The sequence below is a fragment of the Ensifer sp. PDNC004 genome (genome assembly GCF_016919405.1).
In the GTDB taxonomy this organism is placed as follows: Bacteria; Pseudomonadota; Alphaproteobacteria; order Rhizobiales; family Rhizobiaceae; genus Ensifer.
The window spans coordinates 3960653-4018323 of the sequence record NZ_CP070353.1 but is presented as its reverse complement, the minus strand read 5'-3'; the positions used below and the strand labels follow the sequence as shown (position 1 = coordinate 4018323).

The following is a 57671-nucleotide window of genomic DNA, read 5'->3' as shown; positions in this document are numbered from 1 at the left end:
GATCGTCTCGATCTTGTGGAAGAGCGACATGTCGTCAGGATAAAGCGGCGAGAACTGCGAATGCCCGCCCTCGGCAAGTGCCGCCACCTTCACCGCAAGTTCCTCGATGCCGGCCGAGCCTTCGGCCCAATGGCGGCAAAGCACGGCTTCAGCACCGAGCGTCGCCACATAGTCCTTGATCGCCTGCACTTCGGCCGCGGTATCGGAGGTGAAGTGGTTGATCGCGACGATGACGGGAACACCGAATTTCTTGACGTTCTGCACATGCCGGCCGAGATTCGCGCAGCCCTTGCGCAACGCCTCCAGGTTTTCGCGGCCAAGGTCGTCCTTCTTGACGCCGCCATTCATCTTGATCGCCCTGACCGTCGCAACCAGCACCGCGGCATCGGGTTTCAGGCCGGCCTTGCGGCACTTGATGTCGAAGAATTTTTCCGCACCGAGATCGGCACCGAAGCCGGCTTCGGTCACCACATAGTCGGCGAGCTTCAGCGCCGTCGTCGTTGCGACCACCGAATTGCAGCCATGGGCGATATTGGCGAAGGGGCCGCCATGGACAAAGGCCGGATTGTTTTCGAGCGTCTGCACGAGGTTCGGCTGCATCGCATCCTTCAAGAGCACCGTCATCGCCCCATCCGCCTTGATGTCGCGGGCAAAGACCGGGCTCTTGTCGCGGCGATAGCCGATGATGATGTTGCCGAGACGCTTTTCCAGATCCTTCAGGTCCATCGACAGGCAGAGGATCGCCATCACTTCGGAGGCAACAGTGATGTCGAAACCGGTTTCGCGCGGATAGCCGTTGGCGACCCCGCCGAGCGAACTGACGATGCTGCGCAGCGCCCGGTCGTTCATGTCCATCACCCGTCGCCAGGCAATGCGACGGATATCGATGTTCTGCTCGTTGCCCCAGTAGATGTGATTGTCGATCAAAGCCGCGAGCAGATTGTGCGCCGAGGTGATTGCGTGAAAGTCGCCGGTGAAGTGGAGGTTCATGTCCTCCATCGGCACCACCTGCGCATAGCCGCCGCCGGCCGCGCCGCCCTTGACGCCGAAACAGGGGCCGAGCGAGGCCTCGCGGATGCAGACGATCGCCTTCTTGCCGATGCGGTTGAGCCCGTCGCCAAGGCCGACGGTCGTCGTCGTCTTGCCCTCGCCGGCCGGCGTCGGGTTGATCGCCGTCACCAGGATCAGATGGCCGTTCTTCTTTTCGCGCTGCCGGGCAATGAAATCGGCACCGATCTTCGCCTTGTCATGGCCATAGGGCAGCAAATCCTCTGCCGGTATGCCAAGCGCCGCACCGATCTCGAGGATCGGTTTCTTCTTCGCCGCGCGCGCAATCTCGATATCGGACTTGACCTCCGTCATGACATGTCCCCTCCCAGGGTCTGGTTTTCGTCCACGCTTTCCAAAGCGCGGTTCGCAATGCCGGAGCGGGAGGAGAAGACGTGTCTGCGGCTTCCGCCACATCCCGCTAACTCAAGATCGGCGGCGGCCGGCGTTAACGACCGGACGCCTCGTCGTCTGCCTTAACGGGCGAGAATGTCGCGCATTTCGACGATGTTGGAGCGCACCCTCAGCGTATAGAACCCCATGGTCGCCAGATGCGTCGGCATGATCCAGCCCGCTTCCTCGCCGTTGGAGATGATCCAGGGCTGAATGCGGAGCGCCGCGCGCAGCTGCTTGATCGTTTCCGTCCAGATCGGCAACAGGCCGCGCTGGGCAACCACGTTGTCGAAGTCGGCGCCGGCTGCCGAGAGAATGCCGTAATAGCCGTAGAGCTGGCCATAGGCGAACCAGAAGCGATCGTCGGCGCGCGTGTCGAACCAGCCGCCATTGTGATTTTCGGAGCGCTCGCGCAGGATCGCCGAGGTGTTGCCGAGGTCGTTGGCGACACGGTCGAGGAATTCGACGAGGTTGTCCGAGCGGCCGTCGAAGATCGCCTCGCACTTGCTGAGCGTGGTGTTGAACGATCTCAGATCCTTCATCGCCGCCCGGTAAAAGCTCGGGGTCGGCGTCTTCGGGCCAAACGGATTGATGCCGAAATACCAGGTCTCTTCATCGAACTGCATGTTGCCGCGCGCGCTCTGCAGGGCGTTGTTGATGCCCGAGGTGCCGCGCATGCGACCGAGCGAATCGACGAGCTCGACCGAGGTGCGGCGGATCGCCTGGTTGACCCCGCGCTGGAACGACGCCTTGTTGTCGAGCCAGGGCGTATCGTCCCAATCGAGCCCGAAGAAGCCGAGCTTGTAAAGCAGCATCGACGAGATCCAGGCGTTCTCGTTGACGTTGAAATCGATCAAATCAGCCGTGACATCGACGATGGCCGAGGTCTGGCAGACGGTGCCTGCCGGCAGCTGCACGGCGGCCAGCGCCTCGGGCGTCGATTCCATCGGCTGCGTGGCCACGCCCGCAAGATTGCTGGCGCCCCCAGTCGTCGATTGGCCTGTCGAGGTGGTAGCGGGGCCGCTCATCGGCGAGCCGGCGGGCACCTTGCGCTCGGCCAGCTTGTAGCGATCGACATAGTCTTCGTTGAAGTTCGTCCAGGCCTGGGTCTGCCAGATGAAGTAGCCGTAAAACAGGATCAGGCCGAGCAGGACGATGCCGATCGGTCCCTTGATGATCCAGCTGCGCTGACGATACCAGTTGCCGATCGCGATGAAGGGCCAGAGCAACCAGGCGACGGCGAGCCCGATGCCGCGGCCAATCGCGGTAAAGACACGCTGGAAAAACGCAACGATCGGGTCGAACATGTCCTATTCCTCTCTGAGGCCGTAAAGCTTGTGGCGGAAGGCCGCCTTGTCTTTCAAATATGTGCCGGTCAGCGTCGCCACAACATAGGCCTTGAAGCTTTCGCTATAACGCTCGTAGGCGTCGTAGAAACCCTGCTTGTCGAAAACGAAGCGCGAGACGAAATCGCGGGGCACGAGCTGGGATATCAACCGGTTGACCAGCCACTGGTCCGGATGGGCGGGTGCGGCGCGCACCAGCATGAAGCGGTTTGCCGGCGCCACGTCCTGCATCTTGATCGTGCCGGTCGCGGCGACCGTGCGGATCATCTCCTGCAGGAAGGGATAGGCGCCGTCTTTCGCGACCGCGGCTGCATACCGGTGCATCCAGGTCTGCAGCCAGATCCGGTCGGCATTGGCAAGATCGGCCGTCGGGTCGCTCTCGTTGATCAACCCACGCACCACCATGTCGGCGCGGTGCTGATAAAGCCCGGAATCCTCGACCCAAGACGCCTGCGGCAGTTGCAGCCGCTTGGTCGAGGCGAGGAAGTCGTAGATCCGGGCGTGATCGTTGATGGCGATGTAGCTCACCTGCCAGGGGCGCGAGCGGCGGAAGCCCGGCACGGAGGGGTCGCAGATGACCGTCGTCGTCTTGTGGTCGAGGAAGATGTAGACGCCGCCGAAATGGTTGGCCCAGAACGCCTCATGACGGAAGACGAGCTGATCCGGCACCAGTGCGTTCTGTCGGATGTCGCCGGTCTGCCTGGCAAGCTCGACCATGCGCGTCAGCATCTCGTCGTCGGCCCAGGCCGTCGGCACCTTCTTCAAGCGGTCGACAAGGCCACGCAGTTCGCCCGCCTTGCCGAGCATGTCCTCGGCCGACAGCACCCGGAAACGCACCTCGTTGATCGACAAGAGATCGTCAATGTCGTTTACGACCGAGACCGAATCCTCGATCTCGCCATAGAGCGCATCCTTGATGGTGATGGCGTTGATCGCACGGCTGTTGGCGTTGAAGAACTCGTGCATCAGCGCCGCGGTATTGGAGAAACTCGTATGCACGCACGGCAGCTCCGCCTGCTCCGGCGTCATGATGATGAAACGACGGTTGACCCGGTTCGGGTCGAGATAGTCGCGATCCCCCAGCTCCTCGGCGATCTCGGGCGAAAACCCGGTCATGTCGATGCTGAACTGCGTCAGCGCCGTTGGCCGCAGGCCGAAGCCTTCGAGCGCCTTGTTGTAGCGCGCGATCAGATGCGGCTCCGAAATATCGAGCAACCGTCCATAGATCAATTCGGCTTCAAGCAGGCGGTTCATCTGTCAGTTTTTCCTAGCATCACCCCTGCCACCGGCCGTCGCGTTTCATCGCCTCGATCTCGCGGATCGCCTTTTCGCGCTGGCGCTCGCGGCGGATGATGTCGGTGACGGCGGCATCGTCCGACTTGTCGGTGTAGCGGAATTCGCTGTCGGCGTAGCGGTTGATCTCCTGCAGCACCATGTCGATGGTGATCGGGCCGCGCAGCGCCTCGATCATCGCTTTCTTCTCGTCATAGCCCTTGTGCATGAAGGAGCCGGCATCCCTGAACCAGTCGTCCGGCAGCTCGACGTCCATCGCCCGAAGCTTGATCGCGTCGGTGATGTTCTTGATCGCCCGGCCGGTGAAGCGCGGCTCGGCCTCCTTGATCATGTGCAGATAGGCGCCGACATCGGCGAGCGAGCCGATCGCGCCCTTTTCCTTCTCGTAGCGCTCCCAGACGGCAACGAGACCATCCTCCTTCGGCCGCGCATGCTCGGCATAGGACTGGGCAACCGCGCGCTTGATCTCCTGCCCCTCGAACAGCTGGTGCTCGCCGAGCGGGATCTTGTGGTTCTTGCCGACGAGCAGCGCGAAGATGTCGATGTAGTCGTCCTCGGTCTGCGGCCCGTCGACGAGCCAACGCGCGCCGGCGCGCTGGCGTAGCGCATCGTCGACATTTTCGGGATAGTTCGAGAACATGCCGAAGGTGCAATTGCCGCGCACCACCGTCGAGGCGCCGGCAAAGCTCTCCATCAGCACCGCCGTCACCTCGTGCTGGCCGGCAGAGGCGCGATCGTCGGAGCGCTTCGCCGCCACCTGGTCGACATCGTCGATCGTGCCGAAGCCGATCGCCCGCGGATTGATGACGTTGTTGACGAACTCCTTGCAGTTCTGGCCGGACTTGCCCTGATAGGAGGAGATCTGGTCGACGCCGAAATTCTCGTAGTGGAAGGCGTAGCCGGCGATCTCGCAATAATCGTTGAGCATGCCGGCAAGCATCTGGATCAGGATCGTCTTGCCGGTGCCCGGCATGCCGTCGCCGATGAAGGTGAAGAGGAAGCCGCCCAGCTCGACGAACGGGTTCATCTGCCGGTCGAAATCGTAGGCCATCAGCATCTTGGCAAGCTTCAGCGCCTGATACTTGGCGATGTGGTTGCCGATGATTTCCTCGGGCTTCTTGAAGGTCATGACCAGCGGTTTGCGCTTCTGGCCGGGTGCCACATCGAAACCGTTGAGCGTGAAGTCGTCCTGGTCGAGACGAATATGCACGTTCTCGAAGCTCTGCAGCCCGGTGAAGCGACCCTTGCGCGCAATCAGCCCTTCGATCGCCACCCGCGAAAACGCGCGCGCCCGGGCTGTCAACGCCAGGTCGTCAGGCGCGCCGGCGATGCCGCGGTCGAGCGCCGAGATCAGGCTCTTCAATGCGTCCTGCGGCGTGTCGAACAGGAAATCCGGTTCGACCGCATCGTCGACCGGCTCGCCCTCTCCGGCAAGCGTCGCACCGAGATAGGCGGCAAGCGTGAAGGCCGCGACATAGGCAGAGGCCGACAGCAGCGCCTTGAACTGATTGGCCTCCTCCCCGCCAAGCGGCGAAGTGGCGTTCTTCGCCTGCAGCTGTTCGAGGCTCGTCTGGCGGGCAAAGACGTCGGCGACGGCAAGCGCCACCTGGACACCCCGGCGCGTGCGATAGAGCACGGCGTGTTGGGCCGGCGAAAACATCGGATCGCCCTGGCGCACCGCCTGGATCGTCTTCGTCAGCTCCACGTCGCGGGTGCGCCGCTGGCCGCCGGTCGAAACCGTCGACACGAAGCGACGGCCGGTGCCGGCAAGCGAGGTGCCGGCGGCGGCATCTTCCCGCTCCAGGATGATGAGCTTGGTCACCAGCCCCTGCGCCACCGCCTGATGCTTGGCGATGTCGTCCTCGTGCAGCGTCGTCAGCCCCGTATTGAGTGTCATCGTCAAACCTCGCTCACGACCTGGTTGCCGGAAATGACGTGGACCTTGTAGTCGCCGAACACCTGTTCCGCCTCGCCGGCGGCATAGAGCGCCTGATAGGCGTCATGCGGCACCAGCGCGTGTTTCTCGTAGGAGGAGACCCCCATGCGCGTCGCTTCCAGATTGGCGGTATCGATGTGGAATTCCTCCTGTGCCGGGGTCGACGACCAGAAGCCGCGCTTGGCCGGTCGCTCCGATTTCGAGAAGATCTCCTGCACCGTCCAGGTCAAAAGCCAGGCATTCTCGGTCTTGCGTACCTTGGAAAGTATATCGTTGATGCGCGCATTGTTCTCGGTGATCCCGGCCGAATAGAACGGCCCGAACACGATGCGGCGCAACTGCTTTGGGTGTAGTTCCTCGAAATCCTTGTCGAGATTGGTGGCGATCGTCACCGGCGTCAGTGAGTAGCTGCTGTTCTTCGAGGCAAAATCGTCGAAACGGCTGGCGAGATCCGGATTGAGCAGGCCGCCGACCGGCAGCGGGATCTCCACCTGCGGGTTGAGCTTGCCATCGGCAGTCACCAGCATGTCGACGATCTTTTCCGAGGAATCCTCGATCGTCGCCATATAGACCATCGGCAGGGTGTTCGCCCCGTCGAAGGCGCCCCAACTCACCACGTAATAGGGCCGCATCGTCTTGGAATTGACGGCAACGCGGATGGTCTCGGGCAGGATGAAAGGCGAAAAAATCTCGCCCTTGCCGATCTGCTCCAGATAGAGCCGCTCGGCCATGCGCGTCTGCAACGCTTCGGGAAAGGCCTTCTGCCTCAGGATGAAATCGACCATCTCGTCGCGCAGCGCATCGGCCGAAGGAATATCGGCAAGGCGCTTCATCGCCGTCTGGCGATCGTTCTCCAGTTCGAGCACGTTCTGAAAGACGGGAAAGCCGCTTTCGGCGCGCGAAATCCGGAACTGGTCGACAAAGCCGATCCGGTTCTCCCAGCAGTCGATCGAGGCCTTCAGCCGACCAAGATAGGGAACGATCACTTCACCGACGACGGTGTTGCGATAGAGCGGCGAGTTGCGATCGCCGAGAAAGAGCTCAAGCCCGGCGAGCGCCGCATGGATCGACGCAAAATACTGTGCGACAGCGGATGAAGCCGCGACCTTCATGCAAATCCCCGTGACGCGCGCCGAAAGGAAAACTCGGTTCGGATCATGCGCCGTCCGTTCACTGCTTCACGTAGTTGGCAGTGTTGTGCTTGTCCATGACAGCCTGGAAGCGGCGGGCGAAAGCGTCGTCGGCGAGCTTCTTGCGGCGCTGGATATCCTGCGTCGAAAGCATGTTCTTTTCATGCATTTCCAGGAGATCGCCGATGTGGCGCTGGGCCGCGGCACCGATGCCGGCCATCGTTTCCTCGGCCGCCGTGTCGACCTGGCTGCCGAGCGTGTTGATCTTGTGGGCGACGTCCTGCTGGGCCGCCGTCTTCAGCGAGTCTTCCAGCGCCTTGTAGAGCACGATGCGCTGCTCGGTATCGATGGTCAGCTTGTTGATCAGCGTGTTCTGCGCCGCAATCTGGTTGTTGAGCGAATCGACGAAGGTCTGGAACATCGAGGTGTAGCGTTCGAGCGTCTGGCTCTCGGCAAGCAGTTCCTGCTCCTTGGCCTGCTTCTCGTTGTATTCGGTGGCAAGGGCCGAGCGCTCGCCCTCGAGCTCGGTGCGCACCTTCTGCTCGGTCGAGGCGGCGATGCGGTTTTCGATGTCGAGCAGCAGCGGGTTCAGTTCCTCGATGCGCTTCTGCACCTCTTCGAGGTTCGCCATCGTGCCCTTGCGGCGCTCGATCACCTGGATCAGGCTCTGCTCAGAAGTCTTGTAGCGCTGGTCGAGGATCGACTTCTGTTCCTTGAGGATGCCGACGATCATGTCGGACTTGGAAAGCAGTTCCTGCAGATTGCCGGCAAGCGACATGTTGCGCACGCGGTCGGTGCGCATGCGCTGCATCTTCTGCTTGGAGAAGATGCCGATGAACTTCTCGTAGCCCGTATAGTTTTTCATGCTCTCGAATTCGGAGCCGAAGACATTGGTCGCGTCCTCAAGGCCGATGATCAGGTCGGCGATGTTGGCTTCCATCACCTTTTGCTGGTTGATCACGTCCTGGATCCGGGCATTCTCGATGTCGAAATTGACGTCGCCGAGCTTGGTCTCGGCCTTGGCGAACTGTTCGAGCACGACGCCGGATTGTTCGAGCTTGCCGCGCATCTGTTCGACAACGCCCTTCGTCTTTTCGATCTCCGCGTCAAAATTCTGAAGAGTCGCCATGTCCTGCCCCTCGGTCCACCGTGGCGATATCCGCCAGCCCGGCTGAATTATTCAGCCTTCGATTGCAGTTATATAAAGGGTGTTTACCGAAAGAGAACAAGCCTTTCCCGGCAGCTTTTTGATCAGCCACCACAGCGAAGTGCTTGAGATATCGACGGCATTGCCGCACGCAAGCCGAGGAAAAGCGGGAAACGGTTTTCCGTCCGGAACCTGCGCCGTCCCTATTTGGCAGCCGGCGGCGCCTTCAGGTAGGCAATCACGTCGGCAATGTCCTGCGGCTTTTTCAAACCCACAAAAGCCATCTTGGTGGCACCGACCATTGCCTTGGGGCTCAGCAGATACTCGCTGAGCGTCGCCTCGTCCCAGACATGACCCTCGGCGCCGAAGGCCTTCATCGCGTCGGAGTAATTGTAGTCGGCAACGGATGCGGCCGGGCGTCCGACGACGCCCATCAGGCTCGGGCCGACCCGGTTTGTCGGTTCGCTTGCGGTGTGACAGGCAGCGCATTTGCGAAAGACGGCAGCGCCGGCCGTGGCGTCGCCACCGGCATGGGCGACCGTTGCGCCGAGGGAGAACGTGCCAAGACAGAGCGTGATGGAAAGGCTGGTGACGAGACGCAACATCGAAGACCCCTGGCGTGCGGATAGAGGCGAACAATGGCATCGCGCATATGGCGGTTTCAAGCCGCCACGACGCCGCACTCACTCGCAGCGCATCAGGTCGTCCCAATGGCGCCGGCAATAGGAGACATATTTCTCGTTGCCGCCGACCTCGACCTGGGCGCCCTCGCGCACGACCTTGCCCTGCCCGTCCAGGCGCACGACCATCGTCGCCTTGCGGCCGCAGTGGCAGATGGTGCGCACTTCGCGCAGCTCGTCGGCAATCGCCAGCAGCGCCATCGAGCCCGGAAAGAGCTTGCCCTGGAAATCCGTGCGCAGGCCATAGGCCATGACCGGAATGCCGATGCGGTCGGCGACGCGGGCAAGCTGCCAGACCTGCCCCTCGTTGAGGAACTGCGCCTCGTCGACGAAGACACAGGCGATCTCGCCTTCGCCATCCCGGTGCAGCCGGTCGATCAGCCCGAAGAGATCATCGTCGCCGTGAAAGGGAATGGCGTCCGCGCCGAGACCGATGCGCGAGGAAATGCGGCCAACCCCTCCCCGGTCGTCATGGGCGGCGATCAGCATCACCACGCGCATGCCGCGCTCCTGGTAGTTGTAGGAGGCCTGCAGCAGCATCGTGCTCTTGCCCGCATTCATCGTCGCATAGCTGAAATAGAGTTTGGCCATTGTCACCGCGTCCGGTTTTTCCGTCTTCCGGGTAATGACGAGGCTTGGCCGGGAAGGCCAGAGCCCGTTTGCAGCACCCACAGTTTTTCGGCGGACTAGACCATTTCGTGGACATTGCGACATCGAGCGTCGCATCGTGCACCCCGCCAGCATATTGACGCAATACACTTCCTTCGACATCAAAGCGCTTGAATTCGCTATCCAATGGTGTTTGGCTAAAACAATAATCGAGGCAGGGGAACGACAACGATGAAAAAACGACTCTCTCTCAAACTGATGCTGGCAGGCGCCGTTTCGGTCGTGGCCATCACCGCTCAGCAGGCTGCAGCTGCCGAGCCGGAAAGCTGTGGCACCGTCCGTTTCTCCGACGTCGGATGGACGGATATCACCGCGACCACAGCCACTGTTTCCACCGTTCTCAAGGGCCTCGGCTACCAGACGGACATCAAGGTTCTCTCGGTTCCGGTCACCTACACCTCGCTTAAGAACAAGGACATCGACGTCTTCCTCGGCAACTGGATGCCGACCCAGGAAAACGACGTGCGCCCCTATCTCGACGATAAGTCGGTCGAATCCTTCGGGCCGAACCTGGTCGGCGCCAAGTATACGCTCGCGACCAACGCCAAGGGCGCGGAGCTTGGCATCAAGGACTTCAAGGATATCGCCACCAAGAAGGTCGCGCTGGAAAACAAGATCTACGGCATCGAGCCCGGCAATGACGGCAACCGCCTGATCATCGACATGGTCGACAAGGACACCTTCGGCCTCAAGGGCTTCGAAGTGGTCGAATCCTCCGAACAGGGCATGCTGGCGCAGGTCGCCCGCGCCGAAAAGGACGGTGCGCCGATCGTCTTCCTCGGCTGGGAACCGCACCCGATGAACGCCAACTTCAAGCTGACCTATCTCTCGGGCGGCGACGACATCTTCGGCGCCAACTTCGGCGGTGCGGAAGTGTTCACCAACGTGCGCGCCGGCTACACCACCGAGTGCCCGAACGTCGGCAAGCTTTTGACGAACCTCAAGTTCTCGCTCCAGATGGAAAACGAGATCATGGGCAAGATCCTGAACGACGGCCAGGAGCCGGACAAGGCAGCCGAGGAATGGCTGAAGGCCAACCCGACCGTCGTCGATCCGTGGCTCGCCGGCGTGACCGCCAAGGATGGCGGCGACGGCCTGGCCGCAGTCAAGGCCGCACTCGGCCTCTGATCGGCATCAAGGCGGGGGAAATCCCCGCCTTTTTTCACCGCGTCATGCGCTCCTTTTTGACCTGACGAGACGGATCTACCTTCGTGGAATATCTGACCGAGAACCGCATCCCTATCGGGGGCTGGGCCAAGGCGTTCGTCGACTGGCTGACGACCAATTTCGAGCTGTTCTTCGACCAGCTCGCCCGCTTCCTGTCCGGCGTCGTGGCCGTGCTGCTCTGGATCCTCCAGACCCCTCACCCGCTGATCGTCGTCGCCGTGATCACGGCCGCCGCCTGGTGGTTCCGCCGCTCGCTCGGCGTGACGCTCTTCACCGGCCTCGGCCTGCTTCTGATCATCAACCAGGGCTACTGGAAGGAAACGACGGAAACGCTGGCGCTGGTGCTCGCCGCCAGCTTCGTCAGCATGGCCGTCGGCGTTCCGCTCGGCATCGCCGCTGCCCGCCGAGCCTGGGTCTATGCGATCATGCGACCGATCCTCGACCTTATGCAGACGATCCCGACCTTCGTCTACCTCATCCCGGCGCTGATCCTCTTCGGCCTCGGCATGGTCCCGGGCCTGATCGCAACGGTGATCTTCGCCATCCCTGCGCCGATCCGCCTCACCCGTCTCGGCATCATCTCGACACCGCCGTCGCTGGTCGAAGCCGCCCAGGCCTTCGGTGCGACGCCGGGACAGGTGCTGCGCAAGGTGGAGCTGCCCTTCGCCATGCCGCAGATCATGGCCGGCCTCACCCAGACGATCATGCTGTCGCTCTCGATGGTGGTCATCGCCGCGCTCGTCGGCGCCAACGGCCTCGGCGTTCCGGTTCTACGGGCGCTGAACTCGGTCAACGTCGCCAAGGGTTTTGAAGCCGGTCTCTGCATCGTCATCCTGGCGATCATTCTCGACCGCCTTTTCCGCTCGTCCGACGAAGGAGAAGGCGCATGACCAACGCCGTTGTATTCAAGAATGTCGACATCATCTTCGGCAACAATCCGCAGGTCGCGCTGCAGATGGTCGACCAGGGCAAGACCCGCGACGAGATCGGGGCTGCGACCGGCCTCGTGCTCGGCGTCGCCGGCGCCTCGCTCGAAATCACCGAGGGCGAGATCCTGGTGCTGATGGGCCTTTCGGGATCGGGAAAGTCGACGCTGCTTCGCGCCGTTAACGGCCTCGCGCCGGTCGTGCGCGGCGAGGTCGAGGTCAAGACTGCGAACGGGCCGCTCAATCCCTATCGAACCAACCCGAAGTCGTTGCGCGACTTCCGCATGCACACGGTCTCGATGGTGTTTCAGCAGTTCGCACTCCTGCCCTGGCGCACCGTTGCCGACAATGTCGGCTTCGGGCTTGAGCTTGCCGGCATGCCGGATGCCGAGCGCAAGGCGCGCGTCGGCGAGCAGCTCGAACTCGTCAATCTCTCGAAATGGGCAGGCCGCAAGGTCAACGAGCTTTCGGGCGGCATGCAGCAGCGCGTCGGCCTTGCCCGCGCCTTTGCGACCGGCGCACCGATCCTTCTGATGGACGAGCCGTTCTCGGCCCTCGACCCTCTGATCCGCACCCGCCTGCAGGACGAGTTGCTGGAGTTCCAGCGGCGGCTGAAGAAGACGATCATCTTCGTCAGCCACGATCTCGACGAGGCCTTTCGCATCGGCAACCGCATCGCCATCATGGAGGGCGGGCGCATCATTCAGTGCGGGACGCCGCAGGATATCGTCAAGAACCCGGCGAACCAGTACGTCGCCGATTTCGTCCAGCACATGAACCCGATCACCATGCTTACGGCGAAAGACGTGATGCAGACCGGCGTCCAGCGCGGGGTGACGGTTGCCGGCGTGACAGCGACGGCCAAACCAACGACACCGCTCGTCGACATTCTCGACGCCATGTCCCGCCAGCCCGGCAGCATCGGGGTCGTCGACAACGGTTCGGTGGTCGGCACCATCGACGCCCAGGATATCGTGCATGGGCTGACGCGCCACCGCAACAAAAGTTGACGGCGCCCCTCAACAAGCCAATAAAAGCCCGGAGCGTCGTTCCGGGCTTTTTCGTCCCGGCGACGACCGCATGGCAGGAAAAAGGGAAAGACCATGAGCGACAAGCCGAACGTTTTGCGCGACACCGACGACGAAGCCCGCACGCTGGCACGCACGCTTCTGCGCGGCGCGCGCAGCGCATCGCTTGCGGCAATCGAGCCGGACAGCAGCGGCTTCCCCTTCGTCAGCCGCGTGCTCGTCGGCATGGATGTCGACGGGGTGCCGGTCATCCTGATCTCGAAACTGTCGACCCACACCCAGGCGCTGCTTGCCGACGCCAGGGCTTCGCTTCTGACGGGCGAACCCGGCAAGGGCGATCCGCTCGCCCATCCTCGCCTGACCGTACAATGCACGGCCGAACAGGTGGCGCGCGACAGCGAGGCGCATGTCCGAATCCGCGAGCGATTCGTTCGCCGCCACCCAAAGTCGAAGCTTTACGTCGATTTTCCCGATTTCGGATTCTTCCGGCTGACGCCGCTGCGTGCCAGCCTCAATGGCGGCTTCGGCCGCGCCTATGTTCTGACCGCCGGGGACCTGCTCATCGACACGCCTGCCGTCGCTTCGCTCGCCGCGATGGAGGCGAACGCGATCGATCATATGAATACGGATCATTCTGACGCAGTTCGGCGCTATGCGGTGACGCTTTGCAAAGCACCGGAAGGCAACTGGAAAGTGGTGGGTATCGACGCCGCAGGGCTCGATCTTGCAGATGGCGATCAGCTAAAACGCCTTGAGTTCCCGACACCTATCGAAGAAAGTTCCAATTTACGGGCAATTTTGCGTGAACTTAACGGTTAATCGCGGGAGAAGTACCCCCATTTCTTGCAGTGGGTGGTTGCCCTTTTATGCATCACGACTAATTATCGTGCTTCGTCAACCATAACTACGTGTGATGTAATTTTCGCATGGAGCACGCAATGCAGCCACTTTCGCCTGAAAAACACGATGAAGCCGAGGTAGCAGCCGGTTTCCTCTCGGCCATGGCAAACCCTAAGCGCCTACTCATCCTCGATTCCCTCGTCAAGGAAGAGATGGCGGTCGGCGCATTGGCCAACAAGGTTGGGCTGAGCCAATCGGCTCTCTCCCAGCATCTTTCTAAGCTCCGTGCTCAGAATCTCGTCAGCACCCGTCGCGATGCGCAGACGATTTACTATTCTAGCTCATCCGACGCGGTCATGCGGATTCTAGGCACGCTCAATCAAATCTACGGTGACGACCAGATCGCCACTGCAGAAAAGACTCCGGTCCGCAAATCGGCCTGATACTCGGTCCGCATCTGCGGACCCGTTCGAACAGCCCCACACGAGAAATCGCGCGGGGCTTATTCTTTGGCGGATAGTCTTCCCGATTTGCACGTGAAAGGTGCCGGCGCTCGCCGGCATTTACCGAGCCTTGAGACTTCCGGGGCACGATGCGCCGCGACAGAAAAAGCCGGAAAGCGGACATCGGGATATGCGTGACAAGGTCCGCTGGGGCATCGCCGGAACCGGCACGATCGCAAACAGTTTTGCCGCAGACTTCCGCTTCGCACCCCATGCGAGCCTTGTCGCCGTCTCATCCCGCAGCGCGCAGAAGGCCGAGAGCTTCGCTGCGCGTTTCGGCGGCCTGCGCAGCTATCAGGGTATCGAGGCACTGGCGGCCGCTCCCGATATCGACGCGATCTATATCGCCTCACGCAATGCCGAGCACCTCCAACAGGCCACCCTTGCGCTCGCCGCCGGCAAGGCCGTGCTGGTCGAAAAGCCGCTGACGACGTCGTCAGCCGACGCGCGTGCGCTCGCAACCGCCGCCGGCGGCACCTTTGCCATGGAGGCGCTCTGGACCTGTTTTCTTCCGGCGATATCGCGGGTTCGCGACTTGCTCGCTGTCGGAACGCTCGGCGCGATCCGCCATGTCCGGGCGGAACTCGCCTATGAGAAACCGTTCGACGCCGTCAGCCGGTTCTTCGATCCGGCGCTCGGCGGCGGGTCGCTGCTCGACCTCGGCATCTATCCGATCGCCCTTTGCCTCAATCTGTTCGGAGAGCCCCGGTCCGTCGACGGTTCGTGGAAGCGCGCGCCGACCGGCGTCGACACTTCGGCCAAGATCAAGCTGACCTATGGCGGCTTTGACGCTGCGCTCGGCTGCGGCTTCGATCGAAACGGCCACAATCGCTTCGTCATCGAGGGCGAGCGCGGCACGCTGGTCATCGACGCGCCGTTCCTGAAGGCAAGCCGCCTCTTCGTTTCCACCGGCGGACCGGCGCGCAAGCTGCTGGCTTTCAACGGAAAAGCAGCCCACCGGCTGGCCCGGCATCTCCCCCTGCCCGGCCTCACCCGCCATGAAAATCCCTTCCCGGGGAGCGGGCTGCAGTTCGAAATCGAGGCAGCAAGCGCAGCCATTCTAGAGGGCCGCGGCGAACATCCGTCGATGCCGCTATCGGCCAGCATAAAGGCTCTGGAAATCATCGAGACGATCCGCGCAAAGACGCCTCACGCCGGATAAGCCTGCGCCGAAACGGAACAGGAGCAGTGCCGACACTGCGCCGCTTAGAGATCGAGCGGACGATAGTCCCGCCAGCCGCCGTTGAGCGCCAACACCACCTCCGTCAGATGTCGTGCCGTCGCGCCGGAGAAGAACGGTGTCTCGCCGCGTTCGATCGCCTGCGCCTGTACCGCGATGCCGCGCACGAAATCGATCTGCGACGGAAAGGCCGGAAGCGCCCTTGCCGCCGGCGCTGTCCGATAACGCATCTTCGTTCCGGGATAGAGCCGAAGCGGAAGCTTGCGGCCAAGTTTCCATTCCAGCCAGTCGAGCCCGCGATGAAGAAGCGGCCGCTTCGCCCCGAAAGTCTCCAGATGGATTGGCGAGCGATTGTCCCAGAGATCGCGAACGGAGATCATGCCCTTGTCACCGATGATCGTCAGCGAGCGGTCGCGCGGCGCCGCCAGGCCACAGGTGACCCGCGCCGTCACACCGGAGCGGAACGTCAGGCAACCCACGGAAAAATCGGGCCCGAGCGCCAGCGTCTCGGTTCCCGGCCCCTTGCCCGGAAAGGTGAGCGCCGAGACCGCGCTGACTTCGGCGACTGGGCCGAACAGCGAGACCAGCCAGCTTGCCGCATAGCCGGCATGCTCGAGCGTGCAGCCGACCTCGAATTCATGGACGCCCGGCCAGCGCGCGCCAGAACGGCTGCGCCAGGCGCGCCAGTTGGCCTTGAACACCGGGCCATCTTCCATCTCGGCATAGACAAGCCGCGGCGTGCCGATGGCGCCGTCCGCAAGCAGACGAGTGCAGAGCGCCTGCGCGTCACTGAGGCCATTGGCCGGCGCGCCGGCAAGCAGCAACCCCTTGGCCTTCGCCAGGTCGACGAGTTCGCTCGCCTCCTCCACGGTCATCGCCAGCGGCTTCTCGCAATAGACGTGCTTTCCGGCCAAAAGCGCCCTGCAATTTACGGTATAGTGGCTCTCCGGCGTCGTCAGATTGACGACGATCGACACCGCCGGATCGGAAAGCACTGCGTCGAGCGAGTCATGAGGCGAAACCTTCCAGTAGCGCGCAAACGCGTCGAGACGCTCGGCATCGCGGTCCCAGACGCCGACGAGCCGCAGCTCCGGATGGTTGGCGAGCGTCGTCATGTAATAGTCGGCGACGAAGCCGGTTCCGACAAAGGCAATCCCGGTCACGCTTTCAGTCTCCTATCGCGCGTCGGCCAGGAACGACGCAACGTAGACGAGCGGCGCATTCCAGTTGATGGCGATTTCGTTGGACCCATAGGCTTCGATATCGTCGACGTAACAGGTCTGCGGCGCGCAGCCGCGCAGCCGTTCCCTGGCGATGTCGTCGACAAAGGTCGAGTTCGGGCCGCCGGCAAGCGAGCCGACGGGCGGATTTGGCAACTGCGGATCGCGTTGACGGGCATACCAGCGGCTGTGCTGGTTCTGCGGCGAGCGGCTGCCATAGCCAGTTATGTAGGAAAGCCCCATCGCGTTGCGCCCGAGGATGTAGTCCATGCCCTCGCGCGCGCCATCGAGAAAGACCCTGTCGCCGGAGAGATCATAGGCGGCCGACAGCACGACGATGTTCTGCAGCATCAGCTGGTTCGATCCCCAGTCGTAACGCCTGTTTTCCGGTCGGTAGACAATGCCAAAGCTCTCGGCCTGCTGCGCGGACAAGAGGCGCTGCGCCGCCGACACCACCGAACGCCCGATCGCTTCGCGGTCCGCCGCCGGCAAGGCTTTGCCATAAAGGGCGAGTTGCAGCCGCGCGAAGCCGGCAACATCGCGCCAGTTGAAGGCGCCGCCGGGCGAAAGCACATCCGCCCCCCAGAGCGGCGAGGCCCGCAGGGTCTTGAGATACTCGCCGTTGCCGGTCGTCAGATAGAGTTCGGTCGCCGCCCAGAAGAGCTCGTCGGAAATGCTGTCGTCGTCGTAGTCGCCACCGCCGCCGAACCCGTCGGACTTTGGCGCAAGGAGTGCGGGATTGGCATTGGCCGCCACCCACGCCTTGCGCGCCGCCGAAAGCAGCCGGGCGGCAAATGTCGGGTTGTGCTCGGCAAAGAGACGCGCGCCCTGGGCCGCCACCGCCGCGACATCGAGCGTCGCCGCCGTCGAGGGACGGTAAAGCGCGCGCGGCTGCGGGTCGTCGCCCGGCAGCATTGGTGCGGCGGTCCAGGCCGTATCATGGATCTTATGGTGCACCATGCCGGCAAGCGGCTCCCCATCCGGGACCATCATCCGCAGCAGGAATTCCAGCTCCCAACGCGCCTCATCCAGAATGTCCGGAAGGCCATTGCCGTTTTCCGGAATGCGCGCCAACCCGTCGCGGGTCACCGCCGATTTCGGCGCAAAGGTCAGGCCTCGTTCGTAGGTGGCAAGCAGTTGGGCGGCAGCCAGCGCGCCGGTCACCGCATATTTGCCGTGATCGCCGGCGTCGTACCAGCCGCCGGTAACGTCCAGTTGGTAGGAACAGGACCAGCCGCCGTAGAGCGCGTCGGCCTGCGCGCCGCCAAGACACGGAACCGCCTTGTCGCCCTGGTTGGGCGCGACGCCGACATGACCGGCCGGCCGCGCATAGGCCTTGCCGGCGATCGCGCCCTTGATCTCGATCCCGCTTCTTTGCGGGTAGAACCAGGACAGCGCATCCACCCGCAGCCGCGTATAGAGATGCTCGCCGATCGAGAAGCGGTCGCTCGCCCAGTCGCCGGACACGAGACGATAACCGTCCCCCGGCGTCTTGAACGCCGAGAAGTCCGCAACCTGCGTCTCGACGCCGGCCGTCGGATCGAAGCCATGGGGCTGCGTCTTGCCCTTGCCGACCATCCTGTCCGCAGAATCCAGCAGCTGAAAATCGATGGGGTGCTTCGCATCGGCGACGAAGGTCGCCCGCTTCGGACCATCCGTCAGATAACCGAGCTGGTTGACGCGAATGGCTGGCCCTTCGGCCGCCCTCCGCGCTGCCGGCGAACGGGCCCCGGTCGCCACCAGCGAGATGTCGTCGAGGCAGACGCGGCCGCCCTCGCCGCCGCCAAGCGGAAACACGAGCTGCGCTTCGTCCGGTTCTTGGCCTGCGAACTCCGCCGAAAAAAGGCTGCCCTCCGGCGTGCCTTCCATCGTGAATTCGCCCACCGTGGTCCAGGGATCGGCAGCGCGCTGCACCCTTGCCTGGACGCTGCGCACAGGCTCAGCGAGCACCTTCATCGACAGGCGGTAGATGCGACCGGGCTCGAGCGTCAGGCCGTTGGTGCCGATGAGCTGGCTCCAGGCTTCGCCACCCCGCGCAACCTCGACGCACAGCCGGCCCTTCTCGCGCGCAAGCGTTAGCCCGTCACTCACCCAGAACGTATCCTGTCCCTTGTCAAAGTGGCCGTCGGCAATCAGTTCGGCGCCCGTTGCCAGGCCCGGCAGGAAAAGCACGGCAATCGCCGCGTGTGCTATCCCGAACCTCGACACGTTTCCAACTCCGAACTCGCCGGTCATCCAAAAGGCGCCACGGAGCCGACAAGCCATGGCAGCAGAGCGTTGCCGCAAACAAGTTAAGCTTGAGAAAAGATCCGGCGGCGCGGCGAAATTTCGCTGTTGCCAAGCCCCGTCCAAGCCCCGTCCAAGACCCGTCGGCCGCACCGGCGCGAGGCTTGACGCGCCCCGGAGCCCTGATAGTTTGACCAAAGGGTAAAAAATATGGGCGGCAACACCGCCCGGACGACAAGAGAGACCGAGGAGAACTGGAATGTCGAACCGCCTTAACACGCCGAACGACCTGCGCGCCTTCTGGATGCCGTTCACTGCGAACCGGCAGTTCAAGAAGGAGCCGCGGATGTTCGTCGGCGCCAAGGACATGCACTATACGACCCATGACGGCCGCACGGTACTGGACGGCACGGCGGGTCTGTGGTGCGTGAACGCCGGCCATTGTCGCCCGAAGATCACCGAGGCGATCCGTGCGCAGGCGGGCGAACTCGACTATGCGCCGGCCTTCCAGCTCGGCCACCCCAAGGCCTTCGAACTGGCAAACCGCCTGGTCGACATCGCGCCCGAGGGCATGAACCACGTTCTCTACACCAACTCCGGCTCGGAATCGGTGGATACGGCGCTGAAAGTGGCACTCGCCTATCACCGCGCCAAGGGTGACGGCTCGCGCTTCCGCCTGATTGGCCGCGAGCGCGGCTATCATGGCGTCAATTTCGGCGGTATCTCGGTCGGCGGCATCGTCTCCAACCGCAAGATGTTCGGCACGCTTCTGACCGGCGTCGACCACATGCCGCATACGCATCTGCCGGCCCAGAATGGCTTTACCCGCGGCGAGCCGGAACATGGCGGCGATATCGCCACCGAGCTCGAGCGCATCGTCACGCTGCATGATGCCTCCACCATCGCCGCCGTCATCGTCGAGCCGGTGGCCGGCTCCACCGGCGTGCTGATCCCGCCGAAGGGCTACCTGCAGAAACTGCGCGAGATCTGCACCAAGCACGGCATCCTGCTGATTTTCGACGAAGTCATCACCGGTTTCGGCCGCCTCGGCACGCCGTTTGCCGCGCAGTATTTCGACGTCAAGCCCGACATCATCACCACCGCCAAGGGCCTGACCAACGGCGTCATCCCGATGGGCGCGGTCTTCGTCACCTCCGAGATCCATGATGCCTTCATGAATGGCCCGGAGCACATGATCGAGTTCTTCCACGGCTACACCTATTCGGGCAACCCGATCGCCTCGGCCGCCGCCCTCGGCACGCTCGACACCTACAAGGAAGAAGGCCTTCTCACCCGTGCCGCCGAGCTTGCGCCCTATTGGGAGGAAGGCCTGCACTCGCTGAGAGACTGCCCCCATGTCATCGACATCCGCAACCTGGGCCTGATCGGTGCGATCGAGCTTCAGCCGATCGCCGGTGAACCGACCAAGCGCGCCTTCTCCGCCTTCCTCAAGGCCTATGAGAGCGGCCTCCTGATCCGCACAACCGGCGACATCATCGCGCTGTCGCCGCCGCTGATCATATCCAAGGCCGAGATCGACGAGCTCTTTGGTAAGCTGCGCGCCGTTCTCAACAGCAATATCTAAGCGGGCCTCACCGAGACCATCAGAACCCTTTCCCCGGCAACGGGGGAAGGGTTACTCTTATCTGCAACAATGATACCAGGCGTCGTCCCACCGAGAGAGCATCCGGGGCGCGCATAAGAAATGGAGTTGCCTCATGTCCGCAGCGCTGGAACGCTATATCGATCAGGGCGTCGGACGCGAGCCCGCAGACATCGTCCTGAAGGGCGGGCGGTTCTTCGATCTCGTCACCGGCGAACTCGTCGCCTCCGACATCGCGATCTCGGGCGACCGCATCGTCGGCACCTTCGGCAACTACGAGGGGCGCGAGGAAATCGACATCACCGGCCGCATCGTCGTGCCGGGCTTCATCGACACCCATCTACACATCGAATCCTCGCTGGTCACGCCGCACGAGTTCGACCGTTGCGTCCTGCCGCTCGGCATCACCACCGTCGTCTGCGACCCGCACGAGATCGCCAACGTGCTCGGCACCGAGGGCATCGAGTATTTCCTCGATTCCGCACTCGAAACGATCATGGATATCCGCGTCCAGCTTTCCTCCTGCGTGCCGGCGACACATCTGGAAACGTCGGGCGCCGACCTGCCGATCGAAAGGCTCCTGCCCTTTCGGCATCACCCGAAAGTCATCGGCCTTGCCGAGTTCATGAACTTCCCCGGCGTGGTGCACAAGGATCCGGTCTGCCTCGCCAAGCTCGAGGCCTTCCAGGGCGCGCATATCGACGGCCATGCGCCGCTGCTGTCCGGCAAGGACCTGAACGGCTATCTCGCCGCCGGCATCCGCACCGACCATGAATGCACCAGCGCTGAAGAAGCCATGGAGAAGATGCGCAAGGGCATGCACATCCTCGTGCGCGAGGGTTCGGTATCCAAGGACCTGCATGCATTGATGCCCATCATCACCGAGCGGCTGTCGCCGCACCTGGCGCTCTGCACCGATGATCGCAATCCGCTTGATATCGCCGAGCAGGGTCACCTCGACCACATGATCCGCACGGCCATATCCGCCGGCGTCGAGCCACTGGCGATCTATCGCGCTGCATCGATCTCGGCCGCCCGCGCCTTCGGCCTGCGCGACCGCGGCCTCGTCGCCCCCGGCTGGCGCGCCGATCTCGTGGTCATCGACAGCCTGGAAAACTGCAAGGCCGAGACGGTGTTTTCCGGTGGCCGGCGCGTCACCGACGCGCTCTTTGCCACCCGCAATGCGATCGCCCCGGTCGGGCTCGACAGTGTCAAGGCGGGCCACGTGCACGCCAGCGCCTTCGGCATTCCGGTCGCTGACGGCGACACGTCGGTCATCGGCGTTCTGCCGGGCAAGATCATTACCGAGCACCGCCGCTATCGCCTGCCTGCGGTCGGCAACCAGACCGGCGTCGATCTCGGCCGTGACATCATCAAGGTCGCCGTCATCGAGCGTCACGGCGTCAACGGCAACCATGCCAACGGCTTCGTTCAAGGCTTCGGGCTGAAGAAGGGCGCCATCGCCTCGACCGTCGGCCATGACAGCCACAACATCTGCATCGTCGGCGTCAGCGACGAGGACATGGCGATCGCCGCCAACCGGCTCGGCGAGATCAAGGGCGGCTTCGTCGTCGTCGAGGATGGCAAGGTGACCGGCGAGATCGCGCTGCCGGTGGCAGGCCTGATGAGCCTCGAACCCTACGAGAGCGTGCGCGACACGCTGCACCACCTGCGCCACGCCGCCTTCGCGCTTGGCGCAACGCTGGAGGAACCCTTCCTGCAACTCGCCTTCCTGCCGCTGCCGGTCATTCCGCATCTGAAGATCTCCGATCGCGGGCTGGTCGACGTCGACAAGTTCATGCTGATCGGGTGATTGGCCGCAGTGCTCAGTTGTCGGCTGCGGCGGGCGAGAGTTCCTTGCGGAAATAGACGACGCGCTCCGTCTCCTCGAAGCCGAGCGCCATGTGCAGGCTCTGGCTCCGCAGATTGTCGGTCGCCGTGTCGGAGGCGAGTTCCTGGCAGCCCCGGCTCGTCGCCCAGCGTTCGACCGCGATGATCAGGGCACGCGCCACCCCGCGGCGGCGGTAGGCCGGCAACACGTAAATGCCTTCGAGGAAGCCGACGGGCGAGGTCTCGCAGCCGTTGACATAATCGTGGCGGATCGACGCTTCGGCGAAACCGGCAGCAACGCCGGCTTCGTCCTCGCACAGAAACGAGGCGTAGCGGTCGCCCTCCGCAAGACAGGATTCGACCTCGGCGCGATGATCCGCGGCGGGGGTATCCGGCCAGAGCGCCACACGCATCTCGACCCAGCGGCCGATGGCCTCATCATCCATCAACAATACGCGCATCAGTATTTCCCTGCGAAGACCGACAGTCCGGCAACCCTGATGCTACCGGCTTCCAGCCGCGCCGGATATCCGGGCAATTCCAGGGGCTCGACCGCAGCGGGCGCCGGAAACTCCAGGGGTTCCCGGGTGAGGTTGAAAACGAAGAGCATCCGTTCGCCGTCCTTCTCGCGTACAAAGGCGAGCAGGTCACTGTTGGTGTCGAGGAACCGCATCGTGCCATCGCTGAGCGCAGGCTGCGATCGGCGGAAGGCGAGCGTCGCCCTATAGTGATCGAGCACCGTGTCACCGGCTTGCTGGGCGTCAACCGACAGGCGCCGATGGTCCCCGGGCACCGGCAGCCACGGCTTGCCGCCGGTGAAACCGGCATTCACAGCGTTCTCTTCCCAAACCATCGGTGTGCGGCATCCGTCGCGACCCTTGTAGGAGGGCCAGAAGCGGATGCCATAGGGATCGCGCAGGTCCTCGAAGGCAAGCTCGGCCTCCGGCAGTCCCAGTTCCTCGCCCTGGTAAAGGCAGATCGAGCCGCGCAAGGCAGAAAGCAGCGTGATCGCCAGCCGCGCCACCCTCTCCCGCTCCGCTTCGGTATGTGCAAAACGGCTGACATGGCGTGTCACGTCGTGGTTGGAAAAGGCCCAGCAGACCCAGCCGTCGGTCACCGCCTTCTGGAAATTCTCGACGCAGCGGCGGATATGGGCCGCGGTGAAATCCGGGCCCAGGAGGTCAAAAGTGTAGCACATGTTGAGCTTGTCGCCGCCGCTGGTATAGGCGGCCACGGTCTTCAGCGAACGGGCGCCGTCGCCCACTTCACCAACGGTCATACGGCCCTCGTAGCGATCGAGCAAAGCCCGGAACCGCGCGAGGAAGGCGATGTTTTCCGGCTGGCTCTTGTCGTAGAGATGATCCTGCATGCCATAGGGGTTCACGTCAGGCGCATCGTTGCTGGTGGCATCAGGATCCGGCACGAGCGGCGGGTTGTCGCGCAGGTGCTTGTCGTGGAAGTAGAAGTTCACCGTATCGAGGCGGAAGCCGTCGACGCCGCGATCGAGCCAGAAGCGCGCGGCATCGAGCACCGCATCCTGAACTTCGGGATTATGGAAGTTGAGGTCCGGCTGCGAGCCCAGGAAGTTGTGCATGTAGTATTGCTTGCGCACGCCGTCCCACTCCCAGGCCGGCCCGCCGAAGATCGACAGCCAGTTGTTGGGCGACGTGCCGTCCGGCTTCGGATCGGCCCAGACATACCAGTCAGCTTTCGCGTTGGTTCGGCTGGAGCGGCTTTCGATAAACCAGGGATGACGATCGGCCGTGTGGGAGATCACCTGGTCGATGATCACTTTCAGGCCGAGACGATGGGCTTCGCCAAGCATTACGTCGAAATCGGCGAGTGTTCCGAACATCGGATCGACGTCGCAGTAGTCCGAGACGTCATAGCCCATGTCGGCTTGCGGCGAGGTAAAGAACGGCGACAGCCAGATGGCGTCGACGCCGAGCGAGGCGATATGCGGCAGCCTCAGGGTCACCCCCTTGAGATCGCCGATGCCGTCGTCGTCGGTATCCTGGAAGGAGCGCGGGTAGACCTGATAGATCACCGCACCGCGCCACCAATCGTCACCCGATACCTGCCGAGACGCCATGAATGCCCCCTTGAAGACGATCCGTCAGACAAAGGTGTAGCGTTGCCGGAGACCTGAGTAAACGCCGTACTGCCTGTCACGAACGCGGTCGGAAACAATCACTTGCCGAGAGCGACCGAGACCCTTATCCCGTCTCAGGCGAATTCTGTTGGGAGGAAAGACGTGGCCGGTAAGATGCTTGCGATCGGGGAATGCATGGTCGAACTCATGCAGGCGGAAGGCGGGCTCTTGCGCAAGGGCTATGCCGGCGACACCTTCAACGCCGCCTATTATGCGCGGCTGTTCATGCCTGCCGATTGGACCGTCGGCTATTGCTCCGCCGTCGGCACCGACACGGTCTCCGACGAGATGCTGGCTTTCATGGCGGAGAAACAGATCGACACGTCTGCCGTCCGCCGCATCGAGAACCGCTCGGCCGGCCTCTACATGATCCATCTGAAGGACGGCGAGCGCAGCTTCTCCTACTGGCGCTCGCACTCGGCAGCCAAGCTGCTTGCCGACGATGCCGAGCACCTAAGACGCGCGATCGAAAGCTCCGACCTCATCCTCTTCTCCGGCATCACGCTGGCGATCCTTGCCCCCGATGCGGTGGAAACGCTGCTGTCGGAACTGCGCCGCGCCAAGGCCTCGGGCAAGACGGTGGTCTTCGACCCGAACATTCGCCCGCGTCTCTGGGACGATGCCGAGCGCATGCGCCGCACGCTGACCGACGGTGCCCGCGCAGCCACCCTGGTGATGCCGAGCTTCGACGACGAGATCACCCATTTCGGCGATGCTTCGATCGAAGCGACGATTGCCCGTTACAAGAGCCTCGGCGCCGCAAATATCGTGGTGAAGGACGGCGAAAAGGGCGTGACGCTCGCCTTTGGCGACGCCCCGGTTGAGCATGTGCCGGCAACCCCGGTCGAGCGCGTCGTCGACACCACCAGCGCCGGCGACAGCTTTAACGGCGCCTTCGTCGCCCGCCTGGTGGCAGGTGACAAACCAGCCCAGGCCGCCGCCTTTGCGGCAAGCGTCGCTGCCAGCGTCATCGGCCATCACGGCGCGCTTGTTGCCAAGGAAAAACTGCCTGCGGCCTAAACGGCAGGATCACGGTTCAAGGATGTAGGAAAGATGAGGGCGGAAAACCTGTAGGTTGTCCGCCCTCGTTCTTTAACGGCGCTTCTTCGCCTTGGATTCGTACGGGTTGTCGCCCGAGCGGAAATGCATGCGGATGGGCACGCCCGGCAGGTCGAAATCGTTGCGCAGGCCATTGATCAGGTAGCGGATGTAGGATTCCGGCAGCGCGTCGGGGCGGGTGCAGGAGATCATGAAGCCCGGCGGACGGGCCTTCACCTGGGTCATGTACTTGAGCTTCAGGCGGCGACCGGACACGGCCGGTGGCGGATGCTGGATCGTCTGCGATTCCAGCCAGCGGTTGAGCCGCGCGGTCGAGATGCGGCGGTTCCAGGTCTTGTCGGTTTCGATGATGGCCTGCATCAGCCGGTCGAGGCCATAGCCGGTGTGGCCGGAGATCGGCACCGCGCGGATGCCGCGGGCCTGCGGCAGCAACCGCTCGGTCTTTTCGCGAAGGTCGGCAAGCACCGCCTGCCAGTCCTCGACGAGGTCCCACTTGTTGAAGGCAAGCACCGCCGCCCGGCCTTCGCGCAGGACGAGGTCGACGATCTGCAGGTCCTGCTTCTCGAAGGGAATCGTGGCGTCGAAGACGATGACAACCGTTTCGGCGAAGCGGATGGCGCGTAGCGCATCGGCGACCGAGAGCTTTTCGAGCTTCTCCTGCACCTTGGCCTTGCGGCGCATGCCGGCGGTGTCGAACATCTTGATGGTACGGCCGCGCCATTCCCATTCGACCGAGATGGAATCGCGGGTGATGCCGGCTTCCGGGCCGGTCAGCAGACGGTCTTCGCCGAGGAAGCGATTGATCAGCGTCGACTTGCCGGCGTTCGGACGACCGACGATTGCCACGCGCAGCGGCTTGGTCTCGTCATAGGCCTCGGCCTCTTCCTCTTCGCCATCTTCGTCCTTGAAGGTCGGGCGCAGATCGATATCGGTTTCGGCCACGTCATCTTCCGGCGGGTAGGCCCGGTCTTCGCCGATCGCAGCGACGATCGCGTCGCGCAGATCGAGCATGCCCTGGCCGTGCTCGGCCGAAATCGGGCAAGGCTCGCCAAGGCCGAGCGTGAAGGCATCGTAGAAGCCGCCGTCGGAGCCGCGTGCTTCCGACTTGTTGGCCACCAGCACCACCGGCTTGCCGCGTCGGCGCAGCATTTCGGCAAGCGTCTCGTCAGCCGGCGTCAGGCCGCCCTTGGCGTCGACCAGGAACAGCGAAAGATCGGCTTCGTCGATCGCGGCCTCGGTCTGCGCCCACATGCGCCCCTGCAGCGTGTCGGGTCCGGATTGCTCGAGACCGGCCGTGTCGATGATGCGGAAGCGCAGATCGATCAGCTTGGCATCGCCCGGGCGACGGTCACGGGTGACACCCGGCGTGTCGTCGACGAGCGCCAGCTTCTTGCCGACCAGACGGTTGAACAAGGTGGACTTGCCGACATTGGGACGCCCGACGATGGCGACGGTGAAACTCATGGATCTATCCGTTTCCGCTTGGAGCGCCGCTGCCGAAGGCGGCAGCGCTCTTAATTTCGTTCCTTGCCGCAGTGAGGCGGCACGGGAGTGTTCCCCCTTGGGAACGACTCCGGTCTGATGGTTCAGGCATTCCCGAGTACAACCGCTCGCACTCATGTCGGGACTGCTTGTCTTGTCTCACGCAATTCCAGACACAAGCCGCTACGCACTTTTGCTGGAACTGCTTTAAACGCTTTAGCGCACAATCCCAAGGTCAAGACCGACATTGGGATCATGCGCTGATTCGAAAGGGTCTTGCACCCTGTGCCCGTCCCGCTGGGGTGGGCTGTCGTCTTATGCCTTGCCGCTGGCGGCGATCACGTCGAGCAGCATCTGCGCGCGACCGGTGACGTTGCGCGGGCTCTGCGCATCGTCGACGATCTGCTGGAACCAGGTCTTCGCCTTGGCGTAGTCGCCGGACTTGTAGGCAGCGAGACCAAGGGCTTCACGCGCCGAGTGGCGCATGTTGTTCTGAGGCGTTGCAAGCTGCTCGACCTCGGCCGAGACCTGGTCGTAGCTGCCGGTGTCGACCAGCAGGTAGGCTGCACGAAGGCGCGCTGCCTCCTGAATAGCCGTCGGAACGCTGCCGTCCTTGCCGATAGCGGAGAACGCCTTGGCAGCCGCATCCGTCTCGCCCTTCTGCGCCTGCAGCGTGGCAGCGCGTAGACGCGCCAGCACCGGATAGGCGCCGTAGCCGCCCTTCTCCAGCGTGTTCAAGGCGGTGAGCGCCTCGTCCGTCTTGTTTTCCTTGGCGAGGTTCAGCGCCTGCAGGAACGCATCGCCCGACTTCGAGGAGGCGCCATCCTGCCAGTAGTCGAATCCGACCTTGCCGATGGTGCCGAGAACGATGAGCACGGCGATCGCCACGATGACGCCGCCAAAGCGGGCCCAGATGCTCTTCATCTGGTCGGAACGCAGTTCCTCATTGACCTCGCGGATAAAGCTGTCGTCTTGGTTCGCCATCTATTGCCCCGGCCTTGCCTGCACACTGGCCCGCTGCGCCAACGGTCTCATGACGATCGGCGGAACGGACGCTCTCAAACTGTTCGAGCATGCACGACGGGCCCTTTGCCGCACCCGCCGCACTCTCGTGGATTTTGCGCCTTCTACCCGATTTTGCGGCGCTTGTAAGGGGGCCGACGCGATTTAGAGCGCCGATGGCCGGCACGAGGCCGCCTTCGTCGCTCTAAATTTTCTGTTACTGCAATTCCGTGCGCAAAAGCACCGCGCATTTTTGCCGGAAATTGCGTCAGCCCATGACGACCGGCGCGACGCCGATCAACCATTCGTGCAGCTTCCAGACGAAGAGCACGTAGGCGACAAGGCCGATGATGACGGCGAGCACGTCGTTGGTGGCCGACTTGAACACCGGCAGCACGCGTTCGCCTGCCCGCTCGCGGCGTTTCAGCGAGATGCGCAGGATCACCGCCCAGGCGAGAAACGAGCCGAACAACAGGACGGAGGACGTCTCGCCGTTGGCGAGCAGATGCGCCAGCGCCCAGACCTTGATCGAAAGCACCTGCGGGTGCTTGACCGCAACAGCGATGCGCCCGGCCGGCAGGAAGCCGGCAGCAAGGAAGATGAACGCAAAAAGCATCAGCAGCAGCGCGATGTGGCGCATGAACACCGGCGGATCGTAGAGCAGGCCCGTTTCGCTGCGCGCTTGGCCGAAGCCATAGATGATCAGACAGAGGCCGATGAGGCTGAGGATTGCATAGATCCCCATCCAGGTGCCCTTGCCGCGGCTCTCGATGACGCCGGCGCGGAAACCGGGCGCGACGACGCGGATGAGATGCAGGCCGAGAAAAAGAATGATGCCGAGAACGAGTATCGCCATGGGGCCACCGCTTTGTTCGAGTATCGGGCAAACTCAGCGCCGCGCGTCGGAAAAGACGGGAGCCGGCAGCTGAAGCCTGTTGATTTCCAGTGTATTCGGTTCCCGGACCGATTCCGCCCAGGTTGCTATGGAGTAGCCTTGATGGCGCGTTTTTTCCAGACCGATCAAAGGATTGCCGCATTTTCGAACCATTTGCGACAAAACCAAAACAGTGCAGTTGATCATGATCCGTATTCCGCTTGCCCTCTCGCTCGCCCTTCTTCCCGCTCTTGCCAGGGCCGAGCCGGCGTCGCCCGCCACCGCGCCCGCCGGCGACAAGCAGTTGGTGATCGTCTCGTTCGACGGCGCGCATGACAACGCGCTTTGGGAAAAGAGCCTGGCGATGGCCAAGCGCACCGGCGCGCATTTCACCTATTTCCTCTCCTGCACCTTCCTGATGACGCGCGCGGACGGCAAGACGCTTTACAAGCCGCCGGGCCAGAAGGCGGGCCGCTCGAATGTCGGCTTCGCCCAGAGCCGCGAGGAGATCGCGGCGCGCGCCGGTCACATCTGGCAGGCCCATCTCGACGGTCACGATATCGCCAGCCACGCCTGCGGCCACTTCGACGGCAAGGGCTGGAGCAAGGCCGACTGGGAAAGCGAGTTTTCGACGTTCGACACGGCGCTCAAGGACGCCTGGAAGAAGGCCGGCACGCCCGACGCCGAGCCTCAGGGCTGGGCGGATTTCGCCAAGGCCGGCGTCAAGGGCTTCCGCGCGCCCTATCTTTCGCTGAGCGATGGCCTGGCGCCGGCGCTGAAGGAGTGGGGCTTCACCTATGACGCGAGCCTGGTGACCAAAGGTCCGGGCTGGCCGACAGCGAAGGACGGTCTGCCGCGCTTCGGCCTGCCGCTGATCCCCGAGGGGCCGTCGCAGCGCCCGGTCATCGGCATGGACTACAATCTCTTCGTCCGCCACTCCATGGGCGTCGAGAACAAGAAGGACAGCGCCCGCTTCGAGGAGCGCACCTACGAGGCCTACAAGAAAGCCTTCGACCGCGAATATACGGGCGACCGCATCCCGCTGCAGCTCGGTTTTCATTTCGTCGAAATGAACGGCGGCGCCTACTGGCGCGCGCTTGACCGCCTGCTGAGCGAAGTCTGCGGCAAGGCCGACGTCGCCTGCGTCAGCTACGCCCAGGCGCTGCCGCTCATCGAGCAGGCAAAAAAGAAGGCGGGTCGAACCGCCTTCTGATTTTCGTCGGTTGCGCCGGCCTTAGGCCGGCTGCGCATCTTCCGCGGCGCCCCGTTCCAGGTAGCGCTGGTCGATATCCGGCAGCGGCTCGTCGGAGATAGCAGCCTCAAAGGCTTTCAAGCGCTTGTGGATCGACAACAGTTCGATGATCGTCGACCAGTAGTTGACCAGGTACTGGAACGAGTTGCTGACCTCACCGAAGGCCGTCGCGATCTGCTGCCAGATGCCCATGGTGATCTTGCCGGCAACAAAGGTCGGAATCAGGATGAAGTTCAGGAAGATCGCGTCGAGCTGACCATAGGAGTAGCGCGCGATATTGAAGTACAGATAGTGCCAGTACATACGGAAGTAGTTGCGGCGAACATTGCCGAACAGCTCCCGGACCGTCACCGGCTGAGCACGATCCGCATGGTCTTCACCATAGACCAGTTCCTTACGGTAGGCCGCTTCGACGCGCTGGTTCTTGAAGTTCAGCCCTGGCAGCTTGATGCCGGCGAGCGCCAGAAGCGCCGTGCCGAACAGCGACCAAGCGATCGCCAGCCAGAACAGCGCGTGCGGTACGGCGCCGATGATCGGAAGGTCAGCCACGTGCTGCGACATGTTGAACAGCAGGGGCAGGAACACCACCAGCGTCATGACCGAGTTGATCAGTGTAACCCCGAGGCCTTCGAGAATATTGGCGAAGCGCATCGTGTCTTCCTGAACACGCTGCGAAGCGCCCTCGATGTGGCGCAGCTTGTCCCACTTCGACATGTAGAAGTCGTTCATGGCGGTGCGCCAGCGGAACACGTAGTGATTGGTGAAGAATGCGGTGACGACGTTCAACGTAACGCCAACGAAACCGATTTCGAGGAAGCGCAATTGCAGCGTGTAGAACTGAGTCGTCGTGATGCCCGGCTTTCCGGCAAGCGCATCCTGCAACAGATCGAAGAACGGACCGCGCCAGTTGTTGAGCGCCACGGATGCCTGCACCGCGAAATAGGCGATGAAGATGATGAAGGCCGAGCCCCAGATCGACCAATTCACCCAAGGGTGATCCCTTGCGATGATCTTCCAGGCACCGCCGAAGATCGCAACGAAGATCGTGAAGTAGAGATAGAACCAGAGATTGTCCGGCGTGAAGAAGTAGGCGAGGCCGATCGGTGGTTTTTCGCCAGGGGCCAGTGGCGGCAGGCCAACCGCAGCGCCTAATTGCGGGCCGACGGTGTACCAAACGATAATGCAGATGATCGACCAGAGGGCACCGGAGGTGAAGAACAGCTTCGGCTTCGGAAAGAAGGAATGGAACAAGGGGTCTACTCACGTTTCGGTAAGGCGATGTGTTACCGCTCGAAGCGCCGAAACTAGGGCAAAGCGCTGCTCTCAACAATCGGATAATATAAACGTTACTGTTATTTCATCCGGTCGGCCGCCCGTATTGCACGGATGTATTTTGAGGGCTGCCAGGGTCTCTGACTAGCCCCTCAAAGCCTGGGAAATCCGCTTCAGCTCGACGACAATGACGCCGCCGCAAAGGAAGAGGACGGCGGCCGCAATCAGGGTCGGCGCGGCGAAGCTACCCGTGCGCTCAGCAAGCCAGCCGGCCACCAGAGGGCCAATGATCTGGCCGATACCGAATGCGGCCGTCATCAGGGCCAGAGCCTTGCGCGGGCTTTCGGGCGCCAGCTTCCGGCCGATCTGCAGGCCATAGGCAGTGATCATCATGAAGGTTGCGCCAAGCATCAGGCCGCCGGCAAGCGGGGCATAGGGCAAAGGCAGGCTGACCGTCAGCACCAGCCCGACCGCCTCGACCAAAAGGCCGATCGCGTAGACACCGGCAAGCCCGAAGCGCGGCACGGCAAAGCGCCAGAGATAGACGGAGAGCGCTGCGGCAAGCCCGGTCAAAAGCCAGGCGAGAAACTCGACGCTGTGGCCGCCGCTCGGATCGCGCGCCATGGTGACGAGGAAGGTGGCGGTGATCACGTAGCCGAAGCCGAAGAGCGCATAGGTGAAGGTCACGACGGTCAGCGGCCGCGTCCAGCGCAGCGGCTTTTCGCGCACCGGACCTGAACCGGAAGACGGTACACCAGGCAGAAGTGCGGCAACGACGACAGTCCCGACCAGCCCGACGAGCGCGCCAGTGAACCAGTCGCCCATGGAGGTCGTCAGGCCGGCGTGCCCCGCAAGCGGGTTCGCCCAGACGCAAAGGGATGAAAACGCGATGCCGAGGCCGACGCCACCAAAGTGGACGGCGGGCACGTTTTCCGAGCGCGCAAGCACGCCATGGCCAAGCACGATGCCGGAGATGAAGATCATCGCAAAGGCACTGGCAAGGCCGGCGAGAAAACGGATCAGCGCCAGCACGACGACGGAGGACGACAGGCCCATGGCCGCCAGCAGCGCTGTCGTGGCGACGAGCGATAAAAGCCCGATCCGCCGCTCGTGCCCATGCGCCCAGCCGTAGGCGGCAAGAATGGCTCCGGCGAGGTAGCCGACGAAATTGGCCGACGCGATCAAACCGGCATCGCCCGGCGACAAGCCGAGATCCGCCATCATCGACGGCAGGATCGGCGTGTAGGAGAAGCGCCCAAACCCCATGGCGACGGCCATGGCGATGGCGCCGGCGGCTGCCGTGGCGGCGATGTTGGTCTGCAGCGGTCTGTCGAGCGTGGTCATATCAGCTTATTGCGCCGCAACACGGCAGGCCACAAACGACAATAATTGAAGGATCTATTGAAGAAATCGAACGATCGCCGATTTCAATGGCTTAGACCAATCGCCGGAAAGGTAAGGTCCGCGGCGTCACGGCGGCAGATCATGCCCTGCAGCGGTGGAGCAAAAAATCGACTGGAGGACGGCGGAGGCTGCAGGCCGCCGCCCCATCCCGGTTCAGCCCGGCAGCGTCACCACCAGCGGCCCGCCGCGGGTGACCACGACCGTGTGCTCGTACTGCACCGTCGGCGCGCGCGGATCGCTGTAGAGCGTCCAGTCGTCGTTGCCGCCTTCGGCCCATTGTGCGCCCATCGACAGGAACGGCTCGACCGTAAACACCATGCCGTCGTTCATCCGGCGGCGCTCCTTGGGATCGGGCCAGGTGGCGATCTCGGTCGGTTCTTCGTGCAGCGAGCGGCCGATGCCGTGGCTGGCGAGGTTGGTGACCAGCGAATAGCGGTTCTTGCGGGCAAAGTCGCCGATCGCATTGCCGATGGCCGCTAGCGGCTGGTCCGGGCGCACCTGCTTGAGGCCCACCCACATCGCCCGCTTGCCGTCGCGGCACAGCCGGTCGATCGCGGCGGTGACCGGCGGCACCGGGAACGAGGCTCCGGTGTCTGCGAAGATGCCGTCTTTTTCGGCTGATACGTCGATGTTGACGAGATCGCCTGCCTTGATGACGCGGCCGCCGGGAATGCCGTGGGCGATTTCCTCGTTGACGCTGATGCAGGTGGCGCCGGGGAAATTGTAGCAGAGCTCCGGCGCCGAGCGTGCGCCGGCCTCTTCCAGCACCTTGCGGCCGATGGCATCGAGCTCCGCCGTGGTGATGCCGGGCTCGAGCGCCTCGCCCATCGCGTGTAGGGCATTGGCGCAGATGCGGCCGATTTCCTTCAGCCGCAGCAGATCTTCTTCGTTGTTGAGGGTCATCCGTTTCTCGCTTTCGCGCTCACATGTAGCGTGTCGCCAGGCGTTATGCCAGCGCCGAGCGGAATGACCGGCAACCGGGCGCAAGACCCGGCGTCTCCGGTCAGACGGCGGCCGGGGCCGCCGCCTTCTCTTCCGCCACGGCCTTGCGCACCAGCGGCGCCACCTTGGTGCCGTAGAGCTCGATGCCGCGCATGATCTGGTCGTGCGGCATCGGCCCGATCGCCATCTGCAGCAAGAAGCGATCGTTGCGGAACAGCTTCCAGTTCTCGACGATCTTTTCGGCCACCGTTTCCGGGTCGCCGAGGAAGAGGTTGCCGCTGGGGCTGCGCGCCTGGTCGAAATGCGCCCGGTTGGTCGGTCCCCAACCGCGCTCGCGACCGATGCGGTTCATCACCTCCGCCTGGGGACCGTAGAACTGGTCGGCGGCGAGATCGGTCGTATCGGCGATGAAGCCGTGCACGTTGATGCTGGTCTTCAGCTTTGCCGGATCCTGGCCGGCCCGCCGCGCGGCCTCGCGATAGAGATCGAAGAGCGGCGCAAACCGGCGGGGTTCGCCACCGATGATGGCAAGCGCCACCGGCAGGCCAAGCGCCCCGGCGCGCGCCACCGACTGCGGCGTGCCTCCGACGGCGATCCAGAGCGGCAGTTCCTGCTGCAGCGGCCGCGGATAGACGCCGCGATCATGGATCGCCGGCCGCATCTCACCCGACCACGAGACCTTCTCGTTCTCGCGCAGCGCCATCAGCAGATCGAGTTTCTCGGCAAAGAGCTGGTCGTAGTCGTCGAGCGACTGGCCGAAGAGCGGGAAGGATTCGATGAACGACCCGCGGCCGGCCATGATCTCGGCGCGACCGCCCGAGATCAGGTCCAGCGTCGAAAACTGCTGGAAGACCCGCACGGGATCGTCCGAGCTCAGCACCGTGACGGCACTCGTCAGCCGGATGGTCTTCGTCCTCGCGGCAGCAGCGGCCAGGATGACCGCCGGCGCAGAGGCCGCATAGTCGGGGCGGTGATGTTCGCCGAGCCCGAAGACGTCGAGGCCGACCTGATCGGCAAGCTCGATCTCTTCGAGAAGGTTGTTGAGGCGACGCTGCCCTTCCCTGCCCTTGTCATCGGCGTTCGGATCGACATCCGCGAATGTGTAAAGCCCGAGTTCCATGGTGCCTGTCCTTTTTCTGTTTGCACAACAGATAGTTGGCGCGCGCAGGAGCAGCAAATGCGCGTCCGGGAAACACAGTGTTTCCCGGACGAACACCAATGGACGTCAGCGGCGCGACAGACCGTCGAGCAGAATGTCGAGACCTTTCCGGAACGTGCCGTCCCAGTCGTTGTCGAGCAGCAGGCGCGTGCGCTCGATGGTCGGATAGCGTTCGCTGAGCACCGAGAGGCGCTGTTGTCCGGCAGTCTGGTCGGCATCCGAAAGCGCGAAGCTCGCCCGGGTGACGGTGGCGCCGAGCACGTAGTTCCACAGCGACCAGATCGCGACGTTCATGCTGGCATCGGCAACGCCGGCGCCCGACAGAGCCCTGCTCATGGTTTCCAGGCGGGCGAGGATGTTCGGGCCGAGCGCCCGGCGCGGCAACAGCGATGCCGACCAGGGATGGCGCAACATGATTGCACGCCAGTCTTCGAGCATGAGAACCACATCGCTACGCCAATCCTCTGGCTCGGTCTTTTGCGGGGCTTCGCGATAAGCAAACACCGCATCGAGCGCCAGATCAAACACCTCTTCCTTGTTGCTGACATGCCAATAGAGGCTCATGACGCCGGCGCCGAGACGGCCGGCAAGGCGGCGCATCTTCAACCCCTCGATCCCCTCGGTGTCCAGCAGGTCAACCGCCGTTGCGACGATACGGTCCAGAGACAGCGACGGTTCGCCGCCCGGCTTCTGCCCGGCTTCAGCTACCGCTAGCGCCTCCACCCTTTGGGAGCGTTTGCCCTGCCCGCCGTTCCCTTTCCCAGCCATGCGTCTTCCTTACGGATTGAAACACCGATTTACGCCGACAACACGCTGGATGTCGATCCTGAACGATTGACTCGTACGGCGTACGATGTAAATCAATCGTACGCCGTACGAGTCAATATCAAAGAGCGACGGCGAAAGGTCAAACCTGCGGGTCTGCAAGCCGCGTCGCGCGCAGACCTCGGAGACGAGAGAACATCATGTCACACGCAATCAGACATCTCATGATCGGAGGGTTCATCATCATGACCACAGGCGTTTCCACCCTGGCGACGGCAAGCGAGCAGGCGACGAAGCTGACGATCGTCAATCCGAAAAACCTCTACGACCCGACGCCGCATGGCTATAGCACCGCGGTGATTGCGCCTGCCGGGGCCCGCGTGGCCTACATTTCAGGACAGGGCGGCCAGGACAGCACCGGCGGCCTGTCTCCCGACTTCGCGGTGCAGGTCAAGCAGGCCTATGCCAATCTGGGTGCAGCGCTCGAGGGCCTTGGCGCAAGGCCGGACCAGGTCGCCAAGCTCACCATCTTCGTGGTCGACCACGACATGTCGAAGCTTGAGGTCCTGACCAACAGCGTCAAGGCGATGTTCGGAACAACCCTGCCGGCACAGACCCTCGTTCCGGTGCCCAAGCTGGCGGTCGACGGCATGCTGTTCGAGGTGGAAGCGGTCGCGGTCATCGACTGACGGGCGGCCGGCACGCGAGCACCGCCGTCCGGTAGCAAGGCAGATGATCGTCAAGAGAACCGGACGACGCGGAGAAAATCAGCGCGTGTCCCGGCCCTTAGCTCAGCGTGCGCTTGACCGCGTTGCGCCAGCCCTTGAGCTTCGTCTTGCGCGTCTTTTCGTCCATCGCGGGCTCGAAGCGGCGGTCGCGTGCCCAGGACTTGGCGAAGTCTTCCTGCTTCGGCCAGACGCCGGCGCGGCTGCCAGCAAGCCAGGCGACGCCGAGCGCGGTCGTTTCGAGGATGACGGGTCGGTCGACCGGCGCGTCGAGCAGGTCCGACAGGCGCTGCATCGTCCAGTCGGAGGCAACCATGCCGCCATCGACGCGCAGCACCGTCTCCTTGCCGTTGTTGCGCCAATCCTTGTGCATGGCTTCCAGCAAGTCGCGCGTCTGGTAGCAGACGGCTTCGAGTGCCGCGCGGGCAAATTCCGCCGGGCCGGTGTTGCGGGTCATGCCGAAGATCGCACCACGCGCATCCGGATCCCAATGCGGCGCGCCAAGCCCGGTGAAGGCCGGCACCAGATAAACCTCCTGCGTCGGATCGGCGCTTGCGGCAAGCGTGCCGGTGTCGGAGGCGGCCTTGATCACCTTCAGCCCGTCGCGCAACCATTGCACCGCGGCACCCGCGACGAAGATCGAGCCTTCGAGCGCATAGGTGGTTTCGCCATCAAGCTTGTAGGCAATGGTGGTGAGCAACCGGTTCTTCGAGCGCACCATGTCCTTGCCGGTGTTGAGCAGCGCGAAGCAGCCGGTGCCATAGGTGGATTTCAGCATGCCCGGCTTGAAGCAGGCTTGGCCGATGGTCGCCGCTTGCTGGTCGCCGGCAACGCCGAGGATCGGTACTGCCGCGCCGAAGAGTCCTGGATCGGTAACGCCGAAATCGGCGGCGCAATCCTTGACCTCGGGCAGCATGGCACGCGGCACTTTCAGGATTTTCAGCAGCTCGTCGTCCCAGGCATTGTCGGCGATATTATAGAGCAGCGTGCGCGAGGCGTTGGTCGCGTCGGTGGCGAAAGACTGGCCGCCGGTCAGCCGCCAGATGAGGAAGGTATCGATGGTGCCGAAGCAGAGCTCGCCCTTGGCGGCGCGCGCCTGCGCCCTGTCGATATTGGTCAGCAGCCAGTTGAGCTTGGTGCCGGAGAAATAGGGATCGAGCAGCAGGCCGGTCTTCTTGGTGAAGGTCTTTTCCAGCCCCTGCTTCTTCAGCCGATCGCAATAGGAGGCGGTGCGGCGGTCCTGCCAAACGATCGCATTGTGGATGGGATTGCCGGTCTCGCGATCCCAGACGACGACGGTCTCGCGCTGGTTGGTGATGCCGATGCCCGAGAGGTCGCCGGCCTTGATGCCGGCCTTGGCGAGCGCGTCCTCGACCGTCGAAAGCACCGTCTGCCAGATTTCCTCGGGATCGTGTTCGACCCAGCCGGATTTAGGAAAATACTGCTTGAATTCCTTCTGGCCGGCGCCAACGATCCGTTGCTGACCGTCGAAGATGATCGCCCGGCTCGAGGTCGTACCCTGATCGATCGCGAGAATATATCCGCCCATATGCCCCTCCCCGGCCACACGCATGTTTGTTCACCGGCCTTGAAGGCGGGTTCTCATTTCGAAAACTTCAATACGATGGCAAAACGAATGTCAAACGAAAACAAAACGCAACAGACCGGCATCGCCGCTCCCCTCCTCAACTCTGCGATCGCGAAGCCAAAAACACAATTGTCAGCGCCCGCGTTTTCCGCGTAGGCTGGCGCTGTTGCGCCGCAACAAAGCAGTGCGCGGCGCCGCAAAGGGAGAGAGCAGCAATGACGAAAACAGCGGTCATCACCGGTTCGACGAGCGGCATCGGGCTTGCGATCGCCAAGGCCTTCGCCAAGGGCGGCGCCAATATCGTGCTGAACGGCTTCGGCAGCCCGGACGAAATCAGACAAGCGACGGACGATGTCAGCGCGCTGACGACAGGAACGGTCGTCTATCATGCCGCCGACATGACGAAGCCAGCCGAAATCGCCGACCTGATCGCAACAGCGACGACCCGCTTCGGCAGCGTCGATATCCTCGTCAACAATGCCGGCATCCAATATGTCGAAAAGGTCGAGGATTTCCCGATCGAGCAATGGGACCGCATCATCGCGATCAACCTTTCCTCCTCCTTCCATACGATTCGCGCCGCCATTCCCGGCATGAAGGCGAAAGGCTGGGGCCGCATCGTCAACATCGCCTCGGCCCACGGCCTCGTCGCCTCGCCCTTCAAGGCGGCCTATGTGGCGGCCAAGCATGGCGTTCTCGGCCTGACGAAGACGGTGGCGCTCGAGGTGTCCGAAAGCGGCATTACCGCGAACTCGATCTGCCCGGGCTACGTGCTGACGCCGCTCGTCGAAAAGCAGATCCCAGATCAGGCCCGCACCCGCGGCATCACCGAGCAGCAGGTCATCAACGACGTGATGCTGAAGGGCCAGCCGACGAAGAAGTTCATCACCGTCGAGCAGGTGGCAGCGCTCGCCGTCTATCTCGCCGGTGACGATGCGGCACAGATCACCGGTACTCATGTTTCCATGGATGGCGGCTGGACGGCGCAGTAGGCGCATGTCGACGGGGCGTGCAAAAATCTCCGCGGCTCTTTGCTTTTCTGCATAACCACCTAAGATCAAAGTGATTTCAGGTAGTACGCAGCAGCGCAGGGAATGAATGGCATGCCCCAGCCGAACGGAAGCATCAGCTTCATCCTCAACGACCGCGAGGTCGCCCTTTCCGACATCGCACCGACAACGACGCTGCTCGACTATCTGCGGCTGGAGCGCCGGCTGACCGGCACCAAGGAAGGCTGTGCGGAGGGCGACTGCGGCGCCTGCACCGTGCTCGTCGGGCGGCTCTGGGGCGACCGGCTCGTCTATGAGAGCGTCAACGCCTGCATCCGTTTCCTCGGCTCGCTGCAGGCAACCCATGTCGTCACCGTCGAACATCTCGCCGGCCAGGATGGCGCACTGCATCCGGTCCAGCAGGCGATGGTCGATTTCCACGGCTCGCAATGCGGCTTCTGCACGCCCGGTTTCGTCATGTCACTCTACGGCCTGTGGCTTTCCAACGACAGCCCCAGCCGCGCCGACATCGAAAAGGCGCTGCAGGGCAATCTCTGTCGCTGCACCGGCTATGAGCCGATCGTGCGCGCCGCCGAAGCGGCGGCAGAAGCGCGCCCCTCCGAGATCTTCGATCCGATCACCCGCGAGCGCGAGGCGATCACCGCGCAGCTGAAGGCGCTGGCACCGGCCGAGACCATCACCGTCCGCCAGGGCGAAAACTGTCTGATCGTGCCGGCCGACGGCGATGGCCTCGCACAAGCGCTCGCCGACAATCCGGGGGCGACGGTCGTTGCCGGTTCCACCGACGTCGGCCTCTGGGTGACCAAGCAGATGCGGCCGATCAACCCGGTCATTTTCATCAACGGCATTGCCGAACTGCAAGGCATCGAGGAGACCGAGGCGGGCCTGACGATCGGCGCCGGCGTCAGCTACACCATGGCCTATTCGGCGCTCACAAAGGCGTTTCCGGCGCTCGGCCCGCTGATCAACCGCATCGGCGGCGAGCAGGTGCGCAACATGGGCACGATCGGCGGCAACATCGCCAACGGCTCGCCGATCGGGGACAGTCCGCCGCCACTGATCGTTCTTGGAGCCACCGTGACACTGCGCTCGAAGGGCGGGCGCCGGATGCTGCCGCTCGAACACTTCTTCATCGCCTATGGCAAGCAGGACCGTCAGACCGGCGAATTCGTCGAGAGCATCTTCGTCCCACGCCTGCCGGAAGGCGATCTCTTTGCCGCCTACAAGATCTCCAAGCGCCGCGACGAGGATATCTCCGCCCTGCTCGGCGCTTTCCGCCTGTCGGTGGAAGACGGCGTCGTCCGCGCCGCCCGCATCGCCTTCGGCGGCATGGCCGCCACGCCAAAGCGCGCAACCAATGTGGAAGCGGCGCTCATCGGCAAGCCCTGGACCGAGGAGACGGTTCGCAACGCGCAAGCGGCCTTTGATGCCGACTACCAGCCGCTCACCGACTGGCGGGCAACGAGCGACTATCGCATGCTGGCGGCGAAGAACCTGCTGATGCGCTTCTTCCTGGAAAGTGGCGGCGAGCCCGCACAACTGGTGCGCTTCGCTGCGGGAGACAGATGATCATGGACAAATCCACCTTCGAGGAACGCAAGGCGATCCGCGGCGAGATGCATGTCTCACAGCGTCACGACAGCGCCCACAAGCACGTCTCCGGCACCGCCGACTATATCGATGACATGCCGGAACCGACGGGCACCCTGCATGGCGCGCTCGGCATGACCGACCGCGCGCATGCGGAAATCACCGCCATGGACCTTTCGGCCGTCGCTGCCATGCCGGGTGTCGTCTGCGTGCTGACCGCCAAGGACATGCCGCGTTCCAACGACATCAGTCCCAGCCACCTCCACGACGAGCCGGTCCTTGCCGATGGCCTCGTGCAGTTTCATGGCCAGCCGGCCTTCGCCGTCATTGCCGAAACGCGCGACATCGCCCGCCGCGCGGCGCGACTGGCAAAGATCACCTATCGCGACCTGCCGCATTTCACCGACATTCTCGACGCCGTCGCCCGCGGCGGCGAACTGGTCACGCAGCCGCTGACCCTGCAGCGCGGCGACGCGGAAGCTGAACTCGAAAAAGCGCCGCGCCGGCTCAAAGGGCAAATGCGCATCGGCGGCCAGGAGCATTTCTACCTCGAAGGCCATATCGCCCTTGCCATCCCCGGCGAGGACGACGAGGTCACGGTCTGGTCGTCGACCCAGCATCCGAGCGAGATACAGCACATGGTCTCGCATGTGCTCGGCGTGCCTTCCAATGCAGTGACAGTAAATGTCCGCCGCATGGGCGGCGGCTTCGGCGGCAAGGAAACGCAGGGCAACCAGTTCGCCGCCCTTGCGGCGGTCGCGGCGAAGAAGCTCAACCGCGCCGTCAAGTTCCGCCCTGACCGGGACGAGGACATGACGGCGACCGGCAAGCGCCACGACTTCCTCGTAGACTACGATGTCGGCTTCGACGAAGACGGCCGCATTCACGCGGTCCATGCCAATTACGCCGCCCGCTGCGGCTACTCATCGGATCTGTCTGGCCCGGTCACCGACCGCGCGCTGTTCCACGCGGATAGCTCCTATTTCTATCCGCATGTGAAGCTCACCTCGCAGCCGCTGAAGACCAACACCGTCTCCAACACCGCCTATCGCGGTTTCGGCGGGCCGCAAGGCATGGTCGGCGGCGAGCGCATCATCGAGGAAATCGCCTACCAGCTCGGCAAGGATCCGCTCGAAATCCGCAAGCTGAATTTCTATGGCGACAAGGGCTCCGGCCGCGATGTCACGCCCTACCATCAGCAGGTCGAAGACAACATCATCGCCGAGATCGTCGCCGAACTGGAGGAGAGCGCCGACTACCAGGCGCGCCGCCAGGCGATCCTCGACTTCAACCGGAATAGCCGCGTCATCCGCAAGGGCATCGCGCTGACGCCGGTGAAGTTCGGCATCTCCTTCACGTTGACCGCCTTCAACCAGGCCGGCGCTCTCGTCCACATCTACCAGGACGGCTCGATCCACCTGAACCATGGCGGCACCGAGATGGGCCAGGGCCTCTATATCAAGGTCGCCCAGGTAATCGCCGACAGTTTCCAGGTCGATCTCGACCGGGTGCGCATCACCGCAACGACCACCGGCAAGGTGCCGAACACCTCGGCGACTGCCGCCTCGTCGGGTTCCGACCTCAACGGCATGGCAGCCTACGACGCCGCGCGCCAGATCAAGGAGCGGCTCATCAGCTTCGCCTGCGAACGCTGGCAGACGACGCCCGAGAATGTCAGCTTCGTTGCCAACCATGTGAAGATTGGCGAAGAGCTGATCCCGTTCCCGGAATTCATCAAGCAGGCCTATATGGGGCGCATCCAGCTTTCGGCTGCCGGCTATTACAAGACGCCGAAGATCCATTGGGATCGCGCCAGCGGTCGCGGCACGCCGTTCTACTATTTCGCCTATGGAGCCTCGGTTTCGGAGGTTTCGATCGACACTCTGACCGGCGAATACATGGTCGACCGCGTCGACGTACTGCACGATGTCGGCCGCTCGCTCAATCCGGCGATCGACATCGGCCAGATCGAGGGCGGCTTCGTGCAGGGCATGGGCTGGCTGACGACCGAGGAACTCTGGTGGGACGACAAGGGCCGGCTTCGCACCCACGCCCCCTCCACCTACAAGATCCCGCTCGCCTCCGACCGGCCGAAGATCTTCAACGTCAAGCTTGCAGAATGGTCGAGCAACGCCGAGAAGACCATCGGCTGCTCCAAGGCGGTGGGGGAGCCGCCCTTCATGCTGCCGATCTCGGTGCTGGAGGCACTGTCGATGGCGGTGGCGAGTGTCGCGGATTATCGCGAGTGCCCTCGCCTCGACGCCCCGGCGACACCGGAGCGTGTGCTGATGGCCATCGAGCGCCTTCGGCAAGCCTGACGGCCATCGTCGTCAACGTTAAAACCGCGGCATTTCATCGACGCTGAAAAGGCGGCGAGAGGCAGCCATCGCCTCTTCGTCATCTCCATAGGGGCCGCGGCCATCCATGAAACCCATGTCTCTCTTGATATGATCTGGGAGCGCATTGACGTCGAGCGTCGGCTTGGCGGCAACAAGACCGCCGAACAGGCCGGCTACAAGCCGGGTGACCGGCTCGAACGAAAGAAATGGTTTTCTTTCAGTATGTTCGTAAGTGTCGCAAGTCATTTCAGCACCTGTTTCGTCTTGGGAAGTTGACTTGAAGGATGCCGTGAAGGAGGATCGAAATCCAATCGAACATCCGTCTGCGTGCATCAAGAGAACTTATCCATGAAGATGTCGAAGCAGTTTCCGCTGAATGCGCTCAGGGTCTTCGAAGCGGTCGCAAGGCTCGGCAGCTTCACCAAGGCCGGCGAAGAGCTGGGCATGACCCAGACGGCCGTCAGCTACCAGGTTAAGTTGATCGAGGAGAATGTCGGCGAGCCGCTGTTCCTGCGACGCCCGCGCCAGATCTCGCTGACGGAAGTCGGCCAGCGCATGGCGCCGCGCGTCACCGAAGCCTTCGAGATGCTGCAGGAAGCGGTTTCGAATGCCCGCGGCGATATCGACAGCGCGCTGTTGATCAGCTCGACCCCGACCTTCGCCTCGCAATGGCTCGCCCGCAATATCGGCAGCTTCCAGCTCGCCCATCCGAACATCGCCGTCCGGCTGACGACCAGCGACTCGCTCACCGATTTTACCCGCGAGCCGGCCGACCTCGCCATTCGCTCAGGCGCCGGCGTCTGGCCCGGCCTCGACACCCATCCGCTGATGCGGGTGGAATTCAGCCCGATGCTGAGCCCGGCGCTTGCCGCCACCATCGGCGGCGTGCACGAGCCGCGCGACCTCTTGAAGCTTCGCATCATCGATCCCGGTGACCCCTGGTGGCCGATGTGGTTCAAGGCCGCCGGCGTCAAGGATCCCGATCTCGAGGGACGGCCGCACAGCCGCCTCGGCGCGCAGTCCTTCGAGGCGCGCGCCGCCATCGCCGGCCAGGGCGTGGCGATCCTGACGCCGGAATTTTACCCCGATGACGTGGCGCTCGGCCGCCTCTACCAGCCCTTCGAACTGCGCTGCAGCGACGGCTGCGATTATTGGCTCGCCTATCCGCACGCCCGCCGTAACACGCCAAAAATCCGGATTTTCCGCGACTGGATCCTCGGCGAACTTTGCCCGCCGAACTTCCTGCAAGCAAATAGCGCTTGAGGAGCGCGTAAGCCCCTTTTCCCCTCCGCGGTTTATGCGCAAAGTGAGGCAACGGAGACAAAGGGGATCTGAATGTACGAGTTCGCCATCGCCTGGGAATGGCTGGCCTTTGCCGTGCGCTGGTTGCACGTCATCACCGCCATCGCCTGGATCGGCTCATCCTTCTATTTCATCGCGCTCGACCTGGGTCTGGTAAAGCGCGATCACCTGCCCGTCGGCGCCTATGGCGAGGAATGGCAGGTCCATGGCGGCGGCTTCTACCACATCCAGAAATACCTGGTGGCGCCGGCCTCGATGCCCGAGCATCTCACCTGGTTCAAATGGGAATCCTATGTGACATGGCTCTCGGGCTTCGCCATGCTCTGTGTCGTCTATTACGGCGGCGCCGATCTCTTCCTGATCGACCGGCACGTGCTCGACATCTCGGCAACCACCGCGATCCTGATTTCGCTCGCCTCACTCGGCATAGGCTGGCTGTTTTATGATCTGCTTTGCAAGTCGCCGATCGGCAAGAACACCTGGGGGCTGATGGCGCTGCTTTATGTGGCGCTCGTCGCCATGGCCTGGGGCTACACCCAGGTCTTCACCGGTCGTGCCGCCTTCCTGCATCTGGGCGCCTTCACCGCCACGATCATGTCGGCCAATGTGTTTTTCATCATCATCCCCAACCAGAAGATCGTCGTCGCCGACCTGATCGCCGGCCGCACGCCGGATCCGAAGCTCGGCGCTCAAGCCAAGCAGCGTTCGCTGCACAACAACTACCTGACGCTGCCCGTCATCTTCTTCATGCTGTCGAACCATTATCCGCTGGCGTTTGCCACGGCATTCAACTGGATCATCGCGGCACTGGTCTTCCTGATGGGCGTCACCATCCGACACTGGTTCAACACCACCCACGCCCGCAAGGGCCGGCCGACCTGGACATGGCTCGTCACGGCCCTCCTCTTCGTCCTGATCATGTGGCTCTCGACCGTGCCAAAGGTGCTGACCGGCGGTGAAAAGGCCGAGGTCGCGCCGGCCTTCACCCGCTTCGCCGCCAATGCCCACTTCCCGGCCGTCAAGGACACGGTCTCGACCCGCTGTTCCATGTGCCATGCCGCCGAGCCGGTTTATGAGGGCATCACCCAGGCGCCAAAGGGCGTGGTGCTGGAAAGCGACGCGGAGATTGCCGCCCATGCCCGCGAAATCTATATCCAGGCCGGGCGCAGCCACGCGATGCCGCCCGGCAACGTGACAGACATGACGACGGACGAGCGCCAACTGCTGGCAGCCTGGTTTGAAAGCGCCGTCGAGGAAGGCAAGACACAATGACGACCACCCTCATCCGCGGCCGACTGCTGAGCTTTCACCGCGCGCCGACGTCGATCGACGACAGCGCCGCCTACAGCTACGAAAGCGACGGCGCCCTACTGGTTGCGGGTGGGCGAATCCTAGCCAGCGGCTCCTATGCCGCGGTGAAGGCTGACGCTCCCGAAGAGGTGGCGGAAATCGACCACCGCCCGCACCTGATCGTGCCGGGCTTCATCGACACGCACCTGCATTTCCCGCAGATGCAGGTGATGGCGTCCTATGCCGCCAACTTGCTTGAATGGCTCAACACCTACACCTTCCCGGAGGAATGCCGGTTCGTCGAGTGCGCCCATGCGGAGCGCATCGCGACGCGCTTCTTCGACGAGATGGTGCGCCATGGCACGACGACGGCGACGGCCTATTGCTCGGTGCACAAGGCGTCCGCCGATGCCTTCTTTGCCGAGGCGCTCCGCCGCGACATGCGCATGATCGCCGGCAAGGTGATGATGGACCGCAACGCCCCGCAGGGCCTGCTCGACACGCCGCAGATGGGCTACGACGAAACCCGCGCGGTTATTCGCGACTGGCACGGCAAGGGCCGCAACCACGTCGCCATCACCCCGCGCTTTGCCATCACCTCGACGCCCGAGCAGATGGACGTCGCAAAATCGCTGGTGCACGAATTCCCCGACCTGCACGTGCAGACGCATCTTTCGGAAAACCGCGACGAGATCGCCTTTACCTGCGAACTCTATCCGGAAGCCAAGGATTACACCGACGTCTACGCCCGCTACGGCCTGCTGGGGCGCAAGAGCCTGTTCGGCCACTGCATCCATCTGTCGGAGCGCGAGGCGGACGTCATGAGCGAAACCGGCTCGGTCGCCGTCTTCTGCCCAACCTCCAATCTCTTTCTCGGCTCCGGCCTCTTCCCGCTGCGCGCGCTCAGCAGGCGTGACCGGCCGGTGCGCACCTCGGTCGCCTCCGACATCGGCGGCGGCACCAGCTATTCCATGCTGAAGACGCTCGACGAGGCCTACAAGATCCTGCAGTTGCAGGGCGAGCGGCTGAACCCCTTCGACAGCTTCTTCATGATGACCCGCGGCAATGCCGAGGCGCTGTCGCTGGTCGACAAGATCGGCACACTCGAAGCCGGCACCGATGCCGACTTCATCGTGCTCGACATGGCGGCAACGCCGGCCATGGCGCTGCGCGCTGAAGTGGTCAACTCTCTGTCAGACGAACTCTTCCTGCTGCAGACGATGGGCGACGACCGGTCGATCGTTGAAACTTACGTGGCCGGCAGGCCGGCGAAATCGGCGCTTGTCGCCGCCTGATCGACCTGACGCAGAGAGGTCAAGAAAATTGACCTCTCTGCGTTCTGGCTATTAACAAGCCTCCGGCAAACATGGTAATGGCTCGTTCAATCTCCGTTGGACGAAGGCCGTTCCCATGACGCAAATCCTCGAAATCAGCGATCTCAAGGCGCTCGCCAAGCGCCGGGTGCCAAAACTCTTCTTCGACTACGCCGACAGCGGCGCCTGGACCGAGGGCACCTATCGCGCCAACGAGGAGGATTTCGCCAAGGTAAAGCTGCGCCAGCGCGTGCTGGTCGATATGACCAACCGCTCGCTCGAAACGACGATGATCAGCCAGAAGGTGTCGATGCCCGTGGCGCTCGCCCCGACCGGCCTCACCGGCATGCAGCACGCCGACGGCGAGATGCTGGCCGCCCAGGCGGCGGAAGCCTTCGGCGTGCCCTTCACGCTCTCGACCATGAGCATCTGCTCGATCGAGGACGTCGCCTCAGTCACGACAAAACCCTTCTGGTTCCAGCTCTACGTCATGCGCGAACGCGACTTCGTGCTCAACCTCATCGACCGCGCCAAGGCGGCGAAGTGCTCGGCGCTGGTGCTGACGCTCGATCTGCAGATCCTCGGCCAGCGTCACAAGGATCTTCGCAACGGCCTCTCGGCACCGCCCAAGATGACGCCGAAGCACCTCTGGCAGATGGCCACACGTCCCGGCTGGTGCATGAAGATGCTCGGCACCAAGCGTCGCACCTTCCGTAACATCGTCGGCCACGCAAAAAGCGTCACCGATCTCTCCTCGCTCGGCGCCTGGACGGCGGAACAGTTCGATCCGCAGCTCTCCTGGAAGGATGTCGCCTGGATCAAGGAGCGCTGGGGCGGGCCGCTGATCCTCAAGGGCATTCTCGACCCGGAAGACGCCAAGATGGCAGCCGCCACCGGTGCCGACGCGATCATCGTCTCCAACCATGGCGGTCGGCAGCTCGACGGCGCCCACTCCTCGATCAGCATGCTGCCGCGCATCGTCGATGCTGTCGGCCACCAGATCGAGGTGCATGTCGATGGCGGCATCCGCTCTGGCCAGGACGTGCTGAAGGCTGTCGCCATGGGCGCCAAGGGCACCTACATCGGCCGCCCGTTCCTCTATGGCCTCGGCGCCATGGGCAAGGAGGGTGTGACCAAGGCGCTCGAAATCATCCGCAAGGAGATGGACATCACCATGGCCCTCTGCGGCAAGCGCGACATCAACGACGTCGATCGCAGCATCCTGGCGGAGTGAGACGGCGCATCTCCCACTCTCTTGTCATGCTCGGGCTCGACCCGAGCATCCAAAGCCGCAGGTGACGTATGGATCCTCGGGTCAAGCCCGAGGATGACCCTTTGAGAGGTCCAGCGCCTTAAGGCATGTGGCGTCTGGTGGACACCTCAGCTCCCCCGGTAGGTCGAGTACCCATAGGGCGAGAGCAGCAGCGGCACGTGGTAGTGGCTCGCCGGATCGGCGATGCCGAAGCGCAAGGGGATGCGGTCAAGGAAGGCCGGCTCCGGCAGTGTCACACCTGACCGGCGCAAATAGTCGCCCGCATGGAACACCAGCTCGTAATTGCCAGCCATGAAGCCGACGCCTTCGACCATGGGCCCGTCGACGCGGCCGTCGCTGTTGGTGTGGACGGTGCGGATCAGCTGCCGCTCCTCGCCTTCCAGCCAATAGAGATCGATGCGGAGACCCTCGGCCGGCTTGCCGAGTGCGGTGTCGAGAACATGGGTCGTCAGGCGGCCGGTGCTGCTCATCTCATCCTCCTTCATAAACGGGTACGAGAAGCGGACGAAAGAACCCGCTCTCTATGACGAAGGGTTCCTCATAGAAGAACTCCTCGAGATTGTTGCCCGGCCCTTCCCGATCGACGATGAGGAAATCGCTGACGGCGCCGATGGACATCAGCGGGTGATGCCAGACATTGCGGCCGTAGTTGACGCCCTGTCGGCCATTGGCCTGAAACACCCGCGGCGCACCCGGACGACCGCCTTCGTCTTCAGCGACGATGACCAGCCAGGGACGGTCGTCGAGCGGCGAAAAGCTCTGGCTGCCAAGCGGGTGCCGCTCCATCATCGTCACCGAATAGGGGAAAGCCCGCGGTTGGCCGCGGAAAATGTTGATGATGACGTTGGCGCCGTCGCCGACGACATCGGCGCGCGCAAGACCGTGGAAGCGTTCGGTATTGCCGCCGTTGATGTAGCGCATCGTTGCCGGATCGGCTTCGATGACGGTTCCGAACGGGGCGAAGGCGTCGCGTGTCAGCGGTTCGATCGTAAGCAGGCGCGACATTATGCGGAGACCTCGCAAGAAGACTTGGCGCTTGCGGATGTCCGATCCAGTTCGAGCGCCCTCCTCATGAGCGGGGACAGGCATCGAACGGTTTTGTCAGGCATTTTCGTCTCCAGGAAGCATCGACTGCAGGCGCAGGCGGGCGATTTTCTCGACCTGTGCGCAAGCGGTTTCAAATTCCTCTTCGGGCGAATTGTCAATGCGGCTTTCGAAGGAGGCAAGAATTTGCGCCTTGGTCAGCCCCTTCACCGCGATGATGAAGGGGAAGCCGAATTTCTTCGTGTAGACGTTGTTGAGCCCGGTGAAGCGCTGATGCTCCTCTGGCGTCAACCGGTCGAGGCCAGCGGATGCCTGTTCCGCCGTCGAGTCCGCCGTCAGCTTGCCGGCGATCGCCAGCTTGCCGGCAAGATCGGGGTGCGCCCGTAGCACCTGCATCTTCTCGCGCGGCAACGCCGTGCGAAAGGCCTGGCAGAGCGCCGAATGCACCGTGCCCGCCGTCAGCCCGGTCGCCGCGGCTCGGTCGTAGGCGCGTTCGGCAACCCAGGGCGAGTGCTCGAACACGCCACCGAAACGGGCAACGAAGGCATCACGGTCGGTCATCAGAGCGCCCCTTCCGGCTTGTGGTGCTGGTACCAGTGGTTGGCGATGTCGATACGACGCGGCACCCAGACCTTGTCGTGCGACATCACGTAGTCGATGAAACGGGCAAGAGCGGCGGCGCGGCCCGGGCGGCCGACGAGACGGCAGTGAAGCCCGATGTTCATCATCTTGGCGTCGCCCTGGCGACCTTCCTCGTAGAGCACGTCGAAGGTGTCCTTCAGATAGCTGAAGAACTGGTCGCCGCTGTTGAAGCCCTGTGGCGTCGCAAAGCGCATGTCGTTCGCATCGAGCGTATAGGGGATGATCAGGTGCGGCTTGTCGGGCGAAAGACCCGGCACCCAGTAGGGCAGCTCGTCGGCATAGCTGTCGCAGGAGTAGAGGAAGCCGCCCTCCTCCAGCACCAGCTTCAGCGTATTGGCCGAAGGCTTGCCCTGGTAGATGCCGAGCGGGCGCTCGCCGGTGAGTTCGGTGTGCAGGCGGACGACCTCGCGGATATGCTCGCGCTCGACCTCTTCCGGCACGTCCTTGTATTCCAGCCAGCGCAGACCGTGGCTGGCGATTTCCCAGCCGGCTTCCTTCATGGCCTCAACCGCTTCCGGATTGCGCGCCATGGCCTGCGTCACGCCATAAACGGTCAGCGGCACGTTACGGCTGGTGAACATGCGCCACAGCCGCCAGAAGCCGGAACGGGCGCCATATTCGTAGATCGATTCCATGTTGAGGTTGCGCTGACCAGCCCAGGGCTGTGCGCCGACGATCTCCGACAGCAGGCATTCGGACGCCGGGTCGCCATCGAGAATGCAGCTTTCGCCGCCCTCTTCGTAGTTCAGCACGAACTGCACGGCGATGCGCGCATCGCCCGGCCAGTTTGCCTTCGGCGGATTGCGGCCGTAGCCAACGAGGTCGCGCGGATACTTAGTCTCAGACATCAAATCACCCTTCGAATTTTTAGGAACGGTATCACCGCCGACCGGATTGTCGATACCGAAATGACGGGAAGCGGGGCAGCGGCAGCACCGTGGCCCTGACGGAAATCACCAGAAAAATTCCGTTCAGGCCGAGGTTGAGAGATTTTTCGAAACGGCGTTGAATGGATTGGCAAGGACAATGGCTCTGATCGAGATGAAATCCTACATTCAAGCGCTTCGCGAAAAAGTCGGTTCCGGCCTGCTTCTCTGCCCGTCGGTGGCGGCCTCCATTCTCGATCCCGATGGCCGGATCCTGTTGCAGGAGAAAGCAAGCGGCGAAGGTTGGAGCCTGCCGGCCGGCGCCATCGAACCGGGCGAAGCGCCTGTAGATGCGATCGTTCGCGAGGTCATGGAGGAAACCGGCTATCCGGTCTCGGTTGAGCGGATACTGGGCGTCTTCGGCGGAGAAGCGTTTCGCTACACCTACCCGAACGGCGACCACGTCGAATATGTGGTTACCCTCTATCGATGCCGGATCGTCGGTTCCCAGCAGCCGATCACCGATGGCGAAACGAAGTCGCTGCGCTACTTCGCGCCGGCGGACATGCCGCCCCTCGGTCTGCCCTATCCGAAAGCGCTGCTGTTTGCAGATCAGCCCGCGTGCGTTTCCGGTTAGCGCTGTGCCATCAGCGCCGCGACGATCAGCGGCAGCGGCCGGACCGCGCCTTGCGGCGCCAGCGACGGATCGGCGGCGGCGCGCTTCGCCCGCTCTGCGCGCGTGTTCATCGAGATCTTGCCGAGCGGGTGCTGCGAATGCACCCGCATGGGTGCGCCCGTCTCCTGCTCGACAAACAGCGCAAGGCTGCCGATCGAAAGCGGTTTTGATAGGCAGGGCTCGAACAGATCACGAAGTGGCGCCTCGACCCGCCGCATCGCGTCTGGTGCAAGCGGGCCGGTCAGCATCATGTGGAAGCGGTACTCGTCCATCACATGCGGATCGCCCCAACGGTGCAGGTTGGAAAACTGCGGCGCGGTCAGCCGGTCCGGATCGGAACGCTCGATCTCGTCTTCGCTGAGCGGCGCGCGGAAGGCATCGAACTCCTGGACGACGTTGGCCGCAAGCAGATGCATGGCCGTACTCGGCACCTGCGGCATCAGCCCGAAGCATCGACCGATGCGGGCAACCTCCAGGCGATCGATTTCGAACGGGGTCTGGGCGCCGGCAAAATGCATCAGCGCCTTCAGAAGCTTCGTTTCCATCATATCAGGATGCAGGCGGAACGGCGACATCATTACCGCGTGAAAGCCGAAGCGGCGGGGAACCGCCGTGTGATAGGCGACATCCGCGGCGCTCAAGCCCGCGACCGACGGCAATTCTGTGGGGTCGCCGGAATAGACGTTGCGCCCCAGCCAGCTTGCAGCGGTCGCGGAAAGCGGGTCGGCCATCGGCGGCGTAAAACAAATGGCATAGCGCATCGGCTGGCTCCGGGTATCCCTCAGCGCGGGATGAGCAAAAGCATGCGGTTTTCCGCCCTCACCCCGACTTGTCCAATGGCCGCGTCTTAGGTGATTTGCGTGACAGATTGACGAAGTTAGCCGGGGATGAGTGCAGCGCCGGACCGAACGTCGCCGTTGGTTTTTCGGAACCATCCGGCCGATCGCTCGTTCCCCAATGGTAGGAAAACAAGGATGGAGACGAAACGTGACCTATCACAATGCTAACCTTCAGGACGCCCGGATCAAGGAGACCCACGACCTGATCGCGAGCGACAAGGTTGAAGGCACGAGGGTCTACGGCCCCGACGAAAAACACATCGGCTCGATCGAGCGCGTGATCATCGAGAAGCGCAGCGGGCGCGTCGCCTATGCGGTGCTCGGCTTCGGCGGCTTTCTCGGCCTCGGCGAAGACCACTATCCACTGCCCTGGGCAAAGCTGACCTATGACGAGAAGCTGGGCGGCTATCGCACTGATGTGACTCGCGATCAGGTCGAAAACGCGCCGAAATATCACGGCACCGATGAATACGATTGGAACGCGGAAAACGGTCGCCGTGTCTACGACTACTACGGCGTGCCGCCCTACTGGATGTAATGCCTGACTTTCGATCTTTCGGGCCCCGCCGCCGGCGGGGCCTTTCGCATGTCCGGGGCTAAAGGCTTTTGTCGCGAAGTGCGGCTATGTGATTCCGACAGAAGAAAGAATCGGGAATACCGATCATCGGAGAACCGGCGATCTCGTCGACGACGAAACGTGCCAGCCGGTGGGCGATGCCGAAGCTCACCTTGAAGCCGCCGGTCAGGACCGAGACATTCGAATGGTCCGGATGCCGGCCGACCATCGGCTCGCGCCCCGTCGCCTTCGGACGCAACCCCGCCCATCGCTCCACCACCTCGGCACCCGCCAGCCGCGGTGCAAGCGCCACGGCGCGCCGAAGCAGTTCATCCAGCTGGGCGTCCGTCGACAGGGGATCGGCAAAACTGTTTTCGCTGGTGCTGCCGACCGCCACATGGCCGTCGTCATGGGCGATGACGTAGACGCCGTCGGCAAAGATCACCGGAAGCGCCGGGTCGATCTCCGCCCGCAGCAGTGCCGCCTGGCCCTTGACCGCCGTGCCGCTCGTTTCCGCCAGCGGCGCTGACACGTCGTCGATCAATTGAAAGCTGCCGACACCTGCTGCGATGATGCAATGCTCAAAACCGATCCGGGTGCCGTCGTCGAGCTCGGCCCGGCCGTGCGCCGGCTCGATCCGGCGCACGCCCCGGCGTTCGTCCACATGAGCGTTCGGTGCCTGCAGGAGTGCCGTGCGGAGGGCCGCAAGCAGGCGACGCGGCGAGACGCGCGCGGCGAGCGTATCGAAGACCATGCCGTGCGCTGCTGCCTCGGCGCCTGGCCAGCCCTCGGGCCCCTCGTCCTTCACGTGCCAGTGGAACTGCCTGTCGGCCGCCCGCCAGTGGCTCAGTGCATCCTGCTCGTGCCGAAGGGCGATATCGCGCAGATGAGGCTTGGCCAGCGGGATCAAGCGACCCGTCCGCCGATAGCCGGTCGACAGGCCCGTCTCCGCCTCGAGCGCCGCGATCTCTTCTTCGATCGTCACGAGGGCGTCGAACTGGAACCGCTTCTTGTCGTTCCAGCGATCGGGCATATGCGGCATGAGCGCGCCCAAAAGGCCACCGCTGGCGCCAGCGCCGATCGCCTGCTGCTCGACGAGCCGCACGGTCATGCCCCTGCGCGCGGCGCCAAGCGCGGCCCACAGCCCCATGATGCCGCCGCCGACGACCAAAAGCTCGCTCATCGATTGACCTTCTCCGGCCGGCGGATTATCGCCTTGGCCATGACAGGACCCGCAGACCCGATCGAGCCCCCGGCGCACCAGAACCTTGATTGGCACGAGGGCGATATGCCCTATTCCCGGGAGTTTGGCGATCACTTTTATTGCCGCACCGACGGGCGGCTGGAGTGCGGCCACGTCTTCCTATCGGGCAACGGCCTGCCCGACCGCTGGGTCGGCGCAGGCACCTTCCGCATCGGCGAACTCGGCTTCGGCACCGGCCTCAATTTCTGCGAAACCTGGCGTCAGTGGAAGATGACCGCGACCGCCGGCGACCGGCTGCGGTTCGTGTCCTTCGAACGTTTCCCGATGGCCGCAGAAGAGATTTCGCGCGCGCTTGGCCATTGGTCGGAGATCGACACGGAGCGCCAGGCACTGGCCTCGCGCTGGCCGGCCGCGCCCGATGGCGACGTCCGGATCGACTTCGGCGACGGCGTCAGCCTCACGGTCGTCTGTGGTCCGGCACTCGAGGGCGTCGCCCGCGCTGAACAACCGTTCGACGCCTGGTACCTCGACGGCTTTGCGCCGTCGCGCAATCCCGACATGTGGTCGGAGGATCTGATGCGGCTGGTCTTCGACAAGACCACGCCCGGCGGCAGTTTCGCCACCTATGCCGCTGCCGGTTTCGTCCGCCGCAATTTGCAGGCCGCGGGCTTTGCCGTCGAAAAGCGCAAAGGTTTTGCCGGCAAGCGCGAGATGCTGCGGGGCGACCGAGCCTAGCGCTCATCTCCGTTAAACGTGTCTTGAGCGATTACGCCATCCAGCTGCAGAAATGCGTCAGGGCAAGCGATTTACTCCACAAGAGAACTGAACTGTCGCAAATGGCGGGCCATCGCCGCCTCGAATCTGCGACACACTCCCCATCGGCAACACGGTGGGTCTTTCATGAACGACGATCAGTTTCCCGATGCAGCAACCGGCGACGCAGCCTCGACTCCGCTGGAGCGCCGACGCCGCCCGGGCGGGCGCAGTGCCGAGCGTGTGCGCAGATCCCCCGGCGGCAAATATCTCAATCTTGTCAATGCGCTGGCGAAATCCACCGTCCTTTCGGATGATGCGCTTGAATCGGTACATGAGGCATCGCTGACGATCCTCGAAGAGATCGGGATGGACGTCATCCTGCCGGAGGCGCGCGAGCGGATGAAGGCTGCCGGCGCCGACGTGACACCCGGCACCGACCGGGTGCGCTTCGACCGCGGCCTGATCATGGACATGATCGCCTCGGTACCGCCAACCTTCACCATGCATGCCCGCAACCCGGCCCGCAATGTCGCCATCGGCGGCAACAATCTCGTCTTCGCCCAGATCGCGAGCGCTCCCTTCGTCGCCGACCGCGACGGCGGCCGCCGCACCGGCAACCAGGAGGACTACCGCAAGCTCGTGAAGCTCGCGCAATCCTATGACATCGTCCACACGACCGGCGGCTATCCGGTCGAGCCGGTCGACATCCATGCCTCGGTGCGCCACCTCGATTGCCTCTCCGACATGGTGAAGCTCACCGACAAGGTGTTCCACGTCTATTCGCTCGGCAAGCAGCGCAACACCGACGGCATCGAGATCGCCCGCATCGGCCGCGGCATCTCGATGGAGCAGATGGAACGCGAGCCCTCGCTCTTCACCATCATCAACACCTCCTCGCCGCTCCGGCTCGACGGGCCGATGCTGCAGGGCATCATCGAGATGTCTTCGCGCAACCAGGTGGTCGTGGTCACGCCCTTCACGCTCGCCGGCGCGATGGCCCCGGTGACGATCGCCGGTGCGCTGGTGCAGCAGAACGCCGAGGCGCTCTGCGGCATCGCCTTCACCCAAATGGTCCGGCGCGGCGCGCCAGTCATGTATGGCGGCTTCACCTCCAACGTCGACATGAAGACCGGTGCGCCAGCCTTCGGCACGCCGGAATACATGAAGGCGGTGGTCGCCGGCGGCCAGCTCGCTCGCCGCTACAACATCCCCTACCGCACCTCGAACACCAACGCCGCCAATACGCTGGACGCTCAAGCGGCTTACGAATCCGCCATGTCGCTCTGGGCGTTGACGCAAGGGGGCGGCAACTTCGTCATGCACGCCGCCGGTTGGACCGAAGGCGGGCTCACGGCCTCCTTCGAGAAATTCATCCTCGACGTCGACATGCTGCAGATGGTGGCGGAATACCTGACCCCGCTCGATGTCAGCGAGGATGCGCTCGGGCTCGACGCCGTGCGCGATGTCGGTCCCGGCGGCCATTACTTCGGCACGCTGCACACGCTGCAACGCTACGAGACCGCCTTTTATTCACCGATCCTGTCGGACTGGCGCAACTTCGAAACCTGGACCGAAGCCGGGCGACCGACAACCTACGACCATGCCAACCGGATCTTCAAACAGAAGCTCAACGAATATGAGCGCCCGCCGCTCGATCCCGCGATCGAGGAGGAACTCGATGCCTTCGTCGCCAAGCGCAAGGCGGAAGGCGGCGTCCCGACCGATTTCTGACGGGACGCCTTGGATGTACCGGAAAACGTTACGAAGCCCGGCTGCGGCCGAGCTTTAAGGGAACACTGCGGCCCGTGCCGTTGCGATCAGTTGTTCGGTGGTGGCAGCCACGCAATTGCGGTCGATCTCGGCGACTGTCCGTTCGCGGACATGGGCGGAAAGCTGCTTGCGCAGATCGCCAAGCGTCCGGGGTGCCGCACAGATCACCAGGCTGTCGAAGGCCTGGTTGGCGGCATAACTTTCGAGCCTTCCGGCCACATCAGCAACAAAGCGCTGCTGCTCCTCACGAACGGGATCGCTCTTGTATTCCATGGCCGAGCGCCCGTGTCCGACGGACGAATGCGACCGACCGGGCTTGTCCGCCATGATGTCCTGAACGCGCTTCGGTTCGGTGTGAAAGGTCTCCTCCTCCGGCCGCTGGCGCTCTTCCTTCAACAGGTTCACGCCCTTGACGATGCGCGCGGTGTTGCCATCCGCGGCCAGTATCCAAGTCCGGTTCTGCACGATTGTCTCCCAGTGAAAGGTGTGGATCGCGAAGGGTCATGAAGACCCTGTAAAGGAAACGAACGAGGCGCGATCCGGTTCCATCGGAAGGTGGCGACGATGCTGATAGTTTCGCCGGGTGCGCCGATCACATCCGCGCGATATAGGCTTCGAAGCTGCGCTCCGGCATCACCTCGTAGCGTTCGCGCTGGACGTGAAGCGCGCTGATCCTGTCGACCCGGAAATCGCGGAAATCCGACCTCAGTTCGCACCAGCCCGTCAGCAGCCAGAAATGCCCGAAGACGCTGAGACCGAGCGGCCAGATGATGCGCTCGGAATGTTCGTCCTTGAGGCTGTCATAGACCAGGCGAAGCTTGCGGCGCCCGGCGATCGCCAGGCGGATCTCGCCGAGCAGCGCCGGCGGTTCCGGCTGGAGCGACGAGCGGAAGGCGCGAAGCGGTGCTGCCGTCAGCCGCTGTCGATGTTCGGGCGGCAGACCATGGGCGATTTTCTCCATCGCCTCGCGCGCCGCCTGGGCGAGCCTTCCGTCGCCGAGCATCTGCACCGCTCGCGCGCCGAAGGCGAGCGCTTCCAGCTGCTCGAAGGTAAAGGCAAGCGGCGGCGCATCGAACGCGCCGCGCAGGAGATAGCCGACGCCGCGTTCGCCGTCGATCGGCGCGCCTGAGGCGATCAGGTGCTCCATGTCGCGATAGATGGTGCGCTGGGCGACCTCCATCTTCTCGGCGATCTCGCGCGCCGTCATCACCCGGCCGCTCGCGCGCAGGAGCTGGATGATGCGAAACAGCCGGTCGGCGGGTCTCATGTCTGGCCTCCCAACGGCAAGACGCCGTTGACGTATCAAAGGGCTACCGCGTGCCTGGCTCGCCCACAAGCACGCCGCCGTCGGTAATGGCCAT

Annotated in this window: 53 protein-coding genes (1 of these 53 cut by a window edge); 22 read left to right on the top strand and 31 right to left on the bottom strand. The window is 63.4% G+C overall.

Translation table 11 applies throughout. The annotated features are described in order from the left end of the window. From JVX98_RS27595 to JVX98_RS27560, 8 genes are all read right to left on the bottom strand, one after another. A protein-coding gene (locus tag JVX98_RS27595; RefSeq protein ID WP_192446935.1) for a formate--tetrahydrofolate ligase crosses the window boundary here: on the bottom strand, positions 1–1362 show its 5' portion. The gene continues 318 nt to the left of window position 1, outside the view; 1362 of the gene's 1680 nt are visible here — the first part of the coding sequence; it begins with the start codon at positions 1360–1362; its stop codon lies off the left edge, out of view. Positions 1363–1523: 161 nt separating this feature from the next. Then, positions 1524–2747: a DUF2333 family protein gene (locus JVX98_RS27590; RefSeq protein WP_205238127.1), complete on the bottom strand. Its 1224-nt coding sequence runs from the start codon at positions 2745–2747 to the stop codon at positions 1524–1526. A gap of 3 nt (positions 2748–2750) precedes the next feature. Then, positions 2751–4040, bottom strand: a complete 1290-nt coding sequence (locus JVX98_RS27585; RefSeq protein WP_205238126.1) for a DUF6638 family protein — start codon at positions 4038–4040, stop codon at positions 2751–2753. 19 nt (positions 4041–4059) lie between these two features. Next, positions 4060–5976, bottom strand: a complete 1917-nt coding sequence (locus JVX98_RS27580) for an AAA family ATPase (RefSeq protein WP_205238125.1) — start codon at positions 5974–5976, stop codon at positions 4060–4062. Between the two features lie 2 nt (positions 5977–5978). Continuing rightward, a complete protein-coding gene (locus JVX98_RS27575) occupies positions 5979–7127 on the bottom strand; it encodes a hypothetical protein (RefSeq protein WP_205238124.1) in 1149 nt (382 codons plus the stop codon). A gap of 58 nt (positions 7128–7185) precedes the next feature. After that, positions 7186–8274 carry a hypothetical protein gene (locus tag JVX98_RS27570; RefSeq protein WP_065374272.1) on the bottom strand — a complete coding sequence of 363 codons (1089 nt, stop codon included), beginning with the start codon at positions 8272–8274 and terminating at the stop codon, positions 7186–7188. Positions 8275–8495: 221 nt separating this feature from the next. Continuing rightward, the gene (locus JVX98_RS27565) at positions 8496–8897 is read right to left on the bottom strand and encodes a cytochrome c family protein (protein WP_192446940.1); all 402 of its coding nucleotides are present in this window, start codon (positions 8895–8897) and stop codon (positions 8496–8498) included. A 78-nt stretch (positions 8898–8975) separates the two neighbouring features. Then, a complete protein-coding gene (locus tag JVX98_RS27560; RefSeq protein ID WP_192446941.1) occupies positions 8976–9563 on the bottom strand; it encodes a thymidine kinase in 588 nt (195 codons plus the stop codon). Positions 9564–9812: 249 nt separating this feature from the next. Here JVX98_RS27560 and JVX98_RS27555 point away from each other — a divergent pair, with 249 nt between their 5' ends. From JVX98_RS27555 to JVX98_RS27530, 6 genes are all read left to right on the top strand, one after another. Then, on the top strand, positions 9813–10769 hold the full coding sequence (locus JVX98_RS27555) for a choline ABC transporter substrate-binding protein (protein WP_205238123.1): 957 nt from the start codon (positions 9813–9815) through the stop codon (positions 10767–10769). An 83-nt stretch (positions 10770–10852) separates the two neighbouring features. Beyond that, positions 10853–11698, top strand: coding sequence for a choline ABC transporter permease subunit (gene choW, locus JVX98_RS27550; RefSeq protein WP_192446943.1), 846 nt, complete (start codon positions 10853–10855; stop codon positions 11696–11698). Beyond that, positions 11695–12744 (top strand): choline ABC transporter ATP-binding protein, encoded by a 1050-nt coding sequence (choV, locus tag JVX98_RS27545; protein WP_205238122.1) that lies wholly within the window; start codon positions 11695–11697, stop codon positions 12742–12744. The genes choW and choV overlap by 4 nt, the downstream gene beginning before the upstream one ends. Positions 12745–12837: 93 nt before the next feature. Continuing rightward, positions 12838–13581, top strand: a complete 744-nt coding sequence (locus JVX98_RS27540) for a HugZ family protein (RefSeq protein WP_205238121.1) — start codon at positions 12838–12840, stop codon at positions 13579–13581. A gap of 119 nt (positions 13582–13700) precedes the next feature. Next, positions 13701–14045 carry a helix-turn-helix transcriptional regulator gene (locus tag JVX98_RS27535; protein ID WP_043621113.1) on the top strand — a complete coding sequence of 115 codons (345 nt, stop codon included), beginning with the start codon at positions 13701–13703 and terminating at the stop codon, positions 14043–14045. Between the two features lie 190 nt (positions 14046–14235). Beyond that, positions 14236–15267, top strand: a complete 1032-nt coding sequence (locus JVX98_RS27530) for a Gfo/Idh/MocA family protein (RefSeq protein WP_205238120.1) — start codon at positions 14236–14238, stop codon at positions 15265–15267. 44 nt (positions 15268–15311) lie between these two features. On the opposite strand, the gene JVX98_RS27525 is transcribed toward JVX98_RS27530, so the two are convergent. Both JVX98_RS27525 and JVX98_RS27520 read right to left on the bottom strand, forming a co-directional pair. Further along, on the bottom strand, positions 15312–16400 hold the full coding sequence (locus JVX98_RS27525) for a Gfo/Idh/MocA family protein (protein WP_246765068.1): 1089 nt from the start codon (positions 16398–16400) through the stop codon (positions 15312–15314). Between the two features lie 60 nt (positions 16401–16460). Next, entirely contained in the window at positions 16461–18713 is a 2253-nt protein-coding gene (locus JVX98_RS27520; protein ID WP_246764965.1) for a glycoside hydrolase family 9 protein, read from the bottom strand. A gap of 277 nt (positions 18714–18990) precedes the next feature. On the opposite strand from JVX98_RS27520, the gene JVX98_RS27515 reads away from it, so the two are divergent. Then, complete coding sequence (locus tag JVX98_RS27515) at positions 18991–20316, top strand: aspartate aminotransferase family protein (protein ID WP_043621123.1); 1326 nt, start codon at positions 18991–18993, stop codon at positions 20314–20316. 133 nt (positions 20317–20449) lie between these two features. Continuing rightward, a complete protein-coding gene (gene ade / locus JVX98_RS27510; protein WP_205238117.1) occupies positions 20450–22147 on the top strand; it encodes an adenine deaminase in 1698 nt (565 codons plus the stop codon). 13 nt (positions 22148–22160) lie between these two features. Here the strand turns inward: ade and aac(6') are convergent, their stop codons facing one another. Continuing rightward, positions 22161–22625 carry an aminoglycoside 6'-N-acetyltransferase gene (aac(6'), locus tag JVX98_RS27505; RefSeq protein ID WP_205238116.1) on the bottom strand — a complete coding sequence of 155 codons (465 nt, stop codon included), beginning with the start codon at positions 22623–22625 and terminating at the stop codon, positions 22161–22163. Beyond that, complete coding sequence (locus JVX98_RS27500) at positions 22625–24256, bottom strand: alpha-glucosidase family protein (protein ID WP_205238115.1); 1632 nt, start codon at positions 24254–24256, stop codon at positions 22625–22627. Before JVX98_RS27500 ends, aac(6') begins: the two co-directional genes overlap by 1 nt. Before the next feature lie 162 nt (positions 24257–24418). Here JVX98_RS27500 and JVX98_RS27495 point away from each other — a divergent pair, with 162 nt between their 5' ends. After that, a complete protein-coding gene (locus tag JVX98_RS27495) occupies positions 24419–25336 on the top strand; it encodes a sugar kinase (protein WP_205238114.1) in 918 nt (305 codons plus the stop codon). A 72-nt stretch (positions 25337–25408) separates the two neighbouring features. Here the strand turns inward: JVX98_RS27495 and der are convergent, their stop codons facing one another. The 4 genes from der to JVX98_RS27475 all read right to left on the bottom strand — a co-directional run bounded on the left by der (position 25409) and on the right by JVX98_RS27475 (position 28940). Then, positions 25409–26839: a ribosome biogenesis GTPase Der gene (gene der, locus JVX98_RS27490; RefSeq protein ID WP_192446952.1), complete on the bottom strand. Its 1431-nt coding sequence runs from the start codon at positions 26837–26839 to the stop codon at positions 25409–25411. 333 nt (positions 26840–27172) lie between these two features. Next, positions 27173–27841: a tetratricopeptide repeat protein gene (locus JVX98_RS27485; protein ID WP_205238113.1), complete on the bottom strand. Its 669-nt coding sequence runs from the start codon at positions 27839–27841 to the stop codon at positions 27173–27175. 286 nt (positions 27842–28127) lie between these two features. Then, positions 28128–28715 (bottom strand): NnrU family protein, encoded by a 588-nt coding sequence (locus tag JVX98_RS27480; protein ID WP_205238112.1) that lies wholly within the window; start codon positions 28713–28715, stop codon positions 28128–28130. Positions 28716–28748: 33 nt separating this feature from the next. Further along, positions 28749–28940, bottom strand: coding sequence for a hypothetical protein (locus JVX98_RS27475; RefSeq protein ID WP_205238111.1), 192 nt, complete (start codon positions 28938–28940; stop codon positions 28749–28751). Here JVX98_RS27475 and JVX98_RS27470 point away from each other — a divergent pair. Then, positions 28939–29946, top strand: a complete 1008-nt coding sequence (locus tag JVX98_RS27470) for a polysaccharide deacetylase (RefSeq protein ID WP_205238110.1) — start codon at positions 28939–28941, stop codon at positions 29944–29946. The two genes, JVX98_RS27475 and JVX98_RS27470, sit on opposite strands and share 2 nt — an antisense overlap. A 21-nt stretch (positions 29947–29967) precedes the next feature. Here JVX98_RS27470 and sbmA read toward each other — a convergent pair whose 3' ends face one another. The 5 genes from sbmA to JVX98_RS27445 form a co-directional block, all read right to left on the bottom strand. Continuing rightward, a complete protein-coding gene (gene sbmA, locus JVX98_RS27465; RefSeq protein ID WP_205238109.1) occupies positions 29968–31236 on the bottom strand; it encodes a peptide antibiotic transporter SbmA in 1269 nt (422 codons plus the stop codon). Positions 31237–31401: 165 nt separating this feature from the next. Further along, positions 31402–32601 carry an MFS transporter gene (locus JVX98_RS27460; RefSeq protein ID WP_205238108.1) on the bottom strand — a complete coding sequence of 400 codons (1200 nt, stop codon included), beginning with the start codon at positions 32599–32601 and terminating at the stop codon, positions 31402–31404. 213 nt (positions 32602–32814) lie between these two features. Then, positions 32815–33564, bottom strand: coding sequence for a type I methionyl aminopeptidase (map, locus tag JVX98_RS27455; protein ID WP_205238107.1), 750 nt, complete (start codon positions 33562–33564; stop codon positions 32815–32817). Between the two features lie 100 nt (positions 33565–33664). After that, positions 33665–34723: an LLM class flavin-dependent oxidoreductase gene (locus JVX98_RS27450; protein WP_205238106.1), complete on the bottom strand. Its 1059-nt coding sequence runs from the start codon at positions 34721–34723 to the stop codon at positions 33665–33667. Between the two features lie 105 nt (positions 34724–34828). Further along, positions 34829–35530 carry a TetR/AcrR family transcriptional regulator gene (locus JVX98_RS27445; RefSeq protein ID WP_205238105.1) on the bottom strand — a complete coding sequence of 234 codons (702 nt, stop codon included), beginning with the start codon at positions 35528–35530 and terminating at the stop codon, positions 34829–34831. Positions 35531–35727: 197 nt separating this feature from the next. Here JVX98_RS27445 and JVX98_RS27440 point away from each other — a divergent pair, with 197 nt between their 5' ends. Then, the gene (locus JVX98_RS27440) at positions 35728–36216 is read left to right on the top strand and encodes a RidA family protein (protein ID WP_205238104.1); all 489 of its coding nucleotides are present in this window, start codon (positions 35728–35730) and stop codon (positions 36214–36216) included. 97 nt (positions 36217–36313) lie between these two features. Here JVX98_RS27440 and glpK read toward each other — a convergent pair whose 3' ends face one another. After that, positions 36314–37801, bottom strand: coding sequence for a glycerol kinase GlpK (gene glpK / locus JVX98_RS27435; protein ID WP_205238103.1), 1488 nt, complete (start codon positions 37799–37801; stop codon positions 36314–36316). Positions 37802–38055: 254 nt separating this feature from the next. Here glpK and JVX98_RS27430 point away from each other — a divergent pair, with 254 nt between their 5' ends. From JVX98_RS27430 to xdhB, 3 genes are all read left to right on the top strand, one after another. After that, positions 38056–38832 carry a 3-hydroxybutyrate dehydrogenase gene (locus JVX98_RS27430; RefSeq protein WP_205238102.1) on the top strand — a complete coding sequence of 259 codons (777 nt, stop codon included), beginning with the start codon at positions 38056–38058 and terminating at the stop codon, positions 38830–38832. Between the two features lie 111 nt (positions 38833–38943). Continuing rightward, entirely contained in the window at positions 38944–40419 is a 1476-nt protein-coding gene (xdhA, locus tag JVX98_RS27425; RefSeq protein WP_205238101.1) for a xanthine dehydrogenase small subunit, read from the top strand. 2 nt (positions 40420–40421) lie between these two features. Continuing rightward, a complete protein-coding gene (xdhB, locus tag JVX98_RS27420) occupies positions 40422–42758 on the top strand; it encodes a xanthine dehydrogenase molybdopterin binding subunit (protein ID WP_205238100.1) in 2337 nt (778 codons plus the stop codon). 18 nt (positions 42759–42776) lie between these two features. Here the strand turns inward: xdhB and JVX98_RS27415 are convergent, their stop codons facing one another. Next, positions 42777–43115, bottom strand: a complete 339-nt coding sequence (locus JVX98_RS27415; RefSeq protein ID WP_156134259.1) for a hypothetical protein — start codon at positions 43113–43115, stop codon at positions 42777–42779. Between the two features lie 12 nt (positions 43116–43127). Between JVX98_RS27415 and JVX98_RS27410 the strand changes: the two genes are divergently transcribed. The 4 genes from JVX98_RS27410 to JVX98_RS27395 all read left to right on the top strand — a co-directional run bounded on the left by JVX98_RS27410 (position 43128) and on the right by JVX98_RS27395 (position 47918). Further along, positions 43128–44042 (top strand): LysR substrate-binding domain-containing protein, encoded by a 915-nt coding sequence (locus JVX98_RS27410; protein WP_192446966.1) that lies wholly within the window; start codon positions 43128–43130, stop codon positions 44040–44042. A gap of 72 nt (positions 44043–44114) precedes the next feature. Continuing rightward, complete coding sequence (gene puuD, locus JVX98_RS27405; protein WP_192446967.1) at positions 44115–45353, top strand: urate hydroxylase PuuD; 1239 nt, start codon at positions 44115–44117, stop codon at positions 45351–45353. Further along, on the top strand, positions 45350–46666 hold the full coding sequence (gene guaD, locus JVX98_RS27400) for a guanine deaminase (protein WP_205238099.1): 1317 nt from the start codon (positions 45350–45352) through the stop codon (positions 46664–46666). The genes puuD and guaD overlap by 4 nt, the downstream gene beginning before the upstream one ends. A gap of 115 nt (positions 46667–46781) precedes the next feature. After that, positions 46782–47918: an alpha-hydroxy acid oxidase gene (locus tag JVX98_RS27395; RefSeq protein WP_205238098.1), complete on the top strand. Its 1137-nt coding sequence runs from the start codon at positions 46782–46784 to the stop codon at positions 47916–47918. A 146-nt stretch (positions 47919–48064) separates the two neighbouring features. On the opposite strand, the gene uraH is transcribed toward JVX98_RS27395, so the two are convergent. From uraH to puuE, 4 genes are all read right to left on the bottom strand, one after another. Beyond that, a complete protein-coding gene (gene uraH / locus JVX98_RS27390) occupies positions 48065–48427 on the bottom strand; it encodes a hydroxyisourate hydrolase (RefSeq protein ID WP_205238097.1) in 363 nt (120 codons plus the stop codon). Position 48428: 1 nt separating this feature from the next. Beyond that, positions 48429–48962, bottom strand: coding sequence for an ureidoglycolate lyase (locus tag JVX98_RS27385; RefSeq protein ID WP_192446971.1), 534 nt, complete (start codon positions 48960–48962; stop codon positions 48429–48431). Positions 48963–49058: 96 nt separating this feature from the next. Continuing rightward, positions 49059–49562, bottom strand: coding sequence for a 2-oxo-4-hydroxy-4-carboxy-5-ureidoimidazoline decarboxylase (gene uraD / locus JVX98_RS27380; protein WP_205238096.1), 504 nt, complete (start codon positions 49560–49562; stop codon positions 49059–49061). Further along, positions 49562–50491 (bottom strand): allantoinase PuuE, encoded by a 930-nt coding sequence (gene puuE / locus JVX98_RS27375; RefSeq protein ID WP_205238095.1) that lies wholly within the window; start codon positions 50489–50491, stop codon positions 49562–49564. Before puuE ends, uraD begins: the two co-directional genes overlap by 1 nt. A gap of 178 nt (positions 50492–50669) precedes the next feature. Between puuE and JVX98_RS27370 the strand changes: the two genes are divergently transcribed. Next, positions 50670–51146 carry an NUDIX domain-containing protein gene (locus JVX98_RS27370; protein WP_246764964.1) on the top strand — a complete coding sequence of 159 codons (477 nt, stop codon included), beginning with the start codon at positions 50670–50672 and terminating at the stop codon, positions 51144–51146. Here JVX98_RS27370 and JVX98_RS27365 read toward each other — a convergent pair. Then, positions 51143–51946 carry a DUF1045 domain-containing protein gene (locus tag JVX98_RS27365; RefSeq protein WP_205238094.1) on the bottom strand — a complete coding sequence of 268 codons (804 nt, stop codon included), beginning with the start codon at positions 51944–51946 and terminating at the stop codon, positions 51143–51145. The two genes, JVX98_RS27370 and JVX98_RS27365, sit on opposite strands and share 4 nt — an antisense overlap. 226 nt (positions 51947–52172) lie before the next feature. Here JVX98_RS27365 and JVX98_RS27360 point away from each other — a divergent pair, with 226 nt between their 5' ends. Beyond that, positions 52173–52562 (top strand): PRC-barrel domain-containing protein, encoded by a 390-nt coding sequence (locus JVX98_RS27360; protein WP_246764963.1) that lies wholly within the window; start codon positions 52173–52175, stop codon positions 52560–52562. A 58-nt stretch (positions 52563–52620) separates the two neighbouring features. On the opposite strand, the gene JVX98_RS27355 is transcribed toward JVX98_RS27360, so the two are convergent. Then, on the bottom strand, positions 52621–53763 hold the full coding sequence (locus tag JVX98_RS27355; protein ID WP_205238093.1) for an FAD-binding oxidoreductase: 1143 nt from the start codon (positions 53761–53763) through the stop codon (positions 52621–52623). 39 nt (positions 53764–53802) lie between these two features. Here JVX98_RS27355 and mnmD point away from each other — a divergent pair, with 39 nt between their 5' ends. Both mnmD and JVX98_RS27345 read left to right on the top strand, forming a co-directional pair. Continuing rightward, entirely contained in the window at positions 53803–54519 is a 717-nt protein-coding gene (gene mnmD / locus JVX98_RS27350; RefSeq protein WP_205238092.1) for a tRNA (5-methylaminomethyl-2-thiouridine)(34)-methyltransferase MnmD, read from the top strand. Positions 54520–54684: 165 nt separating this feature from the next. Then, positions 54685–56271 carry a trimethylamine methyltransferase family protein gene (locus tag JVX98_RS27345; RefSeq protein WP_205238091.1) on the top strand — a complete coding sequence of 529 codons (1587 nt, stop codon included), beginning with the start codon at positions 54685–54687 and terminating at the stop codon, positions 56269–56271. Between the two features lie 54 nt (positions 56272–56325). Here the strand turns inward: JVX98_RS27345 and JVX98_RS27340 are convergent, their stop codons facing one another. Both JVX98_RS27340 and JVX98_RS27335 read right to left on the bottom strand, forming a co-directional pair. Then, positions 56326–56775 (bottom strand): host attachment protein, encoded by a 450-nt coding sequence (locus JVX98_RS27340; RefSeq protein WP_043623693.1) that lies wholly within the window; start codon positions 56773–56775, stop codon positions 56326–56328. Positions 56776–56902: 127 nt separating this feature from the next. Next, on the bottom strand, positions 56903–57577 hold the full coding sequence (locus tag JVX98_RS27335; protein ID WP_205238090.1) for a YafY family protein: 675 nt from the start codon (positions 57575–57577) through the stop codon (positions 56903–56905). Between the last annotated feature and the right edge of the window lie 94 nt (positions 57578–57671).

Coding starts and splice junctions, on each gene's coding strand:
- JVX98_RS27590 (WP_205238127.1), bottom strand. CDS start 2,747: ATGTTCGACCCGATCGTTGCGTTTTTCCAGCGTGTCTTTACCGCGATT.
- JVX98_RS27585 (WP_205238126.1), bottom strand. CDS start 4,040: ATGAACCGCCTGCTTGAAGCCGAATTGATCTATGGACGGTTGCTCGAT.
- JVX98_RS27580 (WP_205238125.1), bottom strand. CDS start 5,976: ATGACACTCAATACGGGGCTGACGACGCTGCACGAGGACGACATCGCC.
- JVX98_RS27575 (WP_205238124.1), bottom strand. CDS start 7,127: ATGAAGGTCGCGGCTTCATCCGCTGTCGCACAGTATTTTGCGTCGATC.
- JVX98_RS27570 (WP_065374272.1), bottom strand. CDS start 8,274: ATGGCGACTCTTCAGAATTTTGACGCGGAGATCGAAAAGACGAAGGGC.
- JVX98_RS27565 (WP_192446940.1), bottom strand. CDS start 8,897: ATGTTGCGTCTCGTCACCAGCCTTTCCATCACGCTCTGTCTTGGCACG.
- JVX98_RS27560 (WP_192446941.1), bottom strand. CDS start 9,563: ATGGCCAAACTCTATTTCAGCTATGCGACGATGAATGCGGGCAAGAGC.
- JVX98_RS27555 (WP_205238123.1), top strand. CDS start 9,813: ATGAAAAAACGACTCTCTCTCAAACTGATGCTGGCAGGCGCCGTTTCG.
- choV (WP_205238122.1), top strand. CDS start 11,695: ATGACCAACGCCGTTGTATTCAAGAATGTCGACATCATCTTCGGCAAC.
- JVX98_RS27540 (WP_205238121.1), top strand. CDS start 12,838: ATGAGCGACAAGCCGAACGTTTTGCGCGACACCGACGACGAAGCCCGC.
- JVX98_RS27535 (WP_043621113.1), top strand. CDS start 13,701: ATGCAGCCACTTTCGCCTGAAAAACACGATGAAGCCGAGGTAGCAGCC.
- JVX98_RS27530 (WP_205238120.1), top strand. CDS start 14,236: ATGCGTGACAAGGTCCGCTGGGGCATCGCCGGAACCGGCACGATCGCA.
- JVX98_RS27525 (WP_246765068.1), bottom strand. CDS start 16,400: ATGACGACGCTCGCCAACCATCCGGAGCTGCGGCTCGTCGGCGTCTGG.
- JVX98_RS27515 (WP_043621123.1), top strand. CDS start 18,991: ATGTCGAACCGCCTTAACACGCCGAACGACCTGCGCGCCTTCTGGATG.
- ade (WP_205238117.1), top strand. CDS start 20,450: ATGTCCGCAGCGCTGGAACGCTATATCGATCAGGGCGTCGGACGCGAG.
- JVX98_RS27500 (WP_205238115.1), bottom strand. CDS start 24,256: ATGGCGTCTCGGCAGGTATCGGGTGACGATTGGTGGCGCGGTGCGGTG.
- der (WP_192446952.1), bottom strand. CDS start 26,839: ATGAGTTTCACCGTCGCCATCGTCGGGCGTCCCAATGTCGGCAAGTCC.
- JVX98_RS27485 (WP_205238113.1), bottom strand. CDS start 27,841: ATGGCGAACCAAGACGACAGCTTTATCCGCGAGGTCAATGAGGAACTG.
- JVX98_RS27480 (WP_205238112.1), bottom strand. CDS start 28,715: ATGGCGATACTCGTTCTCGGCATCATTCTTTTTCTCGGCCTGCATCTC.
- JVX98_RS27470 (WP_205238110.1), top strand. CDS start 28,939: ATGATCCGTATTCCGCTTGCCCTCTCGCTCGCCCTTCTTCCCGCTCTT.
- JVX98_RS27475 (WP_205238111.1), bottom strand. CDS start 28,940: ATGATCAACTGCACTGTTTTGGTTTTGTCGCAAATGGTTCGAAAATGC.
- JVX98_RS27460 (WP_205238108.1), bottom strand. CDS start 32,601: ATGACCACGCTCGACAGACCGCTGCAGACCAACATCGCCGCCACGGCA.
- map (WP_205238107.1), bottom strand. CDS start 33,564: ATGACCCTCAACAACGAAGAAGATCTGCTGCGGCTGAAGGAAATCGGC.
- JVX98_RS27450 (WP_205238106.1), bottom strand. CDS start 34,723: ATGGAACTCGGGCTTTACACATTCGCGGATGTCGATCCGAACGCCGAT.
- JVX98_RS27445 (WP_205238105.1), bottom strand. CDS start 35,530: ATGGCTGGGAAAGGGAACGGCGGGCAGGGCAAACGCTCCCAAAGGGTG.
- JVX98_RS27440 (WP_205238104.1), top strand. CDS start 35,728: ATGTCACACGCAATCAGACATCTCATGATCGGAGGGTTCATCATCATG.
- glpK (WP_205238103.1), bottom strand. CDS start 37,801: ATGGGCGGATATATTCTCGCGATCGATCAGGGTACGACCTCGAGCCGG.
- JVX98_RS27430 (WP_205238102.1), top strand. CDS start 38,056: ATGACGAAAACAGCGGTCATCACCGGTTCGACGAGCGGCATCGGGCTT.
- xdhA (WP_205238101.1), top strand. CDS start 38,944: ATGCCCCAGCCGAACGGAAGCATCAGCTTCATCCTCAACGACCGCGAG.
- xdhB (WP_205238100.1), top strand. CDS start 40,422: ATGGACAAATCCACCTTCGAGGAACGCAAGGCGATCCGCGGCGAGATG.
- JVX98_RS27410 (WP_192446966.1), top strand. CDS start 43,128: ATGAAGATGTCGAAGCAGTTTCCGCTGAATGCGCTCAGGGTCTTCGAA.
- puuD (WP_192446967.1), top strand. CDS start 44,115: ATGTACGAGTTCGCCATCGCCTGGGAATGGCTGGCCTTTGCCGTGCGC.
- guaD (WP_205238099.1), top strand. CDS start 45,350: ATGACGACCACCCTCATCCGCGGCCGACTGCTGAGCTTTCACCGCGCG.
- JVX98_RS27395 (WP_205238098.1), top strand. CDS start 46,782: ATGACGCAAATCCTCGAAATCAGCGATCTCAAGGCGCTCGCCAAGCGC.
- uraH (WP_205238097.1), bottom strand. CDS start 48,427: ATGAGCAGCACCGGCCGCCTGACGACCCATGTTCTCGACACCGCACTC.
- JVX98_RS27385 (WP_192446971.1), bottom strand. CDS start 48,962: ATGTCGCGCCTGCTTACGATCGAACCGCTGACACGCGACGCCTTCGCC.
- uraD (WP_205238096.1), bottom strand. CDS start 49,562: ATGACCGACCGTGATGCCTTCGTTGCCCGTTTCGGTGGCGTGTTCGAG.
- puuE (WP_205238095.1), bottom strand. CDS start 50,491: ATGTCTGAGACTAAGTATCCGCGCGACCTCGTTGGCTACGGCCGCAAT.
- JVX98_RS27370 (WP_246764964.1), top strand. CDS start 50,670: ATGGCTCTGATCGAGATGAAATCCTACATTCAAGCGCTTCGCGAAAAA.
- JVX98_RS27365 (WP_205238094.1), bottom strand. CDS start 51,946: ATGCGCTATGCCATTTGTTTTACGCCGCCGATGGCCGACCCGCTTTCC.
- JVX98_RS27355 (WP_205238093.1), bottom strand. CDS start 53,763: ATGAGCGAGCTTTTGGTCGTCGGCGGCGGCATCATGGGGCTGTGGGCC.
- mnmD (WP_205238092.1), top strand. CDS start 53,803: ATGACAGGACCCGCAGACCCGATCGAGCCCCCGGCGCACCAGAACCTT.
- JVX98_RS27345 (WP_205238091.1), top strand. CDS start 54,685: ATGAACGACGATCAGTTTCCCGATGCAGCAACCGGCGACGCAGCCTCG.
- JVX98_RS27335 (WP_205238090.1), bottom strand. CDS start 57,577: ATGAGACCCGCCGACCGGCTGTTTCGCATCATCCAGCTCCTGCGCGCG.